52 protein-coding genes (1 of these 52 running past the window's edge) are annotated in these 57,671 nt (G+C 31.7%); 17 read left to right on the forward strand and 35 right to left on the reverse strand.

Annotation, left to right across the window (positions count from 1 at the left end):
• Together E0F98_RS04100 and E0F98_RS04105 are read left to right on the forward strand one after the other, a co-directional pair.
• A partial coding sequence (locus tag E0F98_RS04100) for an ATP-binding protein (RefSeq protein ID WP_165929278.1) occupies positions 1-138 on the forward strand: 138 nt, incomplete at its 5' end.
• 164 nt (positions 139-302) lie between these two features.
• Positions 303-875 (forward strand): DUF3320 domain-containing protein, encoded by a 573-nt coding sequence (locus tag E0F98_RS04105; protein ID WP_165929279.1) that lies wholly within the window; start codon positions 303-305, stop codon positions 873-875.
• A gap of 403 nt (positions 876-1,278) precedes the next feature.
• On the opposite strand, the gene E0F98_RS04110 is transcribed toward E0F98_RS04105, so the two are convergent.
• Positions 1,279-2,526, reverse strand: a complete 1,248-nt coding sequence (locus tag E0F98_RS04110) for a site-specific integrase (protein WP_132109351.1) — start codon at positions 2,524-2,526, stop codon at positions 1,279-1,281.
• Positions 2,527-2,982: 456 nt separating this feature from the next.
• Between E0F98_RS04110 and E0F98_RS04115 the strand changes: the two genes are divergently transcribed.
• The 9 genes from E0F98_RS04115 (at position 2,983) to E0F98_RS04155 (ending at position 16,272) form a co-directional block, all read left to right on the forward strand.
• Positions 2,983-4,284, forward strand: coding sequence for a tyrosine-type recombinase/integrase (locus E0F98_RS04115; RefSeq protein WP_132109352.1), 1,302 nt, complete (start codon positions 2,983-2,985; stop codon positions 4,282-4,284).
• A gap of 38 nt (positions 4,285-4,322) precedes the next feature.
• A complete protein-coding gene (locus E0F98_RS04120) occupies positions 4,323-5,225 on the forward strand; it encodes a hypothetical protein (protein WP_132109353.1) in 903 nt (300 codons plus the stop codon).
• Between the two features lie 73 nt (positions 5,226-5,298).
• Positions 5,299-5,595: a helix-turn-helix domain-containing protein gene (locus E0F98_RS04125; RefSeq protein ID WP_132109354.1), complete on the forward strand. Its 297-nt coding sequence runs from the start codon at positions 5,299-5,301 to the stop codon at positions 5,593-5,595.
• 2 nt (positions 5,596-5,597) lie between these two features.
• Positions 5,598-5,870 (forward strand): helix-turn-helix domain-containing protein, encoded by a 273-nt coding sequence (locus tag E0F98_RS04130; RefSeq protein WP_132109355.1) that lies wholly within the window; start codon positions 5,598-5,600, stop codon positions 5,868-5,870.
• A 71-nt stretch (positions 5,871-5,941) separates the two neighbouring features.
• Positions 5,942-6,781 (forward strand): hypothetical protein, encoded by an 840-nt coding sequence (locus tag E0F98_RS04135; RefSeq protein WP_165929280.1) that lies wholly within the window; start codon positions 5,942-5,944, stop codon positions 6,779-6,781.
• Between the two features lie 373 nt (positions 6,782-7,154).
• Positions 7,155-12,020, forward strand: coding sequence for an AAA domain-containing protein (locus tag E0F98_RS04140; protein WP_132109357.1), 4,866 nt, complete (start codon positions 7,155-7,157; stop codon positions 12,018-12,020).
• Between the two features lie 202 nt (positions 12,021-12,222).
• Positions 12,223-13,962 (forward strand): hypothetical protein, encoded by a 1,740-nt coding sequence (locus E0F98_RS04145; RefSeq protein WP_132109358.1) that lies wholly within the window; start codon positions 12,223-12,225, stop codon positions 13,960-13,962.
• A 107-nt stretch (positions 13,963-14,069) separates the two neighbouring features.
• On the forward strand, positions 14,070-15,788 hold the full coding sequence (locus E0F98_RS04150) for an FHA domain-containing serine/threonine-protein kinase (RefSeq protein ID WP_132109359.1): 1,719 nt from the start codon (positions 14,070-14,072) through the stop codon (positions 15,786-15,788).
• A 43-nt stretch (positions 15,789-15,831) separates the two neighbouring features.
• Positions 15,832-16,272: a hypothetical protein gene (locus tag E0F98_RS04155; protein WP_132109360.1), complete on the forward strand. Its 441-nt coding sequence runs from the start codon at positions 15,832-15,834 to the stop codon at positions 16,270-16,272.
• A 227-nt stretch (positions 16,273-16,499) separates the two neighbouring features.
• Here the strand turns inward: E0F98_RS04155 and E0F98_RS04160 are convergent, their stop codons facing one another.
• Positions 16,500-16,709: a hypothetical protein gene (locus tag E0F98_RS04160; protein WP_132109361.1), complete on the reverse strand. Its 210-nt coding sequence runs from the start codon at positions 16,707-16,709 to the stop codon at positions 16,500-16,502.
• 774 nt (positions 16,710-17,483) lie between these two features.
• Here E0F98_RS04160 and E0F98_RS04165 point away from each other — a divergent pair.
• The 4 genes from E0F98_RS04165 (at position 17,484) to E0F98_RS04185 (ending at position 20,434) form a co-directional block, all read left to right on the forward strand.
• Positions 17,484-18,128, forward strand: a complete 645-nt coding sequence (locus E0F98_RS04165) for a DUF6266 family protein (RefSeq protein WP_132109362.1) — start codon at positions 17,484-17,486, stop codon at positions 18,126-18,128.
• Between the two features lie 917 nt (positions 18,129-19,045).
• The gene (locus E0F98_RS04175; RefSeq protein WP_132109363.1) at positions 19,046-19,804 is read left to right on the forward strand and encodes a hypothetical protein; all 759 of its coding nucleotides are present in this window, start codon (positions 19,046-19,048) and stop codon (positions 19,802-19,804) included.
• Complete coding sequence (locus E0F98_RS04180; protein WP_091169209.1) at positions 19,804-20,199, forward strand: DUF5675 family protein; 396 nt, start codon at positions 19,804-19,806, stop codon at positions 20,197-20,199. Before E0F98_RS04175 ends, E0F98_RS04180 begins: the two co-directional genes overlap by 1 nt.
• 10 nt (positions 20,200-20,209) lie before the next feature.
• The gene (locus E0F98_RS04185; RefSeq protein ID WP_132109364.1) at positions 20,210-20,434 is read left to right on the forward strand and encodes a hypothetical protein; all 225 of its coding nucleotides are present in this window, start codon (positions 20,210-20,212) and stop codon (positions 20,432-20,434) included.
• A gap of 281 nt (positions 20,435-20,715) precedes the next feature.
• Here E0F98_RS04185 and E0F98_RS04195 read toward each other — a convergent pair whose 3' ends face one another.
• The 7 genes from E0F98_RS04195 to E0F98_RS04220 all read right to left on the reverse strand — a co-directional run bounded on the left by E0F98_RS04195 (position 20,716) and on the right by E0F98_RS04220 (position 24,492).
• Positions 20,716-21,660: an ADP-ribosylglycohydrolase family protein gene (locus tag E0F98_RS04195; protein WP_132109365.1), complete on the reverse strand. Its 945-nt coding sequence runs from the start codon at positions 21,658-21,660 to the stop codon at positions 20,716-20,718.
• Positions 21,650-22,429 (reverse strand): GIY-YIG nuclease family protein, encoded by a 780-nt coding sequence (locus tag E0F98_RS04200; protein ID WP_132109366.1) that lies wholly within the window; start codon positions 22,427-22,429, stop codon positions 21,650-21,652. The genes E0F98_RS04195 and E0F98_RS04200 overlap by 11 nt, the downstream gene beginning before the upstream one ends.
• A gap of 27 nt (positions 22,430-22,456) precedes the next feature.
• The gene (locus tag E0F98_RS04205) at positions 22,457-22,927 is read right to left on the reverse strand and encodes a hypothetical protein (protein WP_132109367.1); all 471 of its coding nucleotides are present in this window, start codon (positions 22,925-22,927) and stop codon (positions 22,457-22,459) included.
• On the reverse strand, positions 22,924-23,016 hold the full coding sequence (locus tag E0F98_RS16305) for a DUF6576 domain-containing protein (protein ID WP_394345844.1): 93 nt from the start codon (positions 23,014-23,016) through the stop codon (positions 22,924-22,926). The genes E0F98_RS04205 and E0F98_RS16305 overlap by 4 nt, the downstream gene beginning before the upstream one ends.
• Positions 23,017-23,034: 18 nt before the next feature.
• Positions 23,035-23,724, reverse strand: coding sequence for a hypothetical protein (locus tag E0F98_RS04210; protein ID WP_132109368.1), 690 nt, complete (start codon positions 23,722-23,724; stop codon positions 23,035-23,037).
• Positions 23,725-23,867: 143 nt separating this feature from the next.
• Positions 23,868-24,047: a hypothetical protein gene (locus E0F98_RS04215; RefSeq protein ID WP_091169215.1), complete on the reverse strand. Its 180-nt coding sequence runs from the start codon at positions 24,045-24,047 to the stop codon at positions 23,868-23,870.
• 22 nt (positions 24,048-24,069) lie between these two features.
• Positions 24,070-24,492, reverse strand: a complete 423-nt coding sequence (locus E0F98_RS04220) for a DUF6943 family protein (protein WP_132109369.1) — start codon at positions 24,490-24,492, stop codon at positions 24,070-24,072.
• Between the two features lie 383 nt (positions 24,493-24,875).
• On the opposite strand from E0F98_RS04220, the gene E0F98_RS04225 reads away from it, so the two are divergent.
• On the forward strand, positions 24,876-25,055 hold the full coding sequence (locus tag E0F98_RS04225; RefSeq protein ID WP_132109370.1) for a hypothetical protein: 180 nt from the start codon (positions 24,876-24,878) through the stop codon (positions 25,053-25,055).
• A gap of 487 nt (positions 25,056-25,542) precedes the next feature.
• Here the strand turns inward: E0F98_RS04225 and E0F98_RS04230 are convergent, their stop codons facing one another.
• The 20 genes from E0F98_RS04230 to E0F98_RS04325 all read right to left on the reverse strand — a co-directional run bounded on the left by E0F98_RS04230 (position 25,543) and on the right by E0F98_RS04325 (position 51,990).
• Entirely contained in the window at positions 25,543-26,001 is a 459-nt protein-coding gene (locus tag E0F98_RS04230; protein WP_165929281.1) for a GIY-YIG nuclease family protein, read from the reverse strand.
• Positions 26,002-26,051: 50 nt separating this feature from the next.
• Positions 26,052-26,291, reverse strand: coding sequence for an AVAST type 1 anti-phage system protein Avs1c (gene avs1c / locus E0F98_RS04235; RefSeq protein WP_317126182.1), 240 nt, complete (start codon positions 26,289-26,291; stop codon positions 26,052-26,054).
• A 2-nt stretch (positions 26,292-26,293) separates the two neighbouring features.
• Positions 26,294-26,536, reverse strand: coding sequence for an AVAST type 1 anti-phage system protein Avs1c (avs1c, locus tag E0F98_RS04240; RefSeq protein ID WP_132109373.1), 243 nt, complete (start codon positions 26,534-26,536; stop codon positions 26,294-26,296).
• Positions 26,533-32,325, reverse strand: a complete 5,793-nt coding sequence (locus tag E0F98_RS04245) for a S1 family peptidase (RefSeq protein ID WP_132109374.1) — start codon at positions 32,323-32,325, stop codon at positions 26,533-26,535. Before E0F98_RS04245 ends, avs1c (E0F98_RS04240) begins: the two co-directional genes overlap by 4 nt.
• Positions 32,322-33,524, reverse strand: a complete 1,203-nt coding sequence (avs1a, locus tag E0F98_RS04250; protein WP_132109375.1) for an AVAST type 1 anti-phage system MBL fold metallo-hydrolase Avs1a — start codon at positions 33,522-33,524, stop codon at positions 32,322-32,324. Before avs1a ends, E0F98_RS04245 begins: the two co-directional genes overlap by 4 nt.
• A 25-nt stretch (positions 33,525-33,549) precedes the next feature.
• Complete coding sequence (locus E0F98_RS04255) at positions 33,550-34,242, reverse strand: M48 family metallopeptidase (RefSeq protein WP_132109376.1); 693 nt, start codon at positions 34,240-34,242, stop codon at positions 33,550-33,552.
• 1 nt (position 34,243) lies between these two features.
• Positions 34,244-37,378: a type I restriction endonuclease subunit R gene (locus E0F98_RS04260; protein ID WP_243699195.1), complete on the reverse strand. Its 3,135-nt coding sequence runs from the start codon at positions 37,376-37,378 to the stop codon at positions 34,244-34,246.
• Positions 37,379-37,749: 371 nt separating this feature from the next.
• Positions 37,750-39,432: an ATP-binding protein gene (locus tag E0F98_RS04265; protein WP_207917085.1), complete on the reverse strand. Its 1,683-nt coding sequence runs from the start codon at positions 39,430-39,432 to the stop codon at positions 37,750-37,752.
• Positions 39,433-39,531: 99 nt separating this feature from the next.
• Positions 39,532-41,121, reverse strand: coding sequence for a DUF6119 family protein (locus E0F98_RS04270; RefSeq protein WP_132109378.1), 1,590 nt, complete (start codon positions 41,119-41,121; stop codon positions 39,532-39,534).
• A gap of 109 nt (positions 41,122-41,230) precedes the next feature.
• Positions 41,231-42,559 carry a nucleotide-binding domain-containing protein gene (locus E0F98_RS04275; protein ID WP_132109379.1) on the reverse strand — a complete coding sequence of 443 codons (1,329 nt, stop codon included), beginning with the start codon at positions 42,557-42,559 and terminating at the stop codon, positions 41,231-41,233.
• Positions 42,546-43,061, reverse strand: coding sequence for a hypothetical protein (locus E0F98_RS04280; RefSeq protein ID WP_132109380.1), 516 nt, complete (start codon positions 43,059-43,061; stop codon positions 42,546-42,548). The genes E0F98_RS04275 and E0F98_RS04280 overlap by 14 nt, the downstream gene beginning before the upstream one ends.
• Positions 43,062-43,064: 3 nt before the next feature.
• Positions 43,065-44,336: a restriction endonuclease subunit S gene (locus E0F98_RS04285; RefSeq protein WP_132109381.1), complete on the reverse strand. Its 1,272-nt coding sequence runs from the start codon at positions 44,334-44,336 to the stop codon at positions 43,065-43,067.
• A gap of 78 nt (positions 44,337-44,414) precedes the next feature.
• The gene (locus E0F98_RS04290) at positions 44,415-45,926 is read right to left on the reverse strand and encodes a type I restriction-modification system subunit M (RefSeq protein ID WP_132109382.1); all 1,512 of its coding nucleotides are present in this window, start codon (positions 45,924-45,926) and stop codon (positions 44,415-44,417) included.
• Positions 45,919-46,500, reverse strand: coding sequence for a restriction endonuclease subunit S (locus E0F98_RS04295; protein ID WP_132109383.1), 582 nt, complete (start codon positions 46,498-46,500; stop codon positions 45,919-45,921). The genes E0F98_RS04290 and E0F98_RS04295 overlap by 8 nt, the downstream gene beginning before the upstream one ends.
• 268 nt (positions 46,501-46,768) lie before the next feature.
• The gene (locus E0F98_RS04300) at positions 46,769-47,392 is read right to left on the reverse strand and encodes a hypothetical protein (RefSeq protein ID WP_132109384.1); all 624 of its coding nucleotides are present in this window, start codon (positions 47,390-47,392) and stop codon (positions 46,769-46,771) included.
• 140 nt (positions 47,393-47,532) lie between these two features.
• The gene (locus E0F98_RS04305) at positions 47,533-48,192 is read right to left on the reverse strand and encodes an ATPase (protein ID WP_132109385.1); all 660 of its coding nucleotides are present in this window, start codon (positions 48,190-48,192) and stop codon (positions 47,533-47,535) included.
• Positions 48,176-49,039, reverse strand: a complete 864-nt coding sequence (locus E0F98_RS04310) for a transcriptional regulator (RefSeq protein ID WP_132109386.1) — start codon at positions 49,037-49,039, stop codon at positions 48,176-48,178. The genes E0F98_RS04305 and E0F98_RS04310 overlap by 17 nt, the downstream gene beginning before the upstream one ends.
• Positions 49,040-49,181: 142 nt before the next feature.
• Entirely contained in the window at positions 49,182-49,469 is a 288-nt protein-coding gene (locus E0F98_RS04315; RefSeq protein ID WP_039107836.1) for a helix-turn-helix domain-containing protein, read from the reverse strand.
• Between the two features lie 573 nt (positions 49,470-50,042).
• The gene (locus E0F98_RS04320) at positions 50,043-51,683 is read right to left on the reverse strand and encodes an AraC family transcriptional regulator (RefSeq protein WP_132109387.1); all 1,641 of its coding nucleotides are present in this window, start codon (positions 51,681-51,683) and stop codon (positions 50,043-50,045) included.
• Between the two features lie 112 nt (positions 51,684-51,795).
• Positions 51,796-51,990: a hypothetical protein gene (locus tag E0F98_RS04325; protein ID WP_132109388.1), complete on the reverse strand. Its 195-nt coding sequence runs from the start codon at positions 51,988-51,990 to the stop codon at positions 51,796-51,798.
• Positions 51,991-52,063: 73 nt separating this feature from the next.
• Here E0F98_RS04325 and E0F98_RS04330 point away from each other — a divergent pair, with 73 nt between their 5' ends.
• A complete protein-coding gene (locus E0F98_RS04330) occupies positions 52,064-52,768 on the forward strand; it encodes a hypothetical protein (protein WP_132109389.1) in 705 nt (234 codons plus the stop codon).
• Positions 52,769-52,905: 137 nt separating this feature from the next.
• On the opposite strand, the gene E0F98_RS04335 is transcribed toward E0F98_RS04330, so the two are convergent.
• From E0F98_RS04335 to E0F98_RS04355, 6 genes are all read right to left on the reverse strand, one after another.
• The gene (locus E0F98_RS04335) at positions 52,906-53,751 is read right to left on the reverse strand and encodes an RteC domain-containing protein (RefSeq protein WP_132109390.1); all 846 of its coding nucleotides are present in this window, start codon (positions 53,749-53,751) and stop codon (positions 52,906-52,908) included.
• A gap of 463 nt (positions 53,752-54,214) precedes the next feature.
• A complete protein-coding gene (locus E0F98_RS04340) occupies positions 54,215-54,562 on the reverse strand; it encodes a hypothetical protein (protein ID WP_132109391.1) in 348 nt (115 codons plus the stop codon).
• A 54-nt stretch (positions 54,563-54,616) separates the two neighbouring features.
• Entirely contained in the window at positions 54,617-54,838 is a 222-nt protein-coding gene (locus E0F98_RS04345; RefSeq protein WP_132109392.1) for a hypothetical protein, read from the reverse strand.
• A gap of 10 nt (positions 54,839-54,848) precedes the next feature.
• Positions 54,849-56,360 (reverse strand): serine/threonine-protein kinase, encoded by a 1,512-nt coding sequence (locus tag E0F98_RS04350; protein WP_165929282.1) that lies wholly within the window; start codon positions 56,358-56,360, stop codon positions 54,849-54,851.
• Between the two features lie 305 nt (positions 56,361-56,665).
• Positions 56,666-56,797, reverse strand: a complete 132-nt coding sequence (locus E0F98_RS16245) for a hypothetical protein (protein WP_262708992.1) — start codon at positions 56,795-56,797, stop codon at positions 56,666-56,668.
• Between the two features lie 4 nt (positions 56,798-56,801).
• Positions 56,802-57,671: the 3' portion of a hypothetical protein gene (locus tag E0F98_RS04355; protein ID WP_132109394.1), read on the reverse strand. It continues 978 nt past the right edge of the window; 870 of the gene's 1,848 nt are visible here — the last part of the coding sequence; its start codon lies beyond the right edge, outside the window; the stop codon is at positions 56,802-56,804.

Raw genomic sequence — 57,671 nt, forward strand, 5'->3', positions numbered from 1 at the left:
CCGGTTCAAGGCTGGTACGACATTATTGGAGAGAAAACCATTGCCGATGCAATTCTGGACCGACTCATCCATAATTCACACAGAATTGAATTATCAGGGGAATCAATGCGTAAAAAAAGAAGTAAAAATATCGGATAAATTTTTAAGTATATTTGAATAAATTATAACATCAGAAAAAAGTAGTTTTTTAATGAAAATTAGGGTGGTCAATTTCAACTGGAATTGCATGGTCACTTTGAACTGGAATTAGGTGCTCACTTTAAACTGGAATGGGGTGGTCAATATAGCTGGAATTTGCAGAATTGGTAACAATTAATCTTACAAGCAAGCAAAATCCTTATACCGCTTTCGCTTTAACTCCTGCTTCTAATGCCAATAGTGAAACGATATATGAATTTCATAACCGAAATATCATAAAGCAACAGATACAATCAATTGTGGACGCAGAAGCTCCTATAAGCAAGAGTTTATTATATAAAAAAGTATTGCAAGCGTGGAATACCAGTCGTGCAGGATCAAGGTTAGACAAGCACTTAGAAGGAATTATCAAAGAGATTAATATAGTGCAGACAATACATCATCAGCCCTTTTATTGGAGCAACAACACAACTTTAGACTACTATCGTAACAATGACATAGAAAAACGTAACATGGAGGACATTGCTCCTGAAGAAGTTTTAATTGCTCTACAGGAAGCAGTAACAAACAATTTGAGTATTGAGGAAGCTGAACTGCTTCGATACTTGGCTCGGACTTTTGGTTTTGCCAAAGTAGGAAAGCAAATTGACACAATGTTGCGTTACGTGATTGACACGGCAGTGCAAAGCGGTAATGTAAAAAGAGAAAACGACAGAATAAAATTTGCCGACAAATGAATCAGCATATTTTAATGCCTAAAAGAAAAACGAACCGATAAACAGCACCTACAAGAAATTGGCAGTTCAGTGCGACGTATGACAGTTTTTTAGGGTTCTCGTAAAATTATTTAGAGGATTTAAAGTCGTCTTTTTTTTGAGGTTTAGGCTAATTTATCGTGTTGGATTCGTGAATTAGACACTACGTCATTTGTGTTTTAAAGAAAAAAATAAATGCGTACGGGGTTTTTAAGTTTAGCCAGTTTAAGACTGATTGTAGAGTGTGTAATTCTGAAATTTAATGTATTCAATTCCAGAATTACACAATGTATTGTATGCTTTTGATATTTTAAATCCAGTATCTTTTTTTAGGACTAGACAATATTCTAGACTCACTAAATGTTAAATTAAGTTAGTGAAAAATCTAATCAGCCTTTTTGTTAATCTGCTCAATGTTGGTGTTTAACATTTTGTTTCTCAAAATCATCATATCCTCGCTAACTTTTTTATCCAAGACCTTTGCATAATGTTGAGTGGTTCTTAAATTTTTGTGCCCTAGCATTTTACTCACGCTTTCTATAGGTACGCCATTTGTAAGTGTTACCGTGGTTGCAAAAGTATGTCTGGCAATGTGGAAGGTGAGTTCTTTTTCGATTTCACAAACGCCGGCAATTTCTTTTAGATAGGAGTTCATTTTCTGGTTTGAAAGAATAGGAAGTAGTTTGTTTTGATTATTGCTTTCCGGATGGTCCTCGTATTTATCGATAATCATTTGGGTAATAGGAAGGATTGGAATCTTCGAAGCGGTTTCTGTTTTCTGGCGGTGGGTGAATATCCATTTCTCCCCGTCAATACCGAGGCTTATATGAGCCTTTGTTAAGTTTTTGACATCAATATAGGCTAGGCCAGTAAAGCAGCTAAAAAGGAAGATATCGCGTACTAATGAGAGTCTATCTGTTGCAAACTCCTTGTTGATTATGTTTTGAATCTCTCCCTCTGATAAATATACGCGTTCCACTTCTCTGACTTTGGCTTTATAGTTGCTGAAAGGATTTCTGTCGATCCAATTATTGGCCAAACATATCTTGATAATTTTACTAAAATTCTTGATGTACTTTACCGCGGTGTTGTTGGCGCAATTCCTAACGCTGCGCAAGTAGAACTCATAGTCGGTAATAAAAGCATGATTTATTTTATCAATCTCGATATCGGATATTTTGTATTTCCATTCCAGAAAATCTTTGGTGTGCTTTAAAGAGGTGTTGTAGCGCTCCAATGTTCCAGGAGCATATTCTTTACCAACCAATTCTTTGATTTTGTTGTTATGGTCCTGGAAGATGGGTATTAACATTCGTTTGCGTTCTTCAACACCAAGTAATTTATTTTTTAATGTTTCGGATGTGATCGCGATGTCGTTTTTGATCAAGTTTTTCTCTGAATCGTATATTTTGGATTTCAGATAATCAAGATGACTATTTATTGAACGGGCTTCCTCTGTTGTGCCTTTAACTTTCGCGCCATCGATTGACCATTTATCGGGATTGATAAATTTACCGCTGCTGAACTCGAATCGTTTAGTTTTGATGGTAACTCTCGTGTAAATTGGACAAACGCCATCTAGATTGACTTTGCTTCTCTTAATGTAAAAGAGAACTGATACAGTTGTGTTCATAAGTGGTAACCTTTTTAGTTATTATTAAATTTAATCAATCGCATGACTTCATACAAGATGTTCAGTAGATGAACAAGTCGTTGAACAGGTTGTTTTTTTGCGCGGTGTCACTAGATTTTAATTTAGTAAGTGACACCTCGAAAGACACCAACGCTTTGAGCTTTAATGAATAATTTGAATAGTACCAAAAAGAAAAAACCCCGTAAATCATATGATTTATGGGGTTTTGTAACCGTTTGTATTTCTACTGGCGGAGAAAGAGGAACTAGAATCTACTTTTTCTTACTTTATCTAACCTTATCAAAACACGTGTTAACCCTTGTAAAATAAGGGTTTTTGTGTTTTTTGTAGTAAGGTAAAAACAAGCTAATTATGTATAAATATAGTTAATGTGGGGATTATGTGGGGATAATTTTGTATCTTTAAAGTGTTGAAAAACTTAATACTCCCGTACCAATGGCAACAATTAACTACCTGATTAAAGGCGAAAAAAACGCAACAAACATACTTTTGCGTTTCAAAAATGGCAGAAAATTTGACTTAACGGCAACTACAGATTTAAAGGTAGAACCTAAAAGATGGAGTGCAGCCAAACAAAAAGTTAAACTTACTGCAGCTGATACTACAAAAGACGAAGTTAATAATAAATTAATCGAATTGGAGAAATTTATCTTTGATGAATTCAATTCAGATAATAGCAAAGGCGAATTTATAGATAAGCACTGGCTAAGAAAAAAGATTGCTAATTTCTTTAATAGACCAATTGACGAAACAGCTGTAGACCAAGTATTTTTTGTGCCATATATTGAAAGCTTTATTAAAAATGCTCCAACAAGGATAATCAGAGGTAAAAATAAGGTCATAGCCAAAGGAACTATCACAAAATACACAACAACACAACACAAGCTAGAAGAGTACGAAAAACGCTTTAAAACGAAGCTAAAATTCACTGATTTAGATTTAATTTTCTATGACAAATTTGTCAATTTTCTTTCGCAAGAACAAACTATAAATTTAGGTACGATAGGAAACTATATAGGAACATTAAAAACTATTGCCAGAGATGCAAAATTAAAAGGTTTGCCAGTTCATCCACATATTGAGCATCCTAATTTTTTTGTACCTAAAATCACTGCCGAGAGTACTTATTTTAAAGATGAAGAAATAAACACCATTTTCAATCACGATTTCAAAGGAGTGGAAAGATTAGAAAATACAAGAGATTTATTTATTATTGGATTGAGAACTGGATTAAGAATTTCAGATTTTTTAAGATTAAAAGATACAAATATCAAAAATGGCTACATTGAAATTGAAACTCAAAAAACCGGACAAACAGTAACAATACCTTTGCACTCACAAGTAAAAGCCATTTTGCAAAAAAGAGGAGGATTTCCGCGAAGTATTTCAGACCAAAAATTCAATGTACACGTAAAAGAATTATGCCTTGTAGCAAAATTCACTGAACCAATCTATGGTTCTAAAATCAATAAAGACACTAAAAGAAAAGAGGAAAAAGAATATCCGAAATGGGAATTGGTTACATCGCACATTTGCCGCCGCTCCTTCGCGACTAATTTATACGGCAAATTAGATAACCTTACTATTATGGCAATTACTGGCCATCAAACAGAAACTCAATTTCTAAAATATATAAAAATCACTAATACTGAGAAGGCGGATAAACTTAAAGACTATTGGAATAAGCAGAATGAAGAAAATAAAATTGAGGAAAGAAAAATGAAAGTAGTTAAGTAAGAATAAGTTTATTACATTTAGACTCATTTATCAAATATATGAAAAGTGTAAATTACTTTATTAAATCATTGGGGGAGAATTATTATTTGGATTTTATTATTGATCCTAATAGTGAAAAAGTTTACAATTCGGCTTATGCTTTACCGGTATATTATCAAAACAAATTTTATTATGAATTGTGCGAAAACGAAATTCATCTTAAAAGAAGAGAGATAATAAGTAATGTAAAGAGTCTTTATGAAAATGCTTTGTCTGAAATTTATATAAGCTTGTCATCACAAGACCCAGAAAATTTTGAATCCTTTTTAATATTCAATATAGAAGCTGTTAAGTTAAAGCTCAAAATGCTTAAAGCAGATTTCCATCTTGAAAGCAAGCAATCAAGATACTATTCTGTGATTGAACAATATTCCGAAATAAATGAATTAGAATTTACTGATTTTACAAAACTCAATATAGATTTTCAAATTCACGATTATTTCTATCAGTTTTCTAAAAATTTCAAATACAGTAAAATAGATAGTTTAGATTATATTGAATTTATTTTTAATAGAGCTAATACTTTATCTTTTATCCCTTTTTCTTTATTTCTCATAGCGCATAAGTTTGTCGTAGAGTTGATGAAAATTAAAGAAATTGTAAATGATTTAAAAGAAGCTAAACAAGTAAACCCAAGAATAAAATGGAGTGGTAAAAAAACGCATATTGGTTATTTTTTGGGGATATTAGCAATAAATGGTTTTATCGATGCCCCAAAAAACAAAAATGGAGAAATCAATTTTACCGCTTATGCTAAGCTGATTAAGCAAAACTTTGAAGTTGATGTAAATGAGGATACATTACGGAAATACCTCAACCCTGAAGATGATAAACACCAAGAAAATAAAAATTCTTTTGATAAAGCTAAATCCTATATACCTAACATAATTGAAGTAAGTTAAGCCGTTCCGGAACGTTGAGGAACGCTTACTGAAACATAACCTCCTTTACTTTGTGCCAACAAAAACGATAAAAATGGAGCAAAGTAAAATGACACAAGTATTCGGAATTTCTCCCGATGAATTAAGAGAAAGCATCTTGACTGATGTGAGAGCAGAGTTTAAATCATTAGCACTAAATTTCCAACCAATCATTCCGCCAGAGTACCTTACTCGACAAGAAACAGCCATTATACTCAAAGTATCTTTGGTAACGCTTTCTGATTGGAACAAAAAGAAAATCCTAAATCCCTATCGCTTGGGGAATCTCATAAGATACAAACGTTCAGAAATCGAACAGTCTTTAATTTGTATTAATGCTAAAAAAGTATAATTATGAGCTATCCACTTCAAGAGAGTTTAAAGAACATAGAGCAACGTTTAGAGGAATTAACCAAGTTAGTTGCTGATAGACAAGATAAATACCTTACGAAGCCTTTTTTAAATAATGACGAATTCCAAAGGGTATTTAGAATTAGTCCTGGAACAGCTGAAAATTGGAGGAGACAAGGGTTAATTGCATATAGCCAAATTAACAATAAAATCATTTACAGATTAGAGGATATAAATACAATGCTTGACAATAACTATCGACCATTTAAAAAATAACTCTAATATTTTTCTAAATGCCGATAGATTATCTAAAATGTAAAATTTTTGATGAGGAACACATACAAGAAGTGTGGGAAAATCCATTATTGGAATTTCATAGTAAATATGAAAAACGATACAACGATGTGGTTTATGAAATCATTACTAGAAAATACAAAAACTTGTTTTTTTCAAAGCATCAAAGCCGATTAGAAATAAGCGGAAGTATTCATTATTTTTTTAATGATGGATTGCATAATGCCAATGATTTTTACGTAGAAGATTGTATAGAAACAATTTATTGCATCCAAAACCTTTTTAACCTTGATTTAGAAAAATGCTTTTTAGTCAATTTAGAATATGGAGTAAATATTTTGCCAAGCATACCAATAAGCAAATTAATACTAAATTTAATCTACCACGAAAGACATCCATTCATCAGGAGTACAGAACATAATGAATATCGGATATCGAGAAATTCAAAATATAAACAAGTAAAAGCGTATGCAAAAGGTGTGCAATTTCCACAGTTTTGCAATCCCAATACATTTAGATTTGAAGTTAAAACAGGACAGGCAAAATTCATTAAAAAGTTAGGTATCTTAACTCTTAAAGGCCTAACCAACCCGGATAATTATAATGCACTATTAATCTCGTTATTAAAAGAATGGAATAATGTTCTATTATTCGATAAATCAAGATGCACCGATGATAAATTTTTAAGCACTCATTTTTGGGAAGAAACCATTTTAGCTAAAAACCGCAACAAGTTTTGCTTACAAAAAAAACTATATTACAAAAAATTAGGTGCTGATAATTTACACACCAGTATTAGAAATATAATAGAAAGAAAAACCAAATATTTAAAAAGTGTGCATATTCCAACTATTATAGAAGTGGAAACTGCACAGGTAAAGATTTTGTTTTAGTTCATAATCTTAAAAGTATAAGTTGTTATCAAATGGAATACTGAAAATGGGAGTTATAAATCACTTTACCAAACTAAATATTCAGTTTGCCCCGGAATATCCACTAAATATGATACTCACGAAAAGTTGAACTAATTAAAACCAAAAACAGCATAATTAAGTTTTAAAATATTATTTTTGATCGTTAGTCTAAAATTGACTTATATAACTCCTCTACTTTTATGATAATAGACAACGAAAAAACAAAAATTAAAAGTCCACAAATGGATAACAAAATATAACGAAGATGGAACACTAGATGTCGTTACTGAATATTTTACAATTGAAGCATTAGCATATTTATATAAAAGTACTAAAAGCATTATTGAAAATTATGGAATTAACTGAGAAATTATTATCCGAATTACAAAGAAGACTTAAAATAGGAAACCGCAGAGGAGTTCATTTAAATGCTATCCCTGCAAATTCAAGATACAAGTTCGATTTAAACAGACTTTCTCATATTGACAAAGACCTTCCAAACAATTTTATTAAATCACTACTGACAGAATTACCGCTTAAATTTAGGATAAGTTGGAAAGACAATGTGCCGGATTTAAACTCTCTTTTTCAAGAAGACCAAACACAATTAGTTAGAATTACCAAGGCATTTGAAAACCTGATAAATCAAACAGATGCAATTGAATCTGAAAAAGGTATTAATACTTTTGGATTTGGATTTCCAATTTTAGCAAGACGAGATAGAGCTGACAATAAATTAACTGTCGCACCAATCCTGATCTGGTCATTACGAATTAGGAGAACCAAAGAATTTAATACCTGGGAAATACTTAGGAATGAAGACGACCCCATATACATTAATGAAGTTTTAATAAATCATTTACAAAGTGATTCAGAAATTGAAATAGAACAAATCCCGAGTGAAATGCTTGATGATGGCTTAATCAATAAAGCAGAGCTTATTGAAATTTGCAGCAATCTTATAAAAGCAATAAATACAAAGTCACCAGAAGATTTAGAAGATACTTTTAAAAAGAAATTGGAGACCATTACTGCGATTGGAGACAAGGCACATTATGAAAAATTACCTTTAAACTCAACAAATTCCTTTATTGATTTTAGTGGTTTATTCTCCATTTTTGAAGTTCAAAAACAAAATATAATCAATGATTATGGGGATTTAATGGAACTTGAAGGAGTAGATTTAGACCTTGAAGATATGGAGAAACATTCGTTTCAATCCATTTCATCGGTAGAAACAGATCCTTCGCAACAAAGTATTCTACATTCATTAGAAGCCACAAGAAATATTTTAATACAAGGACCTCCCGGAACTGGCAAGAGCCAAACTCTTACAGCTATTCTTATCAATGCACTCGAAAACAATAAGAAAACAATTGTGGTATGTGAGAAAAGAACAGCTTTAGAAGTATTGTATAATGCATTAACCGGCGACCCTAAAGATGGAGGTAGAGGACTCAATTATCATTGTGTTTTGATTAGAGATATTGTAAAGGACAGAAAAACGGTTGTTGACTCTGTAAGAGATCGTGTTGACAATTCAGAATATAAACGCTACAGATACAATTATTCAAAAGAATCTTTAGATATCTTAACTTCAAAGGCAAAGGAATTAATCGCCAATATCAATAATAAACATCAAAAACTGGACAAAAAACTTATTGGAAACAAATCTTGGTCTGATGTAGTTGGGAATCTATTAAAAGAACTCAAAGCAACAGAAGATGATAATAATCTTGACATTGACAAAACTCTCTTTACATATACATCACAAGAATTAAATTTATTGCTCGACCTTGTTCATAAAGGTCAAATTTTGTATGATGATTTTTTGCCAATTTTATCAACTTCATTTATCAATCCTTCCAAATTAATTGGCGAAAATCCATATTTAATTGAACAAAGTATTAATGAAGATTTTGATATTTATGTAAAACAACTTGCCGAAATTCAACAACTTTTAGAAGCAAATAGAAATGAGTTTTTTGGTTTAAGAAAAAGTGAATTAAAAACGCAGCTTGCATTTGTGAATGAAGCAATAGAAAAGGTTTTTGAAAAGGAAAAAGAACTGGAGCAATTAATTTATAGAAGCCAAGTTGAATATTACACCTTTAGAAAATCAGAATTACACCAACAAGAAAACAGCTTTTCGAAGTTGATTACAGAAATTGATTCGATTTTTGAAAGCAATAAGGGAAATGATGATTTAACAAACAAAGCAAAAATTGACAGTTTTGGATTCAAAATAGCATCTATTTTCTCAAAGAGCAAGAAACAAACAATTTCAGATCATCTAAAACTGCAAAACAATTTTAAAAAGCTCGAAGAATGTATAGAATCCTCAAAAGATTACGACACCAAAGAATTTGATGGCAATTTAGATTCAAAGAAAAGTACATTACATTCATTCAAAACTGATGCGATAAAGCTGAAAAATGGCTTCAACAACAAAATTGAAGAGGAGTTTCATTCATTCAATTTAACTTCCGTTCTGGATGCTGCTGACACTAAAATTTTATTTCAACCAATTGACTTCAAAATAAATGAATTAAAATGTTCAGAAAGTTTTGGGTTAAAATTGCAGACTATAAAAAATGATTTTGAAACGTACTTTGACGATCTAAATATAGTCTTTAAGTTGCTGTCAAAGACAATAGCTGAAAGTAATGACTTGGAATTACAATATTCATTCATTGGTTCATTCAACAATAAAAAAAGCATTTTATCTAGTCTAATTGCTGATTTAGAATTAGTAAAAGAAGCATTTGACAATAAAATCCGAACTGAGTTTCAAAAGATTAGTTTACTCAAAGCAAATCCGAATGAAATTGAAATAAAAAGCCTTTCATTACTTCAAGAAAAGTCGAATGCTTTAGCCGATAAAATCAAAAATGACAATTGGACTATTGAGAAAATTAAGTTAGCTGAATTTTACAAATTCATAGTGGATATAGAACTTCTTATCCAGAAGAAAGTTGATTATTTTAAGGCAGAAAAAGATTTATTCACAATTGAATTCAAATGGTTTCAATTTTACAATATTCAATCTGTAACTAATAAATCAATACTTGATGAATTAAAGCCTAAATCAAATTGGAACAAGTCCTTTTTGATTCATTATCTTAATTCGATGCTTCTAAATTCAGCGAATATGGAATTGCCAACTGATGATGGTGAACATAATGAACTGGATAAGGCTTTAAACGGAATAGAAAAGGAGCAATTAAAATTCATCAAAGAATTTTGGTATTCGAAACAGATAGACACAACAAGAGAATTTGAGCAAAAAAACATAAATCTTTCCGTTGAAAATCTTTATAATAAAAGAAGTAGTACCAGATTTAAAAGACTTTCATTAAGGCAAATTGTTCAATATGATGCCGATCTTTTTTCATCCTTTTTTCCAATTATTTTGACATCCCCAGATGTTGCAAGTAATCTATTCAAAGGAATGAATGGGTATTTTGATATTGTGATGTTTGATGAAGCCAGTCAATTAAGACTGGAAGATAATTTACCGGCAATATTAAAAGGAAAGCAGATTGTTATTGCAGGGGATGAACATCAAATGCCACCATCAAATTATTTTAGTAAGGTGTTCGATGGAACTGTTGAAGATGAAGATGATATAGAAGAGGAAAATGACAATAAGGTTAGAATCGATAAAGATGATATGTTGTTGTCTTGTGAATCGCTGCTTGATTTTGGTACTGAATTAAACTTCCAAAGAAAGCATCTTGATTTCCATTATCGTTCAAGGCATCCATTTTTAATTGATTTTTCCAATTATGCTTTTTACAATCAAAGACTAAAACCTTTGCCAAATAATTTTGAATATGTTCCCATTAAATATATTCAGGTAAACGGCACATTTTCAGAGCACACTAATGAAGCGGAAGCCGAAATGGTTTTATCAATAATTGAGAACAATATTAACCGATTACCAAGTGGAGAATATCCAACTGTCGGAATAGCAACATTCAATATTGCTCAAAGAAACCTTATAAAGTCAAAAATTGAAGAGCGGAAAAAATTTGAAAAGTTTAGTGATTTTAATGAAAAAATACAAGAATTAGAACTTGACAATCCTAAGAGTAATAAATCGTTCATAAAAAATTTAGAAAATATCCAAGGCGATGAAAGGGACGTTATTATTCTTTCAACAACTTATGGAATAGGTAAAGATGGAAAGTTTGCACAAAGGTTTGGTCCCATTAATCATTCAAAAGGATATAAACTTTTAAACGTAATCATTACGCGAGCCAAATTTAAAGTTTATGTATGTTCATCAATACCAGAGCAAGTATTTATGAATTATAAGGAGTATTTGGCAACTGAAGGATCAAATAATAAGAGAGCCGTTTTGTATGCATATTTGGCTTATTCTAAAGCAGTAAGCGAGAATAGCAATGATTTAAGGCTTTCTGTTTTAACTTCCCTATCTGAAAATACAACTAAAAGTGTAAGTTTTGATTCATTCGTTGGTGGAGATTTAGAATCGCCATTTGAAGAAGAAGTATATCAAAGTTTAGCAGACAAACTGGGTATTGAAAAATTAATTCCTCAATTACAATTTGCTGGTTTTAGAATTGATATCGTTTATGACCCTAAAAAGATTGGGGTTCCTAAAATTGCAATTGAATGTGATGGTGCAAAATACCATTCCAGTAGAGAAGCATATCTACACGACAGACACAGACAAAAAATATTAGAAAATCACGGTTTTGTATTTCATAGAATTTGGAGTACAAATTGGTGGCGTAATTCAAGTAGGGAAACCACAAGGCTAATTGACTTTATAAAGAGCGTTGAATCAACAGGTGTTTCAAAATTAAAAGATCATTCAAAGACAGCATTGGCTTTTACGGACGAAATAGAAATAATTGAAAAATATATTTCGAAAGTATCTTTCATTGACAACGAGAAAGATGTTGCAATTATTCAAGCTATTGAAAAAAAGGCACCAGTACAAACCCATCTATTCCACGATGAAATCAAGCTAAATAGTAAGGTAAAAGTAAAATATGTGAATAATGGTAAGGATATAAGTGTTCAAATTGTTGAATCTACGAATAACAAAGGTGAAATAGTAAATGGAGTCCAAAAAGTCTATATAAAATCACCACTGGCAGTATCAATACTTGGGCGTTCTATCGGTGACATTGTAAAAGTTGGAGATTTAGACAATTTTGTTGAAATTCTTCAAGTGGCAAATTAAAGTATTGTGAGCTACACCTTTTTATAGCTCCTTTTCCACGAATATTTAAATTTACTAATAAAAAATCAAATGAAGGTTTATATTGACGAATGTATGAAAGGTTTTTCGTTTAAGGAGTTAGTATTTAAATAGATGTTTTTTAAGAAAGTGTTTATGTGACTTTCGGAAGAAAAAGAAAGTTATAAATAAAAAAAAGCAGCTTATGATGGGTTATCTAGTTAAATATTCAGATTTTTATGAAACACTTGTACCTGACAATCCAATTGAATTAATTCTTGATATAGCAAAAGAAGAGCTTATTGCAACTATAGTTGCTGTTAATACAAGATTAAAACCTCTAACTTCAAATCATTATGACGACTCAAAAGAAACCCAAATAAACTGTTTGAGAACAATTTTTCTAGACAATGAAAATTCACTTGAACAATCTTTTTGCTTACCAATAATTAGAAAATATGATATAAGACCTGCAAATCATAAATTATTTTCAAGGGTAACTTGTTTATATGCATTACAAGAAATTATAAATTGCGAACAATTTACCGATACAATACAAGAGTATAATTTTGATAAGAGAGAACGAATATTTAAATTTTTACTTATTGCAAACAACCAAATATTAACAGGAGATAAAAATTATAAAGAAGAAGGTTATGATAAATTAGGTAATGATTTTTTTGAATTTTTTATGTTTAGAGAATTGCATCATAATCAATACAATGAATGTTCTAATGCAATAAATATTTTTTACAAATCTTTTTATCTATTTAACAAAATTGAGAATCATCATATTTTTGGTGAACATTTCAAAAACTATATAACTTGGCATTATAACGTTGAAAGTACGAATGAATTTCTAAAACATATTATTTGGAGTTATATAAAAAGTTATGATGAAAAATTAGTATTACGATATATCAATGTTCCAAAAGACAATACTGATGCTATAAAAATATTAGATGCTTTTAGTTCTAAAGTTGTATATGATATTCCTGCTAAAGACGATTTAAGAACGTTTGACTTTTTTCCGTTAAAAAAAAGTCCTTTGTTTAAATGTAAACAAAAGGATAGCAAGAATATTATCAGTTATCTAATGATGGACGAAAGTCTTTATATTGAAAAAATATATTCAATTTTCATAAACGATTTTTGGTTTGATTATTTAAAGCCCAATGAAATATATACTAGAAAAGATTGGGGTAGTTTCATTGGCTCTGAATTTTACGAACCATTTATAGAAGAAATTTTAAATGAATCTCTTTCTACTAGTCCAAATATTGTAGTGAGATCAACTAATCAACTTATTTTTAATATTGAAGGTAGTCCAATTGAGTATGCTGATGTTTATGTTAGAGAGAAACAAAATGTAGCATTATTTGAAGTGAAAAGTGGATTTATTCCACTAGATTACGGATATAAAACGGTAGCAACCGTTGAGGATTACAAAAGTCTTGATTTAGATAAGTTTAATAAAGATTATGGTTTAACTCAATTAGCAGAAAAGACTATAAAAAAATTCCATCTTTATAAAAAAGAAATAAACGACCCAAATTTTAATTCAGATAGGAAAGTACAAATTTATCCTGTAATTATTGTGAATGACCCAATTATAAGCTCTGGTATCGTACCTTTTGTCCTAAAAAGAAAGTTTAATGATTTGCTTGAAAAAGAAGGAATTAATAAAAAAGCAAAAGAACATAATATCAGCGATTTGTGTATAATTAATATTAGTCATTTACAAGATATGGAACAAAGTTTAAAAGATAAAAAAGTCAATTTCTTTAGCTTACTAGACTTATATCTACTAATGTCGGATTTTAAAAACAAAAATAATTTTAAAGGATATAAATTTCTTAGAACATTTGAACACGTTTTATATGCTAAAGTGAAAGATGGATTAATATCCGATAGAATAAAAGATTTAAAATGGATAAAAGAATAAATATATGAGTGTTTCTGAAAATTATAGATGGGAATAAAATGATGTGATTAATTCTATAAACAACAAATTTTTAGAAAAATAATGAAACCTATTTAAAAGTAAATTTTATGTCATTAATTGATAACAAATACTCATACATAAAAGACCTTGGCTCTGGTGGATTTGGCAAAGTATTTTTGGCAAAAGAAAAAATTTCTAATAGGTATGTGGCAATCAAACAATTATTAAACACAAATAAGTCAGAACAAGAAGATATAATCCACGAAATAGAAATTGTTTCAAAGTTTGAAAATCCCAATATAGTTACCTACTACCATCATTTTTACGAAGAGGAAGTTTTATATTTAGTAATGGAATTCTGTTCAGGTGGTACTTTAAGAGATAAAATTTTAAATAATAAAGTAACTCCCGCTGAAGCTATAGAATGGATTCAGACATTGGCTACTTGCCTCAGAGTGATTCATAAAAGAGGAATTGTGCATCACGACATTAAACCCGATAATATTGTATTTTCTCAAAACGGTACCATTAAAATTGCTGATTTTGGTGTGGCAAACAAAAACATTGGTACAACATCTTATATGAGTCCCGAATCATTTTCTTGGAAAAATGACACTCGTCAGGATCCTCGGGTTGATATTTATGCCCTTGGGGTAACATTTATGGAACTTTTAACGGGTAGAAATCCTTTCAGTTATTTATCCGTCGACGAAATACTAGAAAAACACCAATCAACAGACTTCCAAATTCAAGAACTTCCAAATTGGCAACAAGAAATAATTTTAAAAGCAATCAATAAAACACCTGAATTGAGATTTCAGTTTATGATTGAATTGGAAGAAGCCTTGAAAGCAAAATCGGTTCCAATAATATTCAACAAAGACAATCTAAAAGCGGCAGAATTAATTGAATTAGCAGACAAAGCCTTACGAACAAACAAATGGCGTAATGCCCTGAAATATTTAGAGTTAGCCAATAAAAGATATAAAAACAATGTTTCTGTGTTACAAGCTTTAGGTAAATACAACCTAAGAATTCAAAAGATTGAAATTGCTAAAAGTTTCTATGAAAGAGCTTTAAAACTAAATCCGAGATTAGATGTTCAAAAAGATTTGGGTTGGATAAATTTAGAAGCTCAAAAATACCCAGTAGCAATCGGCCTTTTATCAGACCATCTTCACAGAAACCCGGCAGATTATGAAGCCTATAATCTATTAATCCGTTGTTATTACGAAACTGACAGATACGAAACAGCAATGGGATTATCCAAAATGATAATGGAAGCCAATCCTACTTTACCTTGTTTTGCAAACAATTATTTTATTGCTTTTATATTAAATACTAATGGTAAATCATTCCCTCCAAAATCAAAATGGGTACAAGATACCAATCCATTTATTGGGTATAACCGTTCAGTAATTGAAGAGGAAGCAATAAGCCATAATCATAAAAAATACCCGACGCTGAAATCAAAACTATTGTTTATGGACTTTCAATTCAACACTTTGAAAGAAAATACAATAACGATATTAGAAACGAATAATGAAAATGACACCCCAACATCCATATCAGAATCAATAATAAAATTTGGCAGAACAGAATATAGTCAAAACAACATAGAAGTATCAGGAGGAAATGCAATAAGCAGAAGGCATTGCATAATAATAAATAGCAAAGACAATGTTTGGCTCTATGATTTAGAAAGTACCGGAACCAATGTAAATGATGAAAAAGTCACCAATAAAATTCCTTTAATTGGCTTCAACAAAATAAGTGTTAATGACGTATTTTTTACAATTATAACAGATAAAACTAAATTGCTGTGATATATTAAATTAAATTTGAGAGATATAATAAACCGTAAAAGTTATGAAAATAGAAGTATATATTGACGGACGTGATTTTTTACATAAAGGACGCAGTTTCAATGATTCAATTTTAAAATTATTAAAGGAAACCACTATTTATAAATTACCTGAAGAATTAAGCATAGGAAAAGCACAAGAAATTGAAATCATTAAAAAAATATGCCAAAACGATTCCTTGATGCATAGTATCGAAAAGCATATTACATTAGATACTGAATTTGCCAACAAAGTGATAATGCAGGATACCATAAACTGTAGCTGTTTAAAAGCCATAACATCTGTTGGTGATGTTTTAAAAGAATTAATGATTGATAACTACCAATTGGTCTTAACAAATAGAACTTGGGTTGAAGTAGATCATCTGGTATTATTTTTTGAAGCGGTCAATTATGGTGAAGCTAATAGATTTGTTAAAAAATCAATTCGCGGTATTTATACCTAAAAGCCTTGTTTCATTAACATATCAGGTATAGACATCACGGGCAATCAAGCGGTCTCTCTTCGGTCGTTCTCTTTGTTCCGTTCGGCTGTTCCAGTCAGTCGTACCTCCTTCCGTTCCACAGACACTTCACAGCACAAAAAAATAAGGCAGCCAAAAAATTGGCAGCCTCATTTTTTCCGCTGTTCGTTCCTCATCTTCACACGTTCTCTACCCTACGTTCGGCAGGGCTAATGCATCCACAATACCGCTTCATTCCGTTGCACTCCGCAAGCTACGTTCCACTGCATTCCAGCCGTATTATGTCTGCCGCCCTTTATTTTTTCAGCGGTTGCTCTTTCGCACAGCCATCGGGGTTGGCTCCGTTCAGTAAAAACTTCACTTTGCCCTAAATCAAGGAACGCCAAAGGCTGACTTATATTTTTTCCCCGCCGTTTCACGCTCGCAGTACTTCTCTCCACTTCGCAAAAGCTACATTCCGTTCCCGTCCTGCCGTGGCTGTTCGATTGCCGCAACACCGCCAACTTCGCTCCTCGAAAATAATAATTTCCGCTATCGCTACAATCATTTTTTTCTGCGGTGCTTGGGGGTGTTTGATTGCCGATTAAACAATGGAATTTTCAATAAGTAGGATTTCACACAAAAAATATCCTGCTACAAAAAAAATAAATAAAAAGAAAGTAAAGGTAAGTTCCGGTTTCAAAAAGTAAAGTTCAAGCCCTACGGGTTTTTGAAAAAATCTCCACCCTACATTTTTCGATCGCTTCAACATTTGATTATAATCAAAATTCCATTTCCGAACAACTTCATAATATAAACCCGGGTAGTATTTTTTCAAAAAAACTTGACTTCTTTTGAAACCTCCACTGTGACGATGACTTTCTTTTTTTTCTTTTTTTCTTTTAAAAATATATAGGGAGGAAGGTAACGATAGCGTCATTTTAAATCCGAAACTATTCCGGATTGTATTCTCTTTTTCGTCAGAAAGAATGAAACTACCAAACAATCTGCAAAAAGAACCTTTACCGACGTATTTTTAATTACTATTCAAAACCATTAAGGCATAAAATATAATAATTCATAATAGATAAATATGTTTTTAGCTGTCAATTGTAATTAAAATGTGTTTAATGATTAAATTTGTATCATTGTTTAAAATCAATACCAAAGCCGTACCAAGCCCACGAAATTGTAATTTTTAAATTGTCATAATTATGGGTAAAATTGGTAAAGGTATTCTAGGAGGAGTATCAGGAAAAGTAGCGAATGTAGTAGGTGCAAGTTGGAAAGGAATTGATTATCTTAGAGCTAAACCTCAAAGTGTAGCAAATCCCCGCTCTGTTCTACAAGTGAACCAGAGAACGAAGTTCTCTTTAGTATTGAGGTTTTTACAACCAAACTTGAGTTTTGTTAAGTTAGGATTTAAAAACTATGCTGTTAAGCAATCACAATTTAACAGTGCAATGTCTTATGCCTTGAATAATGCAATTACAGGCACGACAATCGAAGATTTTGCAATTGACTACAACTTGGCTTTATTGAGTAGAGGAACGTTGTCAGGAGCTTTAAATCCTGTTTTTGATTTAACAACTCCAGGACAAGTTCAGTTCAGTTGGGATGATAATTCAAATGAAGGTAGTGCGTTGCCAACGGACAAAGCAATGATTGTTGTTTACAATCCTTTAAAAGGGGAGAGTGTTCTTATCACTGATGGTGCAGCAAGAACAGATGTATCACAAACTGTAACAATACCAAATAGCTATGTTGGGGATGAAATTCTGATGTTTATTTCATTTAAGAATTTTGCAGAAACTCAATTATCAAACAGTATCTTTATTGGCTCTGGTACGGCTTCATAAATTTCATAGATACTTTTTAAGAAACCGCTTTGAAAAAGGCGGTTTTTTTATGCTTATAATTCTGATGATTGTGGGGATATTGTGGGGATTTAGTACCAATAAAAAACCCTAACTAACTGATAATCAGCCGTTAGGGTTTTAAAAAAGCGGAGAAAGAGGGATTTGTTTCTCTCTCCTTATGTCAGTGTTTACGATGTCTCGCAAACTATTTTAAAACAAGGGTCTCGATTTTACTCCTACGATTTATAGGTAAAAAATCATGTAATCTTATCGCTGTAAATATAGTGATAATTAAAGGTTTATCAAAGTAAAAAAAGGTCTTTCATTGTTTAAAATTTGAACTGGTCGAGTAATATTATTGAACCGGAATCGGTTCAAAATTTAGTTGCCTAAAACATAAATTCTATCCAATTATCAAAGGTTCAACTTGTTCAATTTTTAAGCTCGTGTATTGGCAAAATTCCTCGATTGACACGAATTCATTTTGGAGCTTATTCAGCTCCTTTCTTATGTTTTGTAATAGTCTAATGCTTTGACGGTAACTCTTTCCTGTTATGCGTTGTATATCCTTTGGGTAGATACACAATCTCTTGTTTTCGGTTCTCATACTCTATCTATGGCTTTGATTGGGCTTTGCCTAACTTGAAATCTCTATGATTCAAGTTCTTGCGCACAATAAAAATAGTAAATAATTCCTTTCGTTCAGAAACGGCGATTTGTTTCCATTTATGATGGTTGTAAATGGGTATTCATGTCTATTTCTGCCATTTATGTCACAAAGTGACATATGGAATAGGTACCACTTTTTTATGTGGTTTAATTGGCTAAAATTTACATCATAATCAATCTAAAGGTGTTGCAACAGGATGATGATTGAAACAATTTTAAGTAAAAAAATAATCTAAATTTTAGGAATTATGGCAAGACAGAAAGGCATAATCAAATTAAAAGGTACAATCGGGGATATTACTTTTTACAAAACGCAAGATGGTCATTTGGCAAGAGAAAAAGGCGGTATTGACGCCAATAGAATTGCCAATGATCCAGCGTTTCAAAGAACGCGTGAGAACGGATCCGAATTTGGTAGAGCAGGGAAGGCCGGTAAAATTTTAAGAACGGCATTGAGAGCTGTTTTAATAAATTCAGCTGATGGAAGAATGGTAAGTCGATTGACGCAACAAATGATTAAAGTTATTCAAGCTGATGCAGTAAGCGTAAGAGGATTACGAAATGTTCTTGATGGTGAAGCGGAACTTTTAGCAGGTTTTGAATTCAATATTAGAGGTAAACTAGGCACCAGTTTATTTGCTCCTTTTGTTGCATCTATTGACCGTGTTACTGGTGCTATTATTGTTGATTTAGCTTCATTTATCCCATCGAAAATGATTGCTGCACCTAGTGGTACTTCTCATTTTAAAGTCATTTCAGCTGGGGCAGAAATTGATTTTGAAGCAGAAACTTTTGTAGTTTCAAATTCAGAAAGTGATATTGTACCTTGGGATATAAACCCGTCGGAAGCAATAAATCATTCCAATCCGGTTACTCCAGCAAGCACAAAACCTTTGTTTCTGGCTTTGGGTATTGAATTTTACCAAGAGGTAAATGGGCAAATGTATCCATTAAAAAATGGCTCTTACAACCCATTATCAATTGTGAAGGTAGATAGTGGTGTATAATGGTTATCACGATAACCAGAACTTATTTCCCCGATGGAACTAATGGTAAACTCGAATGCGAGGGTAAATTCATTTGTAATACCATTGAATTACCTTGGAAGGATAACGAAACGAAGGTTTCCTGCATTCCAGAAGGGAAATATTTTATAAAAAAGCGATATAGTAAAAAATTTCAGTGGCATTTGGAGATTTTGGATGTAGAAAATAGAAGTTTGATTTTATTTCATCCTGCCAACAATGCTCAAAAAGAATTAAATGGATGTATTGCTACAGTAACTAAAATTTCTGGACCTGGTTTAGGTTTAATGTCTCGAAAATCTTTTAAAAAGTTAAAAGATTTAGTCTATAAATCATTAGAGACCAGAGAAAGTATAGGATTGATTGTTTCATCTTAAAAATCTAATTATGAATATTATAAAAAGAGTGAAAACTCCAACACCAAAATTTTTCAAAGTGCTTCGAAATATTGGTTTGGCATTGGCAGCTGTCGGTGGAACTATTTTAGCTACACCAATTGCATTGCCAGTTCTGATAACTACGGTAGGAGGTTATTTGGCTGTGGCAGGAGGTGTTCTATCTGCAGTTAGCCAATTGACGACAGCGGAGGAAAAAAGTAATGCAAGCAAGTAATCATACATTAATGGGTACCGCTGGTGGTACATTTTTGAGTGTATTGCCCAATTTGCATTCGGAAGATGTTTTGAAAACGGTTGTACTAGCTTCTGTTGGTGCGTTTGTTAGTTTTACAATATCTTTGATTCTCAAATTTTTCATAAAGAAGCACAAAAAATAGTCTAATTCCAGTTGTGGTGACCTAGAATTAGACATTAAAATGCCCTTTCCGAATGGATTGGGCATTTTTTTTGTAACAAATCGACTGAGTAGTATCTCAATTCCTTTTATAAATAATGCTAAAAATAGGATTTGAATTCGTTCCTTTTTATATTCGATAAGTCTAGTATTTCATTTTTTCTTGCTAATACGTCCAACCATTCTTTTGGAATTTCCTCCAAGCCATAAAGTATTCCTGCTAATCCACCTGTAACTGCTGCTGTGGTGTCTGTGTCATGCCCTAAATTAACTGCTTTTAGAACGGCTTCTTTGTATGAGTTTGTCGTTAATATACACCAAATTGCAGCTTCTAAAGTATCTAAAACATAGCCCCAGCTTTTTATGTTTTCTTCCTTTTCATTTGAAATATCCTGAAATAACAAGCGATGGAATTTTTGAATTTCTAATGGGCTTATTTTTCTAAATTCAAAATAATCAACAAGTTCTATTTGCAATTCCTCGTATGCTATTTGTTTGTCTTTGCCCTCTATGATTTTTTTTGCAAATTCTAAATAATAGAAACACGCCATTACTGACCGAATATGAGCATGAGTTAGAGATGATACTTTATTGGCCCATAAAAATCGATCGTCCGGCAGTAAGTCTTTTGTAAAAGCAATTAGGGGAAGTATTCGCATTAGTGAACCATTCCCGTTATCCATTTCATCAATTCCACCTGCTAGTTCTGGTTTTTCACCTTTTTCTAATCGTTCGATGGCAATTCGAGTACCAATACCGATGTCGAAAACCCAACCATGAGGTGTCCAGTAATTATCATTTTTCCAAGCGATGAATTTATTGGCTAGTTTTTGTAAATCCAAGCCTTCCATAATACTTTCGGCTAAACACAAGGTCAATGAAGTATCATCAGACCAAGTGCCTTTGGGTTGGTTGTGCGTGCCAAATTCTTGCATATCAGATACAGGATGTTCCTTTAAATAAGCTCTGGACTTGAACTCAACAGGAACACCAAGCGCATCTGCAGTGGCGATGGAAATAAGGATGGATTGAAGGTTATTGGGCATTTGTATAAAAATAAAAAGTATTATTATTACAAACTTTCACATAAAACATTTCATTCACAGCTATTCTTTCACTTAACCAATTACCAATTAATCTTGAATTTAGTCTTGGATCATATTGCTCATTTCTATTCCCATTGATATAATTTGCTTCAAAAATTAATGTACCTAAATGTATTGTCACAATATCTCCAAATTCAGGTAAATATTCTATTGGAATAAAACTTAGGTTAATAATTCCTTGAAGATTTGAATTTGAAGCTAATTTTTCAGCAGTATAACAAAAATCATTGTTTTCTGGTTTAATTAATTCTACAATAATATTATTTTCATCAATTTCTAAATCTTCTACAATCTTCGAATTACCATGTAAATTATTTTTAGGATTAAACATTTTTATTAAATTATCCTCTAACCCCGCGGATAAATTTATTTTAATACCTTTAAATCTAATGTCTTCTTGATTAATTAAGGTATAAATATGAACTTTATGGTTTTCCTCTAGTTTACTTTTTAAGATTGAATTTAATCGAATGTTTGTATTTTGAGTTTTTCCTGGTTTTCTATAACCTTGCATTCTATCGGTTAAAGTTTTAATTGTTTTCCCGATGTAAAGTATATCTATTTTATCTTCGTATTTTGAAACAAATGAATATAATAATTCTGTAGAATTATCATCTTCTACAGAAAAATCAATAGTATTTTCAATGTTTAAAAACCAATTTCCTACTTCCTTAAAACCAATTTCTTCTAAATCCTTAATTGTTTTCATATTTTATAAATTTCATATTTTATAATTTTACATATCTATTTCCATTTCTTCCTCCATCAACCTTTTTGAGGTTTCTAGAATTTTGGAAATGGATTGGTCTTTGAATAAAGAGATTTGGTATTTAAAACGTTCATCCAGAATACATTTTTCAGTGTATTTTCTGTTGTAAACCAATATTCCGTGGATTACTATTTTATTGTCATCTAGTGTTTCATTGAAATAGAAAAATGATTCGGTTAGATGAATGTATTTTTTTTCTCCATTTTCTTCTAGAACCTGATATATTTTTTGACCATATAGGACTAATATCAATGTAACATCTAGGACTTTAAATGGGATACACCATTCCAGCGTTTCGAAGTCGTTTATTTTTAAATTTGCGATAAGATGAATGCGTTGATAACTCATTCTGTCCGCTGTGTTATGTATAATATTGTTGGAACCTTTGTATACAAGTATCATCTCCGCCTGATACATTAAAGGTAGGTTTATTTTCATTTATTTTTTTGATTGGGTAAATAATTCAATTCGTGTTCTGTTAAACTTTCCAATCCATTTGATTTAATTTTATCTAAAATAGCATCTATGGATAGTGGGTTTTATTATCAAATTTGATTGTCTCCAATAAAAATAATTGTTTCTTCCAGATGTATGTTCCAAAAGAAATGTTCGTGGGTTTCATTCTTTAATTTAAAGCTATAACCCAAGATAAATCGTTCTAATAGGAAAATACGTTTGAGTTTTACAGTACTGAAGTATTGAGCTTCGCCATAATAGTTACGAAACTCTTGTACCATAGCCTTGAATTTATCATTTAATGGAATAAAGAATTCTTTTAAATTGAAGCCTAACTCCTCGACATCAATAGTTGTTATACAAAAATTAAAATTCGGATAGATAAAGTTGTTTTTGTTTTCAACAGTTTGAAATGCAATCAATTCCAGAGCTGTATTTGGCTTTGCTTTATGCGTATTAAAGATCCAGTCAATAATTACACTTCTATACGCTTCAATTTGGTCTAATGTTACGGGAGTGATTTGCAGTATTTCTTCTCTAAGCGGTTCAAACATTACGATAGTTGAGGAATTGTTCTTTTTAACAGCGCCAAAAACAACATCATTTATAATAAACATTATTTCTATTTGATCTTCTACTTCGATGTTTCCCAGCACTATTTTTCTAATATAATCTTTTGTTGCATTTTTTCTGATATAATTATTGTTCAATAACCAAAAGTCCACATTTTCAATTGAGGCATTGTTCAAATCTAGAGCTATTATTTTTGAATTTGACATCGATTTTATGAGAAATTATTTAAGATAAAACATTAAATGTATAATCTTTATTTGGAAGAAAATAAACTTTAATTGAAAAAGTTAAAAATAAAATTCATGTTAAAATTATCATAAAATAAGTATTTACATATGCTTTTTTGGTTTTAAATTTCTTCAAAAATATTCAATGTTATCTCCAGAACAACAACTTTAGAATTGGAGTTGGAAAGCTCCTGCCATTTTGCGCTTTCATTCGCTTTAGCTCTAGTGTCAAAAACTCCAAAGCATATTCTAGAAGCTTTGCTTTTCCAATTATCGGTTTGATATAAAATAAAAAGTTTCATTTTTAATGGCTTTAAGTTTAAATTATTTACTGCAATACCGGTGTAAAATGACTCTACGTAATTCATTTATAAGATTTATGTTTTCGTGAAATTGCTTTTCTTTTTGCTCTAAAATTTTAAGAGCTGCAACATTTTTAATATGTTCATCATGTTCTTGCATCATCAATCTCGCTTTTATATAGAACTCGTTTCTGAAATCAGGAAGTCGTAAAAATGGAATTACGGACCCAACTAACGATTGGTGCCAGAATTTAGATTTCCACAAACTATAAGCCAACCAATACACTGTTTCAGCATCTTGTTCATCTTGAAATAGAATTACAAAACTATTGGTAAAAGGCTTTTTTTGGGGCTTTCCACTATTCATCCCTTTGTTGAGAATAAAGATTCGGTTTGCTCTGTAAACTGCATTTTTTTGGTGTGTTTTAATGATGAAATTCGGCATGGTGGATTGGTATTAGAAATTAAACATTAATTTTTTGAAAAGAAAAAAGAGAAAAAAAGAAAGCCACTAAAACAGCAGAAATGACGAACGAAAATGGAGGGAGGAACGACCGACTGAAAGTGAGGAATGGATGCTATGTTTGCTGGATTTTTTTCTTTTTCTTTTCAAGAAATTGCACCATCGTCTTGCTGAGGTTCTTCGGGGGACGTTATTATGAAAACGGTAATCAAACACCCCCAAGCACCGCAGAAAATGATGATTGTAGCGATAGCGGAAATTATTATTTATCGAGGAGCGCAGTGGCGGGGTTGCGGCAATCGAACAGCCGCTGCAGGACGGGAACGTAGCGTAGCCCTTGCGAAGTAGAGTGTAGTACTGCATGCGTGAAACGACGGGAAAAAAATATAAGACAGCCGGAGGCGTTCCTTGATTTAGGGCGAAGTGACGTTTTTACGGAACGGCGCCAACCCCGATGGCTGTGCGAAGGAGCAACCGCTGAAAAAATAAAGGGCGACAGACATGATACTGCTGGAATGCAGTGGAACGGAGCCTGCGGAGTGTAACGGAATGAAGCGGTATTGTGGGTATAATAGCCCTGCCGAACGCAGGAAGTGAACGTGTGAAGATGAGGAACGAAACAGTGCAAAAAAACAGCGGCTTGTTTTCAAGCGGCTGTTTTTTTTAGTGCTGTGAAGTGTCTGCGGAATGGAGGGAAACCTAACTAATGAACTGAAATAATGAATTGCTTATTTACCAAACGTGTTCTTATGAAATTGTAAGGTTGACCGACTGGAGCAGCCGAACGGAACAAAGGGAACGACCGAAGAGAGACTGCTTGATTGCCCGTGATGATTAACGGAATTGTTCTTATGAAACTATTTTCACTATTGAATCTAGTAATCGTGGATGGGAAATTATTACTCTGTCGCCCACAATTAATTGGATTGGTTCTAATTAAATTTTAATTCATCGTGCAAGTAAAAAGTAAATGCAGATGCTCCCGATTTGTATAGGTGCCTTTCAATCTTAATTTATGCTGGGAATTACTTTTTATTTGTAGAGTTGAGTGTAGCCATAATTATGTGGCGTGTATGTGTTTTCAATATACCATTCAACTTTTTCAATAAATTCACTTAATTGATTTTCAACATCCCAAAACCATTCTGAACCATAAGTAGAAAAATCATCTTTATAATTATCTTCTATAAGTCTTTGTTCTAGTTCGGTAGGATTCTTAATATTCCAACTTTTTATAATTCTAAAATCCGAAATTTCTTTGTTATAATATTTTAACCTTGTTTCTAAGTTTTTTGTAACACCAATTTTAAATATCTGGACTTTTTCTTTATCACATATAAGTGTATTTATCCCATATTTTGTATTAAAGATATCTGTTTTCTTTTCAGAAATTAAATCAGAAGTTCCAATATAAAAAGTAGTTTTAGTGTCTTTTTGAATAGCTGAAGAAAGGCAATAATATTCGGGTAATTGTTTAATAATTTTGTTCAAAATATTTGAAATTTAAATAATTTTCTAATCAAATTTTTAAATAAAGATTTTTATTCTTCTATATTTTTGTTTTTTCTTTCATCCATATTTGCTACTGTGTTTGCCGTAAGTCGAGCCATTTCATTAATAGTGTGAAAATTAACTCTGTTATTTGGAGCCATACGTGCATTTAGTAGCCCTTTAACAGATTTCTTAGATTCGATGCTAAATTTTACTATTCCTAATCTCATTTTTTCGGAAAGCAGATTTATGTTATGCTCGAAATCTTTTCTGCTTTTGATTTGTGACATATTTATTTATTTAATTTAGATTCATTTTTTTTCATTTGCTCCATATTTGTAACTGTGTTGGCTAAGAGCCTTACTGATTCATCAACTGTTTTAAAATCAATTCTTTTATTTGATGATTTTTTAACATTCATCAAACCTTTTGCAGATCGAAAACTGCCTGAAATGTGAAATTTTCCCTTTTCAATACTTTCAGCTAAAATATAGAGATGCTTTTCAAATTCTTTCCTGTTTTTTGGTGTTTTCATAACTCTATTATTCTTTTTTCTAAAACATCAATAATTACTCTTTGATAACCATAATTTAAGTACCAAACGAGTTTATATTTATCTTTTATTTCTTCCAAATATTTTTTTGGAATTGTAATATAATTTCCAGTTTTTAATACTTGCCCATTCCTTTTTTGTTCCCAATTTCTTCCTTTTCGCCAGTACACTGTTTTAATTTCTCCTATAGCTTCTGGAGAAAAAATTTTGGAAATACTCTCCAATAAATGTGATGGTACTTTATCACTACCAGTAACAATAGTGTAACTGGATTTTATAATAAGAGGTATTATATCTTCATCATCTTGTTCAATTTCAATATTTGGATAATCATTATCTGGAAATTGTAACCAAGGATAAGAATGGTCACCATTATTGTATTTTTCAAGATGAATTAAATAAGCTGTAAACTCATAATTGTTATTTTTTAGATTCTCTTTAAAGAAATAATGCAAGTAAACCTCGTCATCATTTCTAAATAAATTATCAATTATTACAGATTTATTTTTGAATATATTTTTAATACAGCTATTTATTTTTTCATAATCAATTTTATCTAATTTCAATTGGTTTTCTGGAAATGTGGGTTGGTAAAACCTTAAAATTGTTGCTACTTTTTTTCTATTCTCAAACGAAACACAATTTGTTACCGAAACATTTAAGCAATATCTCAAAATATTTTCAAAGTCTGAAATTATATCTATATCATTGAAATTATTAAAACTTCGTTCTATATATTCATTGGCTTTTATGCAATCCTCTATACTTAATGGGCAGTTAGATTTAATCTCTTTTATGATATTGACACAAAAATCTTTATTTAGAATTTCTAATTCATTTAGGTTAAAAATATAATCCTCAATTGAATCTAAATATTCTTCTTCTAAAATAACTTCGCTATTCCCGCTCTTTACATTTAAGAATTGTGAATCAAATTCTTTTATCCAAGGAATTACATCATCAATGTCTTTACTTTTTATAGTTTCTAATGATTCCATAATTGCATTTCTAATCATAAAATGCTTTATATTCAATATCTCAAGTTTGTCTTCTTCTAAACAGATTTTGAATTGTTCCCAAAAAAGATGAGCATCTAAATCAGCAATTTGGTGAATTATAGAAGCTGATAGTTCTTTTGAAATTTTATATCCTTCAGAAAGCAATTCTTTTACGAGAGCCGGGATTACTTTGTTTGGTTCTATTGTTGCTAACCAAGTTAAAAGTTCTATTGTTCTGTTTTTTATTATTAATGAAGGATGATTTAGAAACCAAATAATAAATTCTAGAAGAACATCTTCTTGTTGATTTATTGTTCCGCCAAATTTTTCAATCCAATCATAATCTTCAATGATTGCTTTAGGTGTTCTCACCATAAAATCAATATGTTCGAGTACTACTGATAGAATTTTTTGCTTTTCTTCTTCATCCGAAATATTTTTAAGAATTTCAATTAGGTCATTAGCAATAACCCACTCTTGATAATATGGCTCGTTAATTAATAGCGGGCTGATATCTTTAATTAATTCCTCTGCTGTATTGTATGAATCGGTTAATAAATCTCTTAAATCATTTATCTTATGTGAGTAACTTCTTGACCAAACGCTATAATTTTCGCTTTGGATATTTGATAATGATTCCACGATAATCTTTCTAGCAGCTGATTTATTTTGAGTTGCTAATTTAATTTTTACTTCTTCTTTAGCGCTAATAAGTTTTTCTAGAGGATCCTTACTATTATTTTTAGTTTTATCAATGATTTCTTTTTTCGGCAAAGATTTTTTGAAATTAACACTTTCGTCATAACTGTTTAGTTTTTTGAAATTCTCAGTGCTCAATCCATTAAATAAATATTGCAAATATTCTGATATAAATTCTTCATCAACTTCTGCAATAATAAATCTATTTAGCCTTTTAAATATAGCGTCAAGTCTATCAGGATTATCATTTTCCGTATTGCTAATTATTGTTGATTGAATATTTGTGAATTTTGATAAATATCTTTCGTCTCCAGGAATAAATAACTCAGTTAATGCCCAAGCAAAAATTGAACTTTTACAGTCAATTCCTGATAATAGTTCCAATACACCCGATTGCTCTTCAATAGATCGGGCACCTAAATTATAGCCTTTTCCAAGCATAGGCATATCAATAAGACTTGATTCTGCATTCTTAATAATTGTACCATAATCTGGTAAAAGTTGATACTTAAAATATTCTATTGATTGTCGCAATAATCCAACTTTAGCTAAATCGCCAATAAATTGTTCCTGTTGCTGTTTAACATATCGTTGAAAAGTCATTTCACCTGAAGCATTTTGAAGATGTGCAGCGAACTTTTTTAGATAAGAAAGATTACCATCTTTGGGTATAATATTAGATACTGTTGTATTAATTATACCTAGTTGGTCTTCTTTATACCAAGATGGTCCCATTGAAGTAGCAATCATTTCCTTAAAAACTTCAATAGCTTTGTCCTCATTGTCAATTTGAGCATATATCTCGACTAATCTTAGCAAATATTCATTCCGTTCCCATCTATTTTCCACTGTTTTAATTACATAATCCTCTAAAACTCTTGTGATATTGTAAGCATTAATATTTTGACTTAGATTCTTTGATAGGTGTCTTGCAATTGTAAAAAGTGAATCAATATAACCTTCTGAATATAGTCCAAGTTGATAGTTTTTCTTGTCTATAATTGGTTGAATAAATGCAGTTATCTCATTTGGGAAATAATCAACCAAAAAGTTTATAAGCTTTGTGTAAATTACGGGTAAAGTAACTTCGGGTAATCCGTAACTTCTTTCCCAATGTATTCTATGTTTTAATGGGAATTCAAGTGCTTTAATAAAAGAAATTAAGTTTCCTTTTAAATTTATGATTTGATCAAGTTTGTTTTCGGCTTTTAGACGATTTGCTTTTCCGGATAAGAACCATAAATATTCAAATTTCTTTTTTAAATCGCTTTCCCAATTATTATAATTAATATTTGAAATGGCCGGATATGCATTTTTTGAATCGCAATACCCCATACTTTCGGCATAAAGAGTAAATGAATGGATAGATAAATGATTTAAATCTACACCATTTTCAGTACGTAAATCAAAATCTATTTTTTCTTTAAATTTTTCATTTATGAGTTTTTCAGTTAAATCAATTCTTTTAGAATCTTCTATTAGTACAGGAATTATAAAACTATTATAATCAGTATGCGTACCGTATTTTTCAATAACATACTCTAAATCCAATATCCATTCTTGAATACTACCACTTTTACTTCTAATAGGGCTCTTTTTTTGAAAATCTGTTGCTTTAAGGATACTTAATGCTATAAAACCACTGATTCTGTTATCAAATTTAAAATCGGTATTTTCTTCAAGCCATTTGGTAGAAGGAGGAAAGTTATGGCGCCATATACAATACCCCGTTTGATTTGAACCAACTTCGTCTTTAAATTGGAATATTATTTCTTCGCTGTTACCATTTTTTATGATTTCATTTAATATTATTTTTTTAATATGTTGAAATTCAAGAAAAGCTTCTTTTGGGTTTACATTGGATGATAAAGTTACCGCATTAAATTTTAGATGAACATATCTATTAAAAGTTTCACTATCATATCCTACTTCCAAAATATTATTACAAGTTTTGATAATAGCCGCTAACAAACCTTTAGCTTCATTATCATATTCGTATTCATAAAACATTTGTAGTAAGTATAAAGCATCACCGTCTGAGACTGTCAATGAGTTATTCCTAACAACATATCTTAATGCTTCCTCTGGCTTTTTCAAAGCTAATAAAGCATTTATTAAATAGGTAGCATTTTCGTCGAAGAGAATGTTATATCTGAAGTTTACTCTTTGAGATAAAAGTAATAATGCAATAACTTTATGTGCAATGCCATATTCAGCAGCAATTCCAATTATTTTAAGTATATCTACCAATACGATATCTGGATTCACACTATATAAAGCACAGTTGTCTATCCAATCTTGATTACACTCATCTATCGAAATCCTTTTATTCCTTTCATTCCCTTTAGAAAGATGATAGATTCTTTCAGATATTGAGAAATAAGTGTCTGATTTTGAAAGACAATAAGTAGCAATATTATCATTAATGTTTTGATTGTGTATTTCTGTTTCGGTATTTATAAAATCGGAAAATGAAGTATGATAAATACTTAATTTCTCTTCATTTTTAAGTAGGTGTTCTATTTTTCTGAAAGCTTCAATAAATGCTGACTGACTTGATTTCGGCAATAACTCATATAGAATTTCTTTTTCAATAGGTAATCTTACTCTTGAAAGTGTTGATGCAATCCAAATTTCATCACTTTTACCATTAAATTTATTCCAAACATTTCTATAATAGATATCTATTTGACCTGCAATTGAAGGTATAGAGTCTATCCAATTGTCTAATTCTGTACTATCATCCGATTCAATTATATATTGGGTTAGATATCTTAAATAGAGCGGATGCCCTTCTGATTTATAAGCCAATTTAGAAATTTGAGATGCAGTCAAACCTTTACCATTCAGTTTCTCTTCTAAAAATGTTTCTGTATTCCTAAATGTTAATGGAGTTACTTTTATTTCATCATTATCAGAAATTATTGCCTGTAAATTTGTAGGCAAAACTATTTTTGAAGTACAGCTAAAAATGACCTTTATATTTGACGGTAAATTTAAAGGTAAAACAGAAAGAAAATTATTAATTACTTCTTGTTTCACATCGTCTAATCCATCTATTATTAAAAATCCAATATTACGTGTACTTATATAATGTTCACTCAATCTAACTAATCCACTGTGTATTAACAGCAATCGGTCATTTATTGATTTGTCAGATTTTGCGGGTGGTTGATTAAATAATATTCTATTATATACTTCTTCAACCCAATTCATAAAATAATCGGGAGTAGCTCGAATTTCAGTGGGTATTTTATCAATTTTAGGAACTTTGACAAAGTATCTGTTTACTACTACGTTTTCCTTATTATCGAACTCAAATTGTGCAGCAATGGTTGTTTTTCCAGAACCAGGATTACCACTAATTAAGAAATAATTACTATTAGTTTGTAAATTGATTACTTTATTGATATTATCAAATACTTCTGTGTTAACTGTTGTATCGCTAATATCAGTTTCAATTGACGGAGGGATTTTTCCTTTAATTTCTTGTTTTGCTTTAATTCCATTTTTAGCCAAAACTTCAAAGATGCTTTTTATGCTTGTTGCACCCAAAGTACCTGTAAGATCGTAACCAATGACACCCATTACTTTGCTTCCAATAACTAAAGGAGCACCGGATAATCCTTCAAAACTATTTACATTTACATACTGTTCACACTCTAAATCAATATCCCATTTGGTGTCTTCATTTACACGTGATACTTTTCCGTTATATTTGCCACCAGAAGTAATCCTTTCATTAATAAACCCAAATGTTTCCCATTCCTCATTGTATGCTATTTCATCTGCAATTAATGGAAGCCCTAAAATGTCATTTAAGCTTGAATTTATTTTAATTATTGCCACATCTTTACTGGTAATTCGCTGAATAACAATTGCCGGAATTGTAGTTTCTTTAATATCGAGGTTTATTTCCTGCTCATCTGATTCACTTATATTGTGGTCGGCAGTTAATAAATATTGTTCGTCAGAATCTGTATTAATAAAAAATGCAGTTCCCGTTTTTGTACCACAAGTAATACTAACAGTTGCTAATTCTATTTCTTTGAAATGCAAAATATTTTGTGTCATACGTTTATTTTATAGTTATCTTGATTAAGATAATGAATGGAATAATTATAAGTTTTCATCCAATCTTCGTTATTAAAATATTCAGAATTTAATGTTTTATAATTAAAAAATAGTTTTCTTTCAAATTCAGATTTTCTACCCACTATATGTGCGATAGTTTCTTTATCTGGATGATTATGTTTGTTGCCATTTGTTGAAAAGATATGAACCTTGGAATCTATTTTCTCTAAAAGGTCAAGACTAATATTATTAAAGCTACCATGATGAGAAACTTTAATACTATCAAAATTGATTATTCCTTCCGGTTGATATTCTAAAAGTGATTTTAAAATAAGTCCGGGATGCGAGTCAGCTAAAAAAAGTAATTTTTTTTCTTTTATTTTTAAAATGAAAGAAATTGAACTTCCATTAGTAGGTGTTTTATCTTCGATTGGGACTGATGCTAATAATTCTTTGATTTGCATTTTATTTGAAGATATAGCTTGAATACCTTTTGCTTGACTTTCTTTTACCCAAGTTAAAAGCATTTCAAATGCGTCATCATATAATTCCCCATCTTCTTTGGAATATTTCAAATCATATTTTGTTAATTCACTATCCCATAATGTTTTTAAATTGTCTAATTTTTCCTTGTTTGGTGATAATAGGATTATTTGGGAGTCAATATCAATGTTTACTATCTGCTTATTTTCTATGCAAACGGCTTTTTTATTGAAATCATTATTCCAACTATAATCTCCTTTTAACAACAATGCACCTAAAGTTGTGCCTTGTTCTGCGCTAATTTGGTTTTCACCATTTTTTGGTTCATTATTGAAATAACCTCTTGATAAAATCTTCTTTAATATTTTTTCATTTTTATTTGAAATATCCTCTTCCTTTTCAGAATCATTGGATAAATGTCTAAAAGTATTATGCCAAACCTCTTTAATTTCAATGAATTTTTTCTGATTATCTTTTAATAAAGGTAATGCTCCCCATATATGGTCAGAATCAATATGAGTTATTATTAATTTTTCTAAACATTCTCCATTATTTGCTATTTCAACCAATTCTTTTTTTATGAAAGTATTGTAAGTTCTAACGTACCCACAGTCAATTAATATATGTTTCTTTTCATTTGGACCATAACTGACTAATATACTGTCACCATTTAAAGCAGGGAAAATATTTAGGGTTATTGAAAATAAACTGTTCATTTGATGTGTCAAGATATATTTACTATTATATTTTTTCCAACTTCAACTTCCATCGCTGCCAATCAGGATTTATTTTTTCTAAAAGAGTATAAAACTTTTTGGAATGGTTTCTTTCGATTAGATGACATAGCTCGTGTATCATGACATATTCGATACATACAGTTGCCGCTTTAATTAATTCCGGATTGATGAGAATGTTTCCAGAAGAAGTATAACTACCCCATCTTTTTTTCATTCTCTTGATTTGTATTTCAGGTTTTTGGATGTTGTATTGAACAAACTTTTGGAATGCTTCCTCATACACTTTTTCAAATACTTTTGTGGCTCTTTTGTAATACCATTCGGTGAGTAAATGTTTGATGTGTTCTTCTTCGTTCTTCTGAGAATACACCACTAAAAACCCTCCCTGGAGTTTTACTTTGTTTTCATCGGAAATTATTATTTTCAGAATATATTTTCTCCCCAAATAACTGTGTGTTTCTCCTGCTACATATTCTCGTTTTGGTGTTTCCGGAAGGAATTGTTCAAAGAATTTCTGTTGCGTTATTATCCATTTGGAACGTTTTGTAACAACACGTTTTATATCTTCAAGTTGGCAATCCAAGGGTGCTTTGATTTGTACCGACGTATCCGGATGCACCTCAACGGCAATACTTTTTCTTTTTCTATTAGCAATAGAAAATGTAATCTGTTTGGTTCCGTATTGTATGTGGTGCATCTTAATAATTGTTTTTAGCAACTTTTAAACATTTCTCCAGTATTACATCTAAATCATCAAAGGTTATATCAACTCCTAAAGATTTGCGATGGGCCATAAGATAATCTTCAACTTCATTTTCCATTTCTTTAATTACATCTATGTTCTTTTTCCAGTCCCGGATTATAAGTCTTTCAATTATTTGAGAAATATCAATACCTATATTAGCCAACAAATCTTTGTGTTCTATTGCCACCTCTTTACTAAAGCTTTTTTCAAATACTTCTGAGAGTACACCATAGAATGCTCTTGCTTCCGGTTTGTTCATTAGTGTTTGTGGAATGTCTTCAAGGTATCCATTTTCAAATTGGTCTCTAATGTTCAATACTGCCTTTAGGTATTCTGTTTCTGACATCCTATTTTCTTGAAACGAGCGAATGGCATCTTCAATCAGTTGCGAGAATTTTTTATAAAAAACTTCATCTTTTTCCATGCTTTCCGTTATCACTTTTTTCATTTTGTGCGCAATGAAATCGGCTTTTGACGCTGGTGTTTTACCATATTCTTCAATGGCTTCATTAACCATTTGCTTGTCGAAAATATTAAGCTCTTTTGTAATTACCATAACATCATCCGCCTGAACATAGGTGTCTAATAATTTCTTTATTCTGGGTTCATATTCTTTGTATGATATTACCTCAGCATATCTGTTTTGGAGTGAAGTTTTTAATTTGACAAAGAGTTTTAATTCTTCTTTATAGAAATGAATTTGCTCTTCTGTAAACTCGATGTAAAATTCATTTGAAGCCAAAGCGGTTTGTAAAGTTCTGGCAAAACAACTCAACGTATCATAAAAATCATCTCTAACATCTTTTGGCGCAAGGTATCTTTCCAAAGATTCGATGTCTTTTTTGTTGTAAACTCCTTTGAAACAATCCCAAACATTAGCATGGTGAATAGGCACTTTTCGGATTTCTTCTGATACATCAACAATGGTATTGGTCAGGTCGCCTTCGTCAAAATCTTCAAAAGCAGCGTATGAGGTAAGGGCTTCGTCCAGTTTACCTAAAATTCCAACGTAATCAATAATATGTCCGTGCTCTTTTCCGCTAAATAATCTGTTTACACGAGCGATTGCCTGCAATAAATTATGGGAATGTAACGGTTTTGCCAAATATAAAATGGTGTTTCTAGGCGCATCAAATCCAGTAAGTAATTTGCTTACGACAATGATTAACTCCACCTCAGTTCCTTCGTCCTTGAACTTGTTTATAATGTATCTTTCGTATTCCTCTTGACCATTGTACTTTTCCATTAATGAATTCCAATATTTTTTGGCTTCATTACTGGTTTCTTTCCACACATCATCATAATCTTGTCTGCTGTCGGGTGGGGTGAATACTACAGCTGTATTTATCTTTAACTCTGGGTCTGTCTGTTCTTCAAAATACTTTTGATATCGAATGGCTGTTTCAATTCGAGGCACTGCTAATTGTGCTTTAAAAATTCCTCCTTGCCAGTTTTGAGTGTAATGTTTTGAAATGTCATAGGCAATTTCGTTAATCACTTGTTCACTCTCATATATTCTGCTAATACTTGCAAACTTCTTTTTTAAATCCTTTTGAGCATCTTCGGTAAGGTTACTAGCTAATCTTTGAAATCCTTTGTCTATTTGGGCTTTGTTTATACTCAATTGCGCTGATCGTCCCTCATATAATAAAGGCAATACCGCTCCATCTTTTACCGCTTGGTCAATGGTGTATTTATGAATAAATCCACCAAATTTTTTGGCAGTACTTTTTTCGTTTATCATCAATGGTGTTCCTGTAAAACCTATGTAACATGCATTGGGCAATACTCTTTTCATATTGACATGAGCGGAACCATATTGACTACGGTGGCTTTCATCTACTAAAACAAAAATATTTTCTGAATTGTCAACGAAAGACGTGTTTTTTGATGCTGTTTGAAATTTATCAATAATAGTGGTTATAATCTCATTTCCTTTGTCTTGAAGTAATTCGATGAGGTCGCTACCGCTTTTCGCTTTTTCTACTGATTTTCCACAATTTCTAAAAGTTTTGTAGATTTGGTTGTCCAAATCAATTCTATCCGTTACCACAATAATTCTAGGGGAGTTAATGCTTTTTTCTAATGATAAAGCTTTAGAAATCATCACCATTGTTAATGACTTTCCGCTTCCTGTAGTATGCCAGATTACACCTCCTTTACGACTATTAGAATTATTGGTTTCTTTTACTCTTTCAATTGTATTTAGTACAGCAAAATATTGTTGGTAACGAGGTACTTTAATCTCGGGGCCATCATAAACCATGTATTTATAGACAAACTCCATTACACGATTGTTGCTACACAAACTCAATAACGCTTGATCTTGTGCTGTTGCTTGACGGTCTTCTTTTTTACATCCGTTTTTTGATGCATTTATGATCTTCTGGGTTTCCTTTTCGTTGTCTTCTTTCCAAACTGCCCAAAATTTTTCGGGTGTTCCTACGGCTCCATATTTTACTTCATTGGGTTGTACTGCCAGTAATATTTTGGCATAGTGGAACAATTTTGGAATTCCTTCTTCTCTTTTTTGGTTTCTGATGTGCTGGGAAATACCTTCCGTAAGCGATGCGTTTTTATCTCTCCGTTTATTTTCTATCACTACAAAAGGAATTCCGTTGACAAATAGTACAATGTCCGGACGTTTTTTTTCTTTAGTTCCTTCCACTACAAATTCTTCCGTAATGTGATAGACATTGTTTTCCGGATTGTCCCAATCTATGTATTTTAATGTATAAGCCTTACGGTCACCTTGAATGGTTTCGTTGAAACTTTTTCCTAGTGTAAGTAGATCATGAACATTTTCATTTGTTTTCACTAAACTTTCTTCCGGGATGTTCTTCACGAAGTTAATAGCCGATTGAATGTTGGTTTGGGAAAAAGGATATTCCTTGTCCTTGTATTCAAAGCTGTTGATGTGGCTCAATCTTTCCGCTAGAATATCTTCTAAAATTACATTTGAAAACAAACCGCCTCTTTCCTTAACTGTTTCTTCAGGTGTAATGTATGTCCAGCCTAATTTGCGAAGCAGATTAATTGCTGGTTTTTGGGAGTCGTTGTTTTCTGTGTAATTTATCATTGTATTCATTGATTGCCTTTTTTTATTCATTGATGATTAGTGCTTTCTCTAATAAGCTCTAATAAATCTCTAATTGAATATTACTAAATTTAGTCCTTTAAACAGGAGTTTTGGGGAATTAAAAACCCTTGTAAATCAGTATGTATGCTTGTTAGACATGTTTTTTACGGGGAATTTTATACTCCTTTTGGGGAATTGAAATTCCTTTGTCTTTTAATAAATCTCTAATTAATTTTGGTTGTCAAACCTATTTTGCTCATAAATTCTTTTGGGGAATTTTATACTCCTTTTGGGGAATTAGATTTCCTATAATATCAGTACTTTACGAACTATTTTAGCCTATATGTAATCCATTTTGCTCTCCTTTTGGGGAATTGAAATCATTTTGCTAAATGATTAATCAAATCATCTACTGATTTGAATTCTTTAATAAAAGAATATTCTGTTGCTCTTCCTTCACCAGATTTATTGAGAACAATACCAGTCAATTGTTCAATTAAATACCGAACCTGATCCCGTGTTAAATCCTTATCAAAAGCTTTTACAAAATCGCCCATTTTTGCTATTCCGTTTTCATTTAGGACAGTGTAAATGATTGAAAGGTCATTTATTCTAAACCCTGCAACTTCTGCTTTACTGTTTTTTAGCTCGTAATATTCGTCATTCAATACATACCGATTACTTGCTATTCCACCAGATTTTTTTATCAATTGTAAATCTTCCAGTTTTTGAATAATCTCTTTATCTACTTTTTCGCTTTTATTCTCTTTGATATTAAATAATCCTATAACATCATGTGGACCTAATAAGTCTTCGTTTTGAACCCTTTCATAAAAATTTCTAATAAAAATGGGAAATGCTTTATCCTCCATTTTTCCATTCAAATAAAGTTCAACCTGGAAAAGGTCTGATTTTGTATAATCGGGCTCCGCTTTTCCTTCGCTTAAAGTAATTCTATATATTTTATCTACACCTTGGCCGGAACGTTCAACAAGTCCCGTTTTTTCTAAAATTTCGGTAAGAAGCCTACTTCTTGGTGTGCTATTTATCCGGATTAAATTATCCAATGTCACGCCTTTGGGAAAACCTCCGGGATTTAATACTCTTAAACTCTCCGGACTTTGTTTTATGACCACCTCACTGGATATTGTATAATCACGATGTGCAATTGCATTTAGAACGGCTTCGCGAATAACTTCTTCATTAAAGTAGGGCACGTCAAAAATATAAGCACCTTGATTGATTTTATTATCACTATTCCGAAGCTGTATTATTTCCCATATTTCGTCAATGGCTTTGAATAGCGGATTTATGATAGGGTATCTTTTATCGAAAGGTATTTGATCTTCTCTATTTCGGTATTCAATATTTACCTGAGCGTTTGGAAGTAATTGTTTTAAAACTTCGGATTTACCCAATAGAATGAGTGCTGCATACGTCAACCGACCATCAATCATTAAGCCTAAATCAATCAATACTTGTTCAGGGGTTGCTTGAAGGAAGGTTTTATTCTTTTGTTTTTGGGCATACTTTTCTTTTAGGATATTAATTGCATCAATATCAATTTTATCAATAGAAAAGTTTTCACAGATTTTAGCGGAAAAGTCAGGTTCTTGTTCGGAAAGAATTTTAAACATTTCATCATCGGACATATTTCTCAAACTATCGCCAGTTCTCATTAATGCTACTCCTTCATATTTCATTAATCTTGCTGGTGGTCGAGTAGGAATATGAGTTATTAAAATTCTATTGCCATTTTCATCAAATAATTCTTGACAATGTACCCGTATGTTTAATCTTTTGTATACCTCATCTTCAAGATTCCCAATTTTTCCATTTGCAAAATCACTTCCAACCACATTTCTAGGTTCTTTGTCAGTCATGCCAAAAACAAGCATTCCGCCGCCTTCGTTACTGAGAGCGACAACATAACCCAGAAAACATTTTCTACGATCCGATTGTTCTTTATGGCTGCCACCATCAAAAGGGAAGTTGTTTTTGGCTTCCTTAAATTCTACTTTATCTTCACTTTCCTTTAGATGTGTTAATTGTGCTATAGTCATAATTAAAATTTTATAGTTTTAGTTTAACCAAAAATGGTTCCTAAATTTATTACTACACTCATGATTTATTTATGGTGTCTTAATTTTTAAAAATTCTCTTTAATCTTCTTTTTTAATTTTTTTTCGTTCTACATTATCATAAATGAAGAAGATTGAACAAGGAATATTCATTATTTTTAATGAGTTAACTGCTCTTAACAAACTAATACGTGAAAATATTGGTAATTTCTCAGAGTGTCCTGTTTTTTTGGTGACAATACCATATGTAACAGTATAAAGTCCATTATCTATAAGTTGACAAAACATGGGGTTTTCTTCAACTAATGTTTTTAATTTCTCTCTGGATTCTTCTTGTAAACGTAATAATTCGATTGAATTAACTCCTTGATTGAATAAATGACTTAAATTAGAAGAGCGAGTAGAAATTTTTACATGGACTAAGTTTATTTTATTATCTAAAACTGTAATTAAATCGCATGGCTCAACAGCAGTTTGACCCTTTGGTGAAATATTTGTTTTATCTAAACATAATACATCTGTATTCGCGTCTCTTACGGAAATGTTATAATCATCTTCCCTTGCTTTATCGCAATTATGTAAAAATGTATGAGAATCTATAAAATATGGATTAAGTGCTTTTTCTAGTTTTTGAATATAATTACTATCAATTTCATACCACTCTCCCTCACATAAATGATAGCTGATACCTTCTATTTTACAATCATAAAGGAAACTTTTATAGATGTTATATTGTTTTATTGTTTCACCATTTTCATCAATAATAGCCATTTGATGACGGTAAAATGCATTAATATCATTTACTTCGGTTATATTTCTTTCCTCAAGATAATTTCTGTAATCTCCAATATAAATATCTTCATATTCAGTATTACTTCTTCCAGCACCATTATATTTAACTTTAAAAGAGTTTGAGTAGTCAATTATATCAGGGATTGACAAAACTAATTCTCTAGGAGCATCTCTAAATGCTTCAAGCAATTTTTGATGAAGTATATTTAACCTGTCAGGATCTTTAACAGGTACAATATTTTGAATATCAGGAAATGATTGAATGTAATCAGTCTTGTCATAAATTTCTATCAGTCTATTGCATAATTCTATAATCTCATTAGGTTGCAGGCTTGAAGAAATTCGTAAACTGCTAGCTCCTGTTGCGTTCTTGAATAAATCATGATATTCAAATTTTACAGCACCAGTCAACTTTTTTATGATTGATTCATCATGCCTGATATCAAAAAAATTCAAACTTGATGCAGAAGGAATTTGTATTCTTTGTCTTTTGGCATTTTCTGGTTGTAAAATATCTGTTGATTTAATTTTTTTTGGATCTAGTGCATTTAATGTTGTTCTTAATCCAAAATCATATTCATAGCAATTGTCTTTCAATTGATGGTAAGTCATTCCAAAAGTTAATACCACCCAACGGTTATTTACTGGCAAAAAGATTAAAGCACCTTTTTGTACTTGATATAAGTCTTTATTAATACCCCAATAGTTTTTCCACCATGGAGCATTACCAGGTCTATCTGCCAAATACATAATTGAACCATTAGGAAGATTATTGTTATCTTCAGATAATAGTTCAAGATTATGATCATCTTTAAGTGCATTTTCATTTGAAAATGTATCCTTTAATAAATAAATGGAGAAACCTCTACTTTTTGCCATACCCGTTAATATTATATTTAATTTTTAACTCTCAATTTAACCGTTAACAATTGCTGCATTAATCCTTTTTTTTGCTTTTGCATAGCTATGAGGTCTTTGTCGAATACGTTTATTGTCTAACAATAACATCTACCATATCTTTTGCAATACAAACATTGTTTTTAATTGAATAAGACTCCACAAAATGATGACCTATGTAAGCTGTTTTTTCTGGATTACAGCGAGTACTGTGATCCGTTATTTCACCTCTTTTTTCTACAATCTGGTTATCATTCTTAACTTTCCATTTCAATAAATCACAATTTGTGTTGTTGCTAATTACCTTAAAATCTATTTCATTTTTTGTATCAACATTACCTCTAACATTTTTCAAATTGGCCTTGTACTCTCTAAATCCTGGAAATTTTTTAACAAAACCATCAATTTTAAATTGTAATGAATTGTCAATAAGGATTGGGATTTTTTGGTCAAATAAATATTTTTCAGATTCCGAAACTCTTTTATAAAAACCGCTTTTTACAAGTTGATTTATATTGTTTATTTCATCAATCTTTTCAAAGGAAATTAAAATTGCATCTAAAGCCTGATGAATTAAACTTCTTTCTTCGGAATTTAATTCATCAACATAGCTATCTATAAACTTGCTACTATCACCTCTATCTCTTAAAATTGGTTTTTCTATTTTATCCTTTAACTCAACTAAAAATTTAAAAATACTATCAAAAATGTCTAAACTAATATTTTGTTTATAGTTTTCAGTAATTAATTGTTCAATATGGAAGGACTTAAGTTTAAAATTTTCATTTCTCTCGTTGCATTCATGCTTCCATCTTTTAATGAACTTTACGCTTCTTCTGAAATCTTCATTTTCCTTATTAATTCCAGATGCCACTTCGATATATCCTAAAGGGTCTGTTTTAATCCAAATAACACTCTCTTTATTTTGTAGTTTTCTCTCGTAATATTCTTTTCTTTTTGTACCTCTATGTAACTTTATAATTTCAGGAACTCGAAAAGTATTTCGATTAAATTCATTTTTTCCTTCTATTAAAGATGGAACTAAATCAACTGCAAAAATCTCTTCTTCTTTGTTCAAATACCTAAATGAGATAGAATGAGTTTGCACTACAATATCTAGATCAAAATTGGTTGGATTCTTATATTCTTTGGAAAATTTTTCAGCAATATGATTTAAATCAAATGTTGGCTCAATCACATTAGAATTCCAGTCTCCCATGATATATAGAATATCTAAATCATGAAGTGGTTTTATTGCAGTATATCTAGGATATGAGCCTATTTGAACACAATTATTTATTCCAAGTAAATCATTAAATGATTGATAAATTTTAGTAACAAACTGAATATCATCAGTTGTTGGGGTTAGGTTCTCTTTCACATAACCTCTTAGAAGTGCATTAATGTTACTTTTGATCATAAGAAGTTGTTATTAATGATGTAACTATGTCGTTAAGTAATCTTCCTCTAAAAGTTACTACAATTGAATTTCTGTGATTATTTATGTCGTCCATAATATTTTGTGGTACTCTGACACCATTGGGCACATAAAGAATCAAAGCATCACTATCTTTCTTAAAATTAAGTATATCACCTATTTTGTTTTCAAACTCATTATAGTTCACCAACATCATAGTGTGTCTTTCACCTTTACTTAAAGATGCACTAGATACTTTCTCAATATTTTTTTCTTTAAAAAGACCAGAATCAACTAACAAATCTTTAAAATTATCAAACTCAGCCTCTGCATAAACTGCAATTTTTTTGTTTGACAATCCCTTACCTAATCTAATCCAAACAGGAAGTACACCACTTACAATTGTGTAAACAATATATACAAAGCCAAGTATTGCAACAACTGTACTTATTCCACCCACAATAACAAAAAAGGGATGATTAAAAAACTCTATTAATTTCTCCATATTTTAAATTTTAACTCTCAATTTACCAGTTAACAATTGCTGCATTAATCCTTGTTTTTGCTTTTGTAAAGCAATTAACTCTTTTTCTAATGTGTTTATTTCTTTATCAATTCCTGATAGAAAAAAAGCTATTTTTTTTTGTTCATCAATAATTGGCATCATTAAAGGACATTCTTGAACTTCATCTTTTCGTAGATTAGTTTGACTAACTCCGTTATTAAATCCTAAGAAATGCTGGTTTCTATTTAGTATATAATAAAGAAAACGACTATCTGTTCCTACTTTAGCTTTTAGCGAACAAATTCTTTGGTTCAGGCTATACTTATTATCATATTTGATCAAAAAACATTTTGCTAATGCTTTCCCATTGGGAATATCACTCATTACTAAAGTAATTTCATCTTTATTCAATGGAGATAAATTATGATTTGTATACTTTATAACATTTCCTTCAGTTGAAATGAATTTTGAATTCACAATTATAAAATCACCATTTTCAACTACAACGGTCTCATGACCTTTTCCATTTTTAAAAAGAGCCACTTCTTCCAATGATTTTAATCTCCACTGACTTGTTTCAAACCCCTTAAATCTCAATTCCCCTGTAAGCAATTTTTTCATTATTGCTTTTTTGTTTTGCTGTTTTTGAGCAATGAGTTGTTGTTGTAATACAATAGCTTTGTCCCAAATAGATAAGATTCGCGCTATTTTCTGTTGCTCTTGATAAGGAGGAAGTGTGATTATGAATTTTGTTAAATTTCCTTTTGAAATCCCATATACCTTACTTCCTGTAGCAATTGTTTTTAATTTGTTTTTTACTTCATGATTTTTAAAAATATAAGCTCTGTACCCATGTGCAGTTTTATTGGAATTATCACGTAACGCAAAAGTGTGTAATCCTGCTAATGCTTTCTTATCTCCTAAATTGTAAACTTCAAGTGCTTCGCCAATTCCTTCATAATCTTCGGAAGCATCTGCAATAACGAGGTCGCCTTCTTTTAATAAATGAGCACTTGGTTTGATATCTTTGTTCAGAACCGGAATACGTGTTTCAGTATCAAAATCTAACACGGCATTTTTATAGGTTGCATGAATGTCTCCGTAGTGAATATAATAAATGCTATCTTCCTCAACCTCATAGTTGAGGTCGTTTCTTGAAAAGGAACTGGTACCTATAAACTCAAAAACTTCGTTAATAGGAAGACTGGACCAACCTAATGGAATATTTTCGGCGGTTTTATTTTTGAATGAAACTATGTTTTGGTTGTTATTCATTTTTAAAATTTAATGTTATACTACATTATACGCAGCAGGTTAAAAAAGTTTTCGCTTTTTATAAAATATTTTAAAAAATTATAACCCTAGCTCTTCAAGGTACTGTTCCATTTCTTTTCTTACCACAGCCAATTCTCCTTCAAGAGATTGAATTTCTTGTTTCACTTTAAGCAAGTCAATTGGAGTTTCTTCTTCGAATGTATCCACATAACGCGGAATATTGAGGTTGAAATCGTTGTCTTTTATTTCTTGTAATGATACCACGCTGCTGTATTTTTCGACAGCCTCGAAATTTTGGTAAACACTTACAATTTTTTCTATATCGTCTTCACGAAGTTTGTTTTGCTTTTTACCATCTTGGTATTCTTTGCTAGCATCAATAAATAAAACTTCTTTAGATTTTTTTGCTTTGTTGAATATCATTATAGCTGCCGGAATACCGGTACCAAAGAATAAATTACTTGGTAAGCCAATAACTGCTTCGAGTAGGTTTTCTTCAATTAATTTTTGACGAATTTTACCTTCGGCACTTCCTCTGAATAATACTCCATGAGGTACAATCACTCCAATTCTTCCATCAGGAAGAGTAGTATCTATCATGTGCAAGATAAAAGCATAATCTCCTTTACTCTTGGGAGGAGTTCCTCTAAGGAATCTTTGAAAACGGTCTGTTTCAGCATTTTCAGCCCCCCATTTATCTAAACTAAATGGCGGATTTGCCACCACAATATTAAACTTCATCAGGTGGTCGCCTTCAATAAGTTGCGGATTGTTGATAGTGTCACACCATTCAATTCGAGCACTGTCCATACCGTGCAGGAACATATTTAATTTGCTTAACGCCCAAGTATCGCCATTGCTTTCTTGACCGTATAAAGCAAAATCTTTGGAACGATTGCTAGCTTTGTCTTTTACTTGTTCACCTACTTTAATCAATAGAGAACCGGAACCGCAAGTAGGATCGCATATTCTATCTCCAGGTTTTGGGTTGACTAATCGGGCCAATAATTCACTCACTTCATCCGGAGTATAAAATTCCCCGCCTTTTTTCCCCGCACCACTGGCAAATTCCCCAATGAGGTACATATATGCATTTCCTAAAACATCTTCAACTTTTCCTAATTTTGAAGGTCTGAAATCTAATACTGGATTTGCAAAATCAGTCAACAGGTTTTTTAATCTTCTGTTACGGTCTTTGGTTTGCCCTAATTTATCGGAGTTAAATGATATATTTCTGAAAACACCCTCGAGTTTTGATAGATTTTTATCTTCAATTTTAGCTAATACTTTATCGATTTCTTCTCCAATATTTGTATCGTTTCTTTTCTCATATAAGTAATCGAAAGAACAGTTATCGGGTAATACAAAACGTTCTCTTTGTAGTTTTCTTTGGATTAATTCTTCATCGTCACCATATAGTTTTTTATATTCGTCATAGTGATCTTTCCAAACATCACTCATGTATTTCATAAACATGAAAACTAATATGTAGTTTTTGTATTCCGAGGAGTCGAAAGCTCCTCTGAAAGTATCACAGGCTGACCAAAGGCTTTTATTTATCTGGTCTTGCGTTGGTCTTGTATTAGTCATTTTTAATTAGGTTTATAAGTTGTGCTTGAATTAATTCTTTTCGATTCGTTTTTATTTTTTCTAAAATTGATACTTCCTGGTTGAGAAGGATCGCCGTTTTGGCAATGTAGCTTTGAATTTTGAGAGGGGGGACTTTTAAAGGTAAATCCATAATATCTTGTTTGTTTAGATTTGGAACATAGGTTCCTGCTTTTTTCTCAGAGAAATAATTTTGAGCCTCTTTTTGGTTCATAAACCATGCGAGATATTCCGGGAGGATTTTTTCTTTGTTGACTCTAATGATGAAGAAAGTGGCAGAGGCAACCACTGGAAAAGCAACATTATCAATTGCGATTGCATAGTTGTTAACTCCTTTAGAAACGAATAAAATATCACCTTTTGTAAGGTAAAATTTATCTTTAAATAAAATATCACTAACTTTATCAAGATTTAAAAAATCAAAGTTTGAATAATCATTAAAAATATCCTTCATTTGAATAATGCCAACATGCCCATCGGGATTATGTTCAACTTTTTCTCTGAATGAATATCCAGAAAACAAGCCTTCTTTTGTTATTATTTCGTTTATTGTCATTTGTTACATAATATCTATACTGCAAATATATTGTATTTAATTCGCATAATGGCTATGCTGAAAAAATAGTTATTAACATTATTCGGTTTTATTTTACAAATACAACATGAGACAATGTAACTCAACAAATTATAGATTATTGATTGGATTAATTTTACGGTTTTCCACATTAGACCAATGAAAACTTTAAAAAAAGCGCATGTTTTTTAGAAGTCAGTTGTAATATAGTAGTTTATAATTTTTTTAAGGGTTGTAATTTTTACAAAACTTATATGAAAGTGTCTATGAAACTTTGCAAATCATGTAAATAAACTAATTCTTCTGCGTTATCCGGCATCTGAGCCAAATGAATCAAATTGATATTTTGATATAGTGATTTTTCTCCTAAAAGATCTTGAAGAATAATATAAATTGCCTGATTGAGCGTTTTGTTATTACAATGGATATTAAAATGTTTGAAGAATATGATGATATCTAATTTTTGAGTTTCTTCATCATAATCTAAAGTTAGAAATTTGAGTTCGCTGGCTTTTAATGTTATTTCTTGGAAGATATAAGGCTCGTCAAATCCTTCGATAATTTTGTCAACTCTTTCGGTTGGTTGAATGAAAGCAGTGAATTTCCAGTTCTTCAATTGCGGTGCATTATCGACTAAATCAATTACCTGATTAAAGTATTCCGGGTTGCCGTTGGCAGTTATTATGAGTTCGGATCTTGTATTTCCATTTTTTGGAAAGACAATCATAAAGTCAATCTCTTTGCAATAGTAGCTGAGGTTTTTGTTTATCCAAAAGCTTATGTGTTTTTGGTTTTTAGGGGTTTCGTTGATAAGGTTTTTGATGGTTTGATTGTTGTCTTGGAACCAGTTCCAGAAGGTGTTGATTTTTTTCATTTTTTTTTGTGGTGAGTGGTGAGTAGTGAGTGGTGAGTGGTGAGTTGCTTCTCTCGACTGCGCTCGAGATGACACGCTTGAGATGATACGCTCGTGATTAGGTTGCTTTGCTTCGTGTCTCGCAACTCCTCGCAATGACTTTATCGTTTGTCTTTCGTTCTACTATCAAATGTTATTAAATTGAACATTTGTCGCATCCTAGAGCGGAGCCGGTTGCCGTAGTTGTTTTCGATTTCGGAGGCGGAAAGGTTGGTGGTGATGTGCGTGACGGATTTGTTTTCGACAAATTGTTCGTATCGGCTGATTAGTACCTCAGCCATGACGTTACAATCATTTCCGAAGTGTTTTATTTGCTGTTCGGCACCCAAATCGTCAAAGCAATAACCAGTTAGTTTTGATTGACTGGCTTGCTTTAGCGTGTAGCAGTTGATGGCCTCAAATCCATTTTTAGCAAATTCAAACGAGACTTCCCTACATGTTTTGATTTTGTATTCGAATGCATGGTAGGCGAAAGGGCGTACTAAGTTCATTAGGGATGTTTTTCCGCAACCTATTGAACCTGATACTAGAATTCCTTTTGATAAGTCAATATTTTGGTTCATGGCTGCTTTCTCATCTTTTATCATATAAATCAACAATTTGTAGATGGTAGGATAATCCATTTCGCTGATATGAAACGATCTACCGTAGGTTGTTTTTCCTAGGTTTTCTAAATATTCCAAGCATTTTTGGAAATTATATACTTTGAAACCTTTGTGAACCACGTAGGTTTCACTGACAGATTTATAATGGTTCGTCATAGTTTTTTTGAGTTGCCGTGTGCAGGTGCATCGGTTTTGGTTGGGAATTGTAATCGGTTTTTTGGGTGTTAGCAGCAAACTTAGCTGTGTTGAGCATCCAGTTTCTTGCTGCTGCTTTCCAGTCTTTCATTTTTGTTTTACCGCCTATAAGCCAACCAATGCTGGAGTAGTAATTGAAGAATTTATTGGCTTCAATTTGGGAACTTTCTTTGAAAGCAAAGTATTCTAGAATCATTTCGAGCGATGGAACGGTAGTTTCAAAAAATAAATCGAGTTCAACTAGTTTTTCTTTTTTGGCGCAACTTTTTTCTTTCTCTTTTTTTTCTTTTGGATTTATTAAAGGATTCAAATTTTGAACAGGTTCTTTTGTTGAAATTGTTTTTGTATCTAATTTTATGTTGTTTAAATTGTTTTTAGATGTTTGTTTTTTATTATATATATAGACCTGTTCATTAAGTTGTTCAATGCCTTGTTCATTTTTTGATTCGTTCAAATTATTAAGGGGTTCATTTTTTGAACGTGTTGATTGTGGTATTTTTGAAATTGTTTTTTCTTCTGCAGAAAAATTGACCATAACGATGTTGGAACAGGAGTGGGGATTGAATGTTGGGTTGTATACCATGAACCCTAAAAGTTCTAACTCTTTCATGCACTTATGATATGTCGCTTTTGAATGGATCTTGCTGGCTTTCATAATTTCTTCCCGACTAATACCCGTTGGATTCTTAAACCGATTCACGTTCCAACATTGGAATAGTGCCAAATAGAGTGAAATGTGGGTTGGATTTAGGGTGGGTTCATAATTGATTTTATTGAAAAATCCGGTGAGGTGTTTGATGTAGTTCATTTTTTTAGTGAATAGTGTCTCTCGACTGCGCTCGAGATGACGGTGAGAAGTGAGTAGTGTCCTTCGACAAGCTCACGATGAAAGTGAGTGGTGAGTAGTAAAAAGTGAAAAGGAAATAGATTGGTTCGCTCCCGTAATAGCTTTACTTGAAAAGTGTAGGGAGGGCATTTACTTTATTTCCGTTTAAAAGTTTTTCAATGTCTGTTTGGTCGTAATACATAATACCACCGATTTTGGTGTATGTGAGTGTGCCGTTGACACGGAGGTTTTGCAGTGTTCCGGGAGAAATGTTGAGTAATTTCCTGACTTCTGTTGATTTTAGCCATTTTTTGGATTGCTCGTTTGTGCCTTTGAGTATTTTTGTAATATCTTCTAAAAGAGATTTACGGAATTCACAGAGGTCTGCTTTAGTGAGGATTTCGATTGCCATAACTTTCGTTTTATATTGTTATGGTGCAAAATTGGTGGGATTGGTTGTTTTTATATCACAAGTGGTTCACAAGTTGTGAAAGAAAAAATGGGTTTTTATTTTGAAGTGGCTGTGGTTATTGACTTTTTTTAATAAAAATATAAGAGCGGATATAAGAAGTACGTTTATCTAAGTACTGATTTTTTATTTGAAGAAATCTTTACTTTTTTCCTTGATGAAAAAAGTAACAAAAAAATCAAGCCTGAAAATCAAAAGCCTGAAAATCAAAAGTTTGAAAACTAACTTGAAGTTCCGTTCCGCAGCCCGAGCCGTTCGTCCTTCGTACTCAACTTGCGGACTGCTGCCACTTCACTTCTTCGTTGTTTTGCTATGCTTTTTATTTAAGGGCGGTTAGAAGAGGTTGTAATTACAAGTTTGTTTTTGATATTACTGTTTTTGTTTATTAAGAGATTCTTTTTCTTTTGTCTTGTGTAGTCGATTCTGGGATCACTGCTTACGGCCAAGACTAGAGCTCTTACCGTAATTTTTTAAATGCTAACTTTAAGGGTATCTGAGTTGATGTCTTGTTTATATTTATGATTGTTGTTGACTTCTTAATTTATTGATGAAGTAGGTGGGAGATAGGCCTGTTTGATTTTTGAACGCTCGTGTAAAGATTTGTGTGGAACCAAAACCAGCTTCGTCACTTAATGACTTATTTTTGTAATTGCGGTATTTGTTTTCGTTTATGAGTAGTTCTATAATATGTTCAATCTTTAAATAGGTGATATATTCAACTGTTCCTTTGTCGCGGTAACGTGCAATAATTTTTGAAACGTATTTGGTATTGGTGTTTAATAATAAAGCCATTTTTGCCAAAGTCATGTCTTTTTCGAGATACTTTTTATTGCGTTCAAATTTTTCGAGATTTTTAAGAATGGCGGCAATCACTTCGGGATTGATATCGAGTTCGGTGTCTTTACTGGTATTGTTTGAAGCCAATGATTGGTGCGTTTCGGGTTTGCGATTCATCAACTCTTCAAATAATCTTTTATTTTTATAGTGTCTGTACACTAATACCGCAATGATTACTGTCATTATTGCAATTATAATGGTCCAATATTGTTCCATGTTTCTATGAGTTCGAAGTATCTTTTTTGTGTCGTATTCTTTGTGTATTTTACCGGAAAGATATTTATAATCTTTAAGCAATTGCTGGTCTACTTTTATGAGGGTGCTGTTGTAGTATAGTTCTAAATCCTTATTGTTTTGTTGCTTATAATAATCAATTAATATTTCATAGGCTTCGCGTAAATCAGGACGTATGTACTTTTGATTTTGGAACGCTTCATCTATTTTTTTTAAGTAGGGTAATGCCTTTTTCTTCAGTTTTAGAGCCCAGTAACTTTTACCGATATAGAAATAGGCCGTCGTTTCATTTGTAAAGTCTTTATACTCTTTTATTGCAGGAAGAGCCTTTTTCAATTTCTTTATAGCGTCAGGATAATTGTGTTTGAAATATTGATTTACGCCTTCGGAATGGATGAAGTAGGGCTCCATTTCTGAGTTTTTAATGCGTACACCTGCGCTCAGCCCAGTCTGATTCATCTGGCTGCATAGATCATATTTACCTATACGATTGTAACAAAGTCCTAAAGAATGAAGTGAATTCAGATAGGCACGGTCATTATTTTCTTTGAAATAGTTTACACATTCTTGAAATAGTGCTGTTGCCTCATCGTAAAATTCAAGGTAATATTTGATCTGAGCAATAACATATTTTACTTTATAACTGAGGTACGGGTTGTTTGTCTTTGAAATGTATTCATCCGCTTTTAAGTAGCTGTCGAGGGCATTCATGTGCTCTTTACGATCGTATTGTACAACCCCTTTTGTCATGTAGCCCGATGCGATGAATTCAATATCAGCTGTTCTTTTTGCCGTTGCCAGCATATTATCGACATATATAAGTTGTAGCTTTTTATTGCTCGTATAAATTAAGGCTTTATAGGAATGCGCCATTTGACCGTAGTTTTTCTCCCGCTTTGCTTTAGCTAACCATGACTGTGCATACAGCCTTTCTTTAATGCTATCTTTTTCCTCATAAAGTATGTTGTTGATGAAATATTCATAGTCTTTCGTGGAAAGACTGTCCGGAAGGACAAAATTATTTTGTTGTGCATAGGCATTATAAGACAGGCATACCCATATTATAAGTAAGTAGTTTTTCGTCATATTCCTAAGAGATTGGGGCTTACTGATTAGAAAATACAGGACTAGTTACTACGGTATTCTATTCCTATGTGCTAAATGTAACTAAAATAACTTAATCGATGCAAGAATTACCCTAATAAAGGATTCTTTCATTTTCTTGAGTGTAACTCGCTGGATAGTTGTTGTTTATTGGGAAATGTTCTGTGTTCAATTCGGGAATTGCATATAGTAGATTCCCGAATTGAACAGTTGTTGGCTTGCCGGGGAGGAAACGTCCCACTAGTTTTGCCTTGAATTCAAACGGTTTTATTATGAGTAAAACCAACATATTGTTCAGATTATCCCGGGAGAAATGAACTGATGAAAAAAGTAATCAGTAACATTTAAAAACATTAACCAAAATGAAAAAATTCTATTCAGGCCTTAGCACTTTAATTTGCTTCTCCTTTTTGTTTACACTGGATTCTTGTACTACAGATCCTTCTATTGTATCGAGTGATACTCCAGAAGGCGTAGTATCGAACAAGGAGATTCTTTATTACAACTCTAAAAAAGCGGATACAATGCCCGCCAATACAGAGAATCCTTATGATTCAGATGGGCGAATGTATCATGAGTTATTTAAAAACAACTATGAATCAGATGGTTTACAGAGCCTAAGCTCTTCCGTAATTAGTCGTGTTGAATCTGTAGCCTACGCCAAAACTATATTTAATATAATACAAAAAAAGGACAATATTTCGGTGGCAGTAGCTGAGGGTATCAGTGTCAATTCTGATAGTACTGTCAGTTTTTCGGATATTATTGCGAATTCTAGTATGACAGCGTCTGCGAAATTAAGTCTTATTGATTTTATCCATTCTTTTCTATTTCTTTTTAAGCAGGAAGATCGCTATGCTGTACTTTATGATTTTGTGGTTCAGTACGAAAGGAGTATTCTTACTGATCCTATTATGACTGAAACTGATAAACAAATTATCCTGACTACTGCATCTTTTGCCCGACATTCGGCTTATGAGACTAGAACGGAATCGACAGCTATAATTGATCCCGACTGGCGTAAACTTGTAACGCATCTCATTGGTGATAGTGAAACTATTGAATAGTATCCTCATGCTTTGCAATTACTGGTTGTAACTAGGTACCATCGCGTATCAGTAAAGATTAGATAAAGGATTGATTGTCTTTTTTAGGTACTTTTTACAAACAAGGATAAAAGGCTGCTCGATTTGAGCAGCCTTTTTTAATTTTCATCTGCTTCGTCCATACGGATCATAAGTTTGTTTTTGAGCGTATTCAGAAATTTTGTTCTCTCGGATTTCCTGTTTCGGATTTCCAAAAAAACCCTGTTGAATTGGCCCAATTCGATTTCTAAAGAAGACTCGAAAAAGGTTATGACTTCTTTGAGCCCTGTGGCTCCATTATTAAAAACGCCTTCTGAATGCAGTGCATAAATTAATTCTATCAGATCTACTTTTGATCCTGTCCATTTTAGGCTTTTAGAGAGTGGGTAAGGCGATTGTGTTGTTATTACCTTTCTTTGTAGTTTTTCCATTTGCTCCAGCAGAAAATTTTTTATTTCATCGTTCGCTATTATGCGAGCCATCTTATAGTCGTGAGAGGTTGCGAAGCGATGGTCTATTTGAAAATAAACACTGTCCATCATTAATTTAAGGTCGTATTTTTCGCGTATATAATATTTGCTGTCAAGACAGTTGTTAGCCGTTCGGCAGTAGCGGTAAAATTCCCGGTTCTGTTTGAAGAAAACTTTTAATTTAAGAAGTTCTGAGTTGTAATATTTAGCTATTGTTTTATGGGAGCCCAATGGCTTGTTGGTTTCTATAGTATATATTTCGCTGTAGTAAATCAGTTTAGCCGCAAATTTTGGTTTGATGTCGCGAAAGAATTCTATTTCTTCTTTCTTGTTCAACGATTTGTATTTTATGAAAAAGGATTTTAGTCTCTCTAAGGCATTAACGCTACTTTTAATGGACAATTCAGCCGATTGAATTGGATTTTCTGTTTGAAGATGGATTACTTTTAATTGCTGTTCTAATTGGGACATCAACGATTCAGAAAATAATTTCATTGCAGTTGTTTAAGATTTACAATTTGACTGATTCAGTAATTGAACCGGGAGGCAAATCTATTTGATGGTTGCTTGGGTTGCAAATGGTGTGGTGTTCGATTCCCGAATTGAATAGTGAAATTCCCGAATTGCATACTTTATTTTTTGTGCTAATCATGTGTACAATTCAAGGTCATTGGATTACTTTTTTCAATAGATTTTGTTAGTAATCACAAGCGAGATGCTTGGCAGGGTGGGGATTTATTATATCGAACTACAGGAAAGGATTGATTTTGTCGAATTTTATTTCGCGCGCTAGTGAGGGCTTTTTTAATTTGTCTTGTGCGCATTAAAAAATCGAAGTACTAAAGATAATAATTCAAGTATAACTAAGCTCGAAATGAACTCTTTAAACAATATGTAGCATAGTAAAATACCTTTTAGCAGCAGTAATAAAGAGTAAATATAAGGAGGAAACTAACTATTAACTATAATAAGGCAATACATGGTTAAGAAACCACTGTGGTGGATTATCTGTTTTTAGCTCCATAGCACCATTATATAATTCGGCTACTAAGTCCTGGCTTTTTCCAGAATTATCAAATAAGTATGCTCTATAACATAAAGGTAAAACTAAATGTAAAAAATCAAGAGTTCGATAATATCTATCCTCAATTTTGTCGACGGCTACAAAATGTCCCCCTTTTTTTACTCTGTTTGAAACTCTAGAAATATTTACTTCAGGACTGTCTATGCAAACAAAATACAGATAAACACTATAACCAAGGGCGACTACAGATTTTATCTCCTTAATCTTAGATTCATGACTCATTACTGTTTCGAAACTGAAAGATTTATTTTGCTTTATTAGCAAATCTCTTATAAATCATGCGGTAAAAGAACCCTCATAACTATGAGTTGATTTAGAGCGGTCAACAATAAAATTCTCTTTAATAAAAACATCTATTGCGCGCCCATCATGAGCTGCTTTTTGAATAAGAGATTGTGAAGATGGTAACAATTTAAAAGCATCTAAATCAGCTTGGGTTGCCGAAAGGTCTATCTCTTTTAAGTCAATTAAGCCTGGTTCTGAAAGTTTTTGTTCCATTTCATCAGCATTAATAAAAAAGCCCGTATTTTATGATTACACAATGTCTTCTGCTTACAGCATTACCGCCAGATACTTCGATGTTGTTTTGAATGTATCCAGTTCTACCAAATTTTATTATTGGTTCTGATATGGATGTTGGAGTATCATTTTCATTATTCGTTTCCAATATTGTTATTGTATTCTCTTTCAAAGTATTGAATTGAAAGCCCATAAACAATAGTTTTGATTTAAGTGTTGGCGATTTTTTATAATTATGGCTTAAATCCTCTTCTTTAATTACTGAAAGATTATACCCAATAAATGGATTGATTTCTTGTTCCAATTTTGATTTTGGTGGAATCGATTTGCCATTACTATTTAATACAAAAGCAATAAAATAATTGTTTGCAAAACAAGGCAAAGAAGGATTGGCTTCCATAATCATTTTGGATAATTCCATTGCTGTTTCGTATCTGTCTGTTTCGTAATAGCAACGAATTAATAGATTGTAAGCTTCGTAATCTGCTGGATTTCTGTGAAGATGGTCTGATAAAAGTCCGATTGCTATTGGGTATTTTTGAGCTTCTAAATTTATCCAACCCAAATCTTTTTGAACATCTAATCTCGGATTTAGTTTTAAAGCTCTTTCATAGAAACTTTTTGCAATTTCAATCTTCTGAATTCTTAGATTGTATTTTCCTAATGCCTGCAATACCGCCACATTGTTATTATATCTTTTATTTGCTAATTCTAAAAATTTTAAAGTATTTCTCCATTTATTAGTTTTTAAAGATTTATTTGCTAATGCTATTAATTCCGCAGCTTTTAGATTGTCTTTGTTGAATATTATTGGAACTGATTTGGCTTTTAATGCTTCTTCCAATTTAATCATAAACTGGAAACGGAGTTCCGGAACTTTATTGATTGCTTTTAAAATTATTTCCTGTTGCCAATTAGGAAATTCCTGAATTGCGAAATCAGCAGATTGGTGTTTTTCAATTATTTCCTCTCTAGATAAACTGGAGAAAGGATTTTGATTTGTAAGTAACTCCATCATAGTAACTCCAAAAGCATAAATATCAATTCGAGGATCCTTTGTGCAGTCGATGTCCCATTGAAAAGCTTCCGGGCTCATATATGCTCTACTACCTATGTCTTTATTCGCTACCCCAAAGTCAGCAATTTTAATTGTACCGTTTTGGGAGAAAACAATATTATCGGGTTTGATGTCGTGATGCACTATTCCTCTTTTATGAATTACTCGTAGGCAGGTAGCCAATGTTTGAATCCATTCTATTGCTTCGGCGGGAGTTACTTTATTATTTGAAATTTTATCTCTTAAAGTGCCGCCTGAACAATATTCCATTACAAGAAATAATTTAACTTCTTCCCAAAAATGGTGATAATAGGTGACAATATTTCGATTCTCAAATTTGGATACCATTTCTATTTCGTGAATGATATCTTCTTGTTCTGCTTTGTCTGTGTGTTTTAATTGCTTGATGGCCACATACCGATTGAATACTTTTTCTTTTGCCAAAAAACTTTGCCAAAACCACCAGTGCCAAGGTCTTTTATGAAAGAGTATTTGTTGTCGTAGAGTTGCATTAGGATTTTTTGATAGGTATTTCTAAATATTGCTGATAATTTCTCTTTTGTCTATCAGTACAAACTCAGTAAGTGGCAGGTAATGATCGCGGTGACGGGATGTGCTGTCGTTTGCTTTATCATTCCAAACCTATTTATTCCAAACTTTCGTTATGCATGATACTTATTCGTTTACTATTACTTTCAGGTTAATGTCTCCGACTTCCTTTAAATAATTTTCGGTACCCCCAAGTAATGTTAAGTATTAGTTATGGATAAGCTAGGTTGAACTATAAAAACTCCAAAATTCATTGGTTTGCTATTCTTAGCTATTGTCAATAATCTTTCTATTTCAGGTTTAGTTTCTTTTTCTAAACTAGTTCTAGGCATTGTTTCATTCGCTTTTTACGCCCAAATCAACCCCGATTTTCATAAGTTCTGTTATAAAGACCTGATTATAGTTAAAATCTTCTATCTCTTTTTCACTATAGGTATTTACAAATTTATTTTTTGGAATTAGAAAAACAGTATAAGAAGTCGGTCTTAAATCATTATTCAAAAAATTAGCTACTCCTTTGAAATAATTTGCTGTTTCCGACGAATGTTTCCCTATAAAAATCATTATTTGAAAATAAAATGGACTATCGTTTTGTGTAGTAAAATTTAGAGAAAGAAGCCCACCTGAGAAGGATAGTGCATTACCGGAATAAATAAATTGATCCTGTTTCATTATTGCTTTACCCTCTAAATTTATGTTTATTTCATTTACAATGTTTTTCTCACTTTCTTTTTCTTGATAAATCAAATAGTAGTCTCCATAAATTCTATTTAAAGCATTGCTTTGCTCCTTTTTTAAATTCTCATTGTTCAAAAATGAAGTTTCTTTTTTGTTGTCTTTTTTTTCAATTTTTACTTCTGAAAGAGCAATTAGCTTTTTAAATAAATCAGAATATAAAAAGCTTGAATTATTGTTTTCAAACTGTAAAAATTCATCTTGAAGATTTATTTTTTTATCAATAGATTTGATATTCATTATACAAAATTTTCCTGCATTAATACTACCTAATTCAAAGGCTCCCATAAAATATCCAGTTAGGAATAATTTTTCTTCAGGATTTCCATTAAGTGCAATAGATAGTTTTAATTTACGGTCAAGACTTTCTAATTTACTAATAAATATTAAATCGTTATTGTCTATTTGTAATAACCCCGAAAAATATAAATTGTTATTGATGATAAGTTTTATTTTTCCTGATTTGAATAT

Source organism: Flavobacterium hiemivividum (assembly GCF_004349145.1).
Classification (GTDB): domain Bacteria; phylum Bacteroidota; class Bacteroidia; order Flavobacteriales; family Flavobacteriaceae; genus Flavobacterium; species Flavobacterium hiemivividum.

Excerpts from the sequence above, each read along its gene's own strand:
- E0F98_RS04110 (WP_132109351.1), bottom strand. The coding sequence starts at position 2,526 with ATGAACACAACTGTATCAGTTCTCTTTTACATTAAGAGAAGCAAAGTC.
- E0F98_RS04115 (WP_132109352.1), top strand. The coding sequence starts at position 2,983 with ATGGCAACAATTAACTACCTGATTAAAGGCGAAAAAAACGCAACAAAC.
- E0F98_RS04120 (WP_132109353.1), top strand. The coding sequence starts at position 4,323 with ATGAAAAGTGTAAATTACTTTATTAAATCATTGGGGGAGAATTATTAT.
- E0F98_RS04125 (WP_132109354.1), top strand. The coding sequence starts at position 5,299 with ATGGAGCAAAGTAAAATGACACAAGTATTCGGAATTTCTCCCGATGAA.
- E0F98_RS04130 (WP_132109355.1), top strand. The coding sequence starts at position 5,598 with ATGAGCTATCCACTTCAAGAGAGTTTAAAGAACATAGAGCAACGTTTA.
- E0F98_RS04140 (WP_132109357.1), top strand. The coding sequence starts at position 7,155 with ATGGAATTAACTGAGAAATTATTATCCGAATTACAAAGAAGACTTAAA.
- E0F98_RS04145 (WP_132109358.1), top strand. The coding sequence starts at position 12,223 with ATGATGGGTTATCTAGTTAAATATTCAGATTTTTATGAAACACTTGTA.
- E0F98_RS04150 (WP_132109359.1), top strand. The coding sequence starts at position 14,070 with ATGTCATTAATTGATAACAAATACTCATACATAAAAGACCTTGGCTCT.
- E0F98_RS04155 (WP_132109360.1), top strand. The coding sequence starts at position 15,832 with ATGAAAATAGAAGTATATATTGACGGACGTGATTTTTTACATAAAGGA.
- E0F98_RS04165 (WP_132109362.1), top strand. The coding sequence starts at position 17,484 with ATGGGTAAAATTGGTAAAGGTATTCTAGGAGGAGTATCAGGAAAAGTA.
- E0F98_RS04175 (WP_132109363.1), top strand. The coding sequence starts at position 19,046 with ATGGCAAGACAGAAAGGCATAATCAAATTAAAAGGTACAATCGGGGAT.
- E0F98_RS04180 (WP_091169209.1), top strand. The coding sequence starts at position 19,804 with ATGGTTATCACGATAACCAGAACTTATTTCCCCGATGGAACTAATGGT.
- E0F98_RS04185 (WP_132109364.1), top strand. The coding sequence starts at position 20,210 with ATGAATATTATAAAAAGAGTGAAAACTCCAACACCAAAATTTTTCAAA.
- E0F98_RS04195 (WP_132109365.1), bottom strand. The coding sequence starts at position 21,660 with ATGCCCAATAACCTTCAATCCATCCTTATTTCCATCGCCACTGCAGAT.
- E0F98_RS04200 (WP_132109366.1), bottom strand. The coding sequence starts at position 22,429 with ATGAAAACAATTAAGGATTTAGAAGAAATTGGTTTTAAGGAAGTAGGA.
- E0F98_RS04205 (WP_132109367.1), bottom strand. The coding sequence starts at position 22,927 with ATGAAAATAAACCTACCTTTAATGTATCAGGCGGAGATGATACTTGTA.
- E0F98_RS04210 (WP_132109368.1), bottom strand. The coding sequence starts at position 23,724 with ATGTCAAATTCAAAAATAATAGCTCTAGATTTGAACAATGCCTCAATT.
- E0F98_RS04215 (WP_091169215.1), bottom strand. The coding sequence starts at position 24,047 with ATGAAACTTTTTATTTTATATCAAACCGATAATTGGAAAAGCAAAGCT.
- E0F98_RS04220 (WP_132109369.1), bottom strand. The coding sequence starts at position 24,492 with ATGCCGAATTTCATCATTAAAACACACCAAAAAAATGCAGTTTACAGA.
- avs1c (WP_317126182.1), bottom strand. The coding sequence starts at position 26,291 with ATGTCACAAATCAAAAGCAGAAAAGATTTCGAGCATAACATAAATCTG.
- avs1c (WP_132109373.1), bottom strand. The coding sequence starts at position 26,536 with ATGAAAACACCAAAAAACAGGAAAGAATTTGAAAAGCATCTCTATATT.
- E0F98_RS04245 (WP_132109374.1), bottom strand. The coding sequence starts at position 32,325 with ATGACACAAAATATTTTGCATTTCAAAGAAATAGAATTAGCAACTGTT.
- avs1a (WP_132109375.1), bottom strand. The coding sequence starts at position 33,524 with ATGAACAGTTTATTTTCAATAACCCTAAATATTTTCCCTGCTTTAAAT.
- E0F98_RS04255 (WP_132109376.1), bottom strand. The coding sequence starts at position 34,242 with ATGCACCACATACAATACGGAACCAAACAGATTACATTTTCTATTGCT.
- E0F98_RS04260 (WP_243699195.1), bottom strand. The coding sequence starts at position 37,378 with ATGAATACAATGATAAATTACACAGAAAACAACGACTCCCAAAAACCA.
- E0F98_RS04265 (WP_207917085.1), bottom strand. The coding sequence starts at position 39,432 with ATGACTATAGCACAATTAACACATCTAAAGGAAAGTGAAGATAAAGTA.
- E0F98_RS04270 (WP_132109378.1), bottom strand. The coding sequence starts at position 41,121 with ATGGCAAAAAGTAGAGGTTTCTCCATTTATTTATTAAAGGATACATTT.
- E0F98_RS04275 (WP_132109379.1), bottom strand. The coding sequence starts at position 42,559 with ATGATCAAAAGTAACATTAATGCACTTCTAAGAGGTTATGTGAAAGAG.
- E0F98_RS04280 (WP_132109380.1), bottom strand. The coding sequence starts at position 43,061 with ATGGAGAAATTAATAGAGTTTTTTAATCATCCCTTTTTTGTTATTGTG.
- E0F98_RS04285 (WP_132109381.1), bottom strand. The coding sequence starts at position 44,336 with ATGAATAACAACCAAAACATAGTTTCATTCAAAAATAAAACCGCCGAA.
- E0F98_RS04290 (WP_132109382.1), bottom strand. The coding sequence starts at position 45,926 with ATGACTAATACAAGACCAACGCAAGACCAGATAAATAAAAGCCTTTGG.
- E0F98_RS04295 (WP_132109383.1), bottom strand. The coding sequence starts at position 46,500 with ATGACAATAAACGAAATAATAACAAAAGAAGGCTTGTTTTCTGGATAT.
- E0F98_RS04300 (WP_132109384.1), bottom strand. The coding sequence starts at position 47,392 with ATGAAAAAAATCAACACCTTCTGGAACTGGTTCCAAGACAACAATCAA.
- E0F98_RS04305 (WP_132109385.1), bottom strand. The coding sequence starts at position 48,192 with ATGACGAACCATTATAAATCTGTCAGTGAAACCTACGTGGTTCACAAA.
- E0F98_RS04310 (WP_132109386.1), bottom strand. The coding sequence starts at position 49,039 with ATGAACTACATCAAACACCTCACCGGATTTTTCAATAAAATCAATTAT.
- E0F98_RS04315 (WP_039107836.1), bottom strand. The coding sequence starts at position 49,469 with ATGGCAATCGAAATCCTCACTAAAGCAGACCTCTGTGAATTCCGTAAA.
- E0F98_RS04320 (WP_132109387.1), bottom strand. The coding sequence starts at position 51,683 with ATGACGAAAAACTACTTACTTATAATATGGGTATGCCTGTCTTATAAT.
- E0F98_RS04325 (WP_132109388.1), bottom strand. The coding sequence starts at position 51,990 with ATGTTGGTTTTACTCATAATAAAACCGTTTGAATTCAAGGCAAAACTA.
- E0F98_RS04330 (WP_132109389.1), top strand. The coding sequence starts at position 52,064 with ATGAAAAAATTCTATTCAGGCCTTAGCACTTTAATTTGCTTCTCCTTT.
- E0F98_RS04335 (WP_132109390.1), bottom strand. The coding sequence starts at position 53,751 with ATGAAATTATTTTCTGAATCGTTGATGTCCCAATTAGAACAGCAATTA.
- E0F98_RS04340 (WP_132109391.1), bottom strand. The coding sequence starts at position 54,562 with ATGAGTCATGAATCTAAGATTAAGGAGATAAAATCTGTAGTCGCCCTT.
- E0F98_RS04345 (WP_132109392.1), bottom strand. The coding sequence starts at position 54,838 with ATGGAACAAAAACTTTCAGAACCAGGCTTAATTGACTTAAAAGAGATA.
- E0F98_RS16245 (WP_262708992.1), bottom strand. The coding sequence starts at position 56,797 with ATGCCTAGAACTAGTTTAGAAAAAGAAACTAAACCTGAAATAGAAAGA.